The sequence below is a fragment of the Aeromonas sp. 600948 genome, from assembly GCF_049174875.1.
In the GTDB taxonomy this organism is placed as follows: Bacteria; Pseudomonadota; Gammaproteobacteria; order Enterobacterales; family Aeromonadaceae; genus Aeromonas; species Aeromonas veronii_A.
In genome coordinates this window covers 115,344-173,014 of sequence record NZ_JAAKTY010000002.1, presented here as the reverse complement: position 1 = coordinate 173,014, position 57,671 = coordinate 115,344, and the positions used below count along the sequence as shown (strand labels likewise).

General features: G+C 60.0%; 50 protein-coding genes (1 of these 50 only partly in view). 29 read left to right on the top strand and 21 right to left on the bottom strand.

The genetic code is table 11. From position 1 onward, the window contains the following. From G5182_RS02500 to cyoA, 6 genes are all read right to left on the bottom strand, one after another. A protein-coding gene (locus G5182_RS02500) for an MFS transporter (protein ID WP_227342357.1) crosses the window boundary here: on the bottom strand, positions 1-1,190 show its 5' portion. 181 nt of this gene lie to the left of the window's left edge; only the first 1,190 of its 1,371 coding nucleotides appear in the window; the start codon lies at positions 1,188-1,190; its stop codon lies beyond the left edge, outside the window. Positions 1,191-1,350: 160 nt separating this feature from the next. Beyond that, positions 1,351-2,247 (bottom strand): heme o synthase, encoded by an 897-nt coding sequence (gene cyoE, locus G5182_RS02495; RefSeq protein ID WP_216953248.1) that lies wholly within the window; start codon positions 2,245-2,247, stop codon positions 1,351-1,353. Between the two features lie 11 nt (positions 2,248-2,258). After that, the gene (locus G5182_RS02490) at positions 2,259-2,588 is read right to left on the bottom strand and encodes a cytochrome o ubiquinol oxidase subunit IV (protein ID WP_216953247.1); all 330 of its coding nucleotides are present in this window, start codon (positions 2,586-2,588) and stop codon (positions 2,259-2,261) included. Then, entirely contained in the window at positions 2,589-3,203 is a 615-nt protein-coding gene (locus G5182_RS02485) for a cytochrome o ubiquinol oxidase subunit III (protein ID WP_266135112.1), read from the bottom strand. It abuts the gene before it with no gap. A 107-nt stretch (positions 3,204-3,310) separates the two neighbouring features. After that, positions 3,311-5,287, bottom strand: coding sequence for a cytochrome o ubiquinol oxidase subunit I (gene cyoB, locus G5182_RS02480; protein WP_421208693.1), 1,977 nt, complete (start codon positions 5,285-5,287; stop codon positions 3,311-3,313). 3 nt (positions 5,288-5,290) lie between these two features. Then, complete coding sequence (cyoA, locus tag G5182_RS02475) at positions 5,291-6,334, bottom strand: cytochrome o ubiquinol oxidase subunit II (RefSeq protein WP_227342352.1); 1,044 nt, start codon at positions 6,332-6,334, stop codon at positions 5,291-5,293. Positions 6,335-6,912: 578 nt separating this feature from the next. Between cyoA and G5182_RS02470 the strand changes: the two genes are divergently transcribed. Both G5182_RS02470 and G5182_RS02465 read left to right on the top strand, forming a co-directional pair. After that, positions 6,913-8,838, top strand: a complete 1,926-nt coding sequence (locus tag G5182_RS02470; protein ID WP_201945940.1) for an NAD(P)-binding protein — start codon at positions 6,913-6,915, stop codon at positions 8,836-8,838. After that, positions 8,835-10,040 (top strand): c-type cytochrome, encoded by a 1,206-nt coding sequence (locus G5182_RS02465; RefSeq protein WP_421254156.1) that lies wholly within the window; start codon positions 8,835-8,837, stop codon positions 10,038-10,040. The genes G5182_RS02470 and G5182_RS02465 overlap by 4 nt, the downstream gene beginning before the upstream one ends. A gap of 87 nt (positions 10,041-10,127) precedes the next feature. Here G5182_RS02465 and G5182_RS02460 read toward each other — a convergent pair whose 3' ends face one another. The 3 genes from G5182_RS02460 to G5182_RS02450 form a co-directional block, all read right to left on the bottom strand. After that, entirely contained in the window at positions 10,128-10,463 is a 336-nt protein-coding gene (locus tag G5182_RS02460) for a DUF3634 family protein (protein WP_005353195.1), read from the bottom strand. A 106-nt stretch (positions 10,464-10,569) separates the two neighbouring features. Then, on the bottom strand, positions 10,570-11,538 hold the full coding sequence (locus G5182_RS02455) for a nucleoside hydrolase (protein WP_005337734.1): 969 nt from the start codon (positions 11,536-11,538) through the stop codon (positions 10,570-10,572). Between the two features lie 219 nt (positions 11,539-11,757). Beyond that, positions 11,758-12,051 (bottom strand): hypothetical protein, encoded by a 294-nt coding sequence (locus tag G5182_RS02450; protein ID WP_005353197.1) that lies wholly within the window; start codon positions 12,049-12,051, stop codon positions 11,758-11,760. 212 nt (positions 12,052-12,263) lie between these two features. Here G5182_RS02450 and G5182_RS02445 point away from each other — a divergent pair, with 212 nt between their 5' ends. The 14 genes from G5182_RS02445 to G5182_RS02380 all read left to right on the top strand — a co-directional run bounded on the left by G5182_RS02445 (position 12,264) and on the right by G5182_RS02380 (position 26,495). Next, complete coding sequence (locus tag G5182_RS02445) at positions 12,264-13,709, top strand: coniferyl aldehyde dehydrogenase (RefSeq protein ID WP_021230685.1); 1,446 nt, start codon at positions 12,264-12,266, stop codon at positions 13,707-13,709. Between the two features lie 11 nt (positions 13,710-13,720). Further along, a complete protein-coding gene (locus G5182_RS02440; RefSeq protein ID WP_227342349.1) occupies positions 13,721-14,341 on the top strand; it encodes a TetR/AcrR family transcriptional regulator in 621 nt (206 codons plus the stop codon). Next, positions 14,322-14,840, top strand: coding sequence for a hypothetical protein (locus G5182_RS02435; RefSeq protein WP_227342347.1), 519 nt, complete (start codon positions 14,322-14,324; stop codon positions 14,838-14,840). Before G5182_RS02440 ends, G5182_RS02435 begins: the two co-directional genes overlap by 20 nt. A gap of 18 nt (positions 14,841-14,858) precedes the next feature. Next, on the top strand, positions 14,859-16,043 hold the full coding sequence (locus tag G5182_RS02430) for an iron-containing alcohol dehydrogenase (RefSeq protein ID WP_227342346.1): 1,185 nt from the start codon (positions 14,859-14,861) through the stop codon (positions 16,041-16,043). Positions 16,044-16,247: 204 nt separating this feature from the next. Next, positions 16,248-16,508 (top strand): GNAT family N-acetyltransferase, encoded by a 261-nt coding sequence (locus G5182_RS02425; protein ID WP_005337747.1) that lies wholly within the window; start codon positions 16,248-16,250, stop codon positions 16,506-16,508. Next, positions 16,495-17,085, top strand: a complete 591-nt coding sequence (locus tag G5182_RS02420; RefSeq protein WP_421254155.1) for a nucleotidyltransferase family protein — start codon at positions 16,495-16,497, stop codon at positions 17,083-17,085. Before G5182_RS02425 ends, G5182_RS02420 begins: the two co-directional genes overlap by 14 nt. Positions 17,086-17,156: 71 nt before the next feature. Further along, on the top strand, positions 17,157-18,980 hold the full coding sequence (locus G5182_RS02415; RefSeq protein WP_101529743.1) for a SulP family inorganic anion transporter: 1,824 nt from the start codon (positions 17,157-17,159) through the stop codon (positions 18,978-18,980). 121 nt (positions 18,981-19,101) lie between these two features. Beyond that, on the top strand, positions 19,102-20,448 hold the full coding sequence (locus G5182_RS02410) for an MATE family efflux transporter (RefSeq protein ID WP_421254154.1): 1,347 nt from the start codon (positions 19,102-19,104) through the stop codon (positions 20,446-20,448). 11 nt (positions 20,449-20,459) lie between these two features. Next, positions 20,460-21,071 carry a hypothetical protein gene (locus G5182_RS02405; protein WP_259583667.1) on the top strand — a complete coding sequence of 204 codons (612 nt, stop codon included), beginning with the start codon at positions 20,460-20,462 and terminating at the stop codon, positions 21,069-21,071. Between the two features lie 276 nt (positions 21,072-21,347). Further along, positions 21,348-21,563 (top strand): YdcH family protein, encoded by a 216-nt coding sequence (locus tag G5182_RS02400; RefSeq protein ID WP_005337763.1) that lies wholly within the window; start codon positions 21,348-21,350, stop codon positions 21,561-21,563. Between the two features lie 162 nt (positions 21,564-21,725). After that, positions 21,726-22,919, top strand: coding sequence for a sugar ABC transporter substrate-binding protein (locus G5182_RS02395; protein ID WP_421254153.1), 1,194 nt, complete (start codon positions 21,726-21,728; stop codon positions 22,917-22,919). Beyond that, positions 22,916-25,054: a sensor domain-containing diguanylate cyclase gene (locus G5182_RS02390; RefSeq protein ID WP_216953235.1), complete on the top strand. Its 2,139-nt coding sequence runs from the start codon at positions 22,916-22,918 to the stop codon at positions 25,052-25,054. The genes G5182_RS02395 and G5182_RS02390 overlap by 4 nt, the downstream gene beginning before the upstream one ends. 139 nt (positions 25,055-25,193) lie before the next feature. Continuing rightward, positions 25,194-25,853 carry a YceH family protein gene (locus G5182_RS02385; RefSeq protein WP_227342339.1) on the top strand — a complete coding sequence of 220 codons (660 nt, stop codon included), beginning with the start codon at positions 25,194-25,196 and terminating at the stop codon, positions 25,851-25,853. Positions 25,854-25,937: 84 nt separating this feature from the next. Continuing rightward, positions 25,938-26,495: a HutD family protein gene (locus tag G5182_RS02380; protein WP_421254152.1), complete on the top strand. Its 558-nt coding sequence runs from the start codon at positions 25,938-25,940 to the stop codon at positions 26,493-26,495. A gap of 114 nt (positions 26,496-26,609) precedes the next feature. On the opposite strand, the gene azu is transcribed toward G5182_RS02380, so the two are convergent. Then, positions 26,610-27,050 carry an azurin gene (azu, locus tag G5182_RS02375; protein ID WP_227343020.1) on the bottom strand — a complete coding sequence of 147 codons (441 nt, stop codon included), beginning with the start codon at positions 27,048-27,050 and terminating at the stop codon, positions 26,610-26,612. Between the two features lie 335 nt (positions 27,051-27,385). Here azu and G5182_RS02370 point away from each other — a divergent pair, with 335 nt between their 5' ends. Next, positions 27,386-28,441: an FAD:protein FMN transferase gene (locus tag G5182_RS02370; RefSeq protein ID WP_227342336.1), complete on the top strand. Its 1,056-nt coding sequence runs from the start codon at positions 27,386-27,388 to the stop codon at positions 28,439-28,441. A 61-nt stretch (positions 28,442-28,502) separates the two neighbouring features. Here G5182_RS02370 and G5182_RS02365 read toward each other — a convergent pair whose 3' ends face one another. Further along, the gene (locus G5182_RS02365; RefSeq protein WP_103250619.1) at positions 28,503-28,928 is read right to left on the bottom strand and encodes an Hsp20/alpha crystallin family protein; all 426 of its coding nucleotides are present in this window, start codon (positions 28,926-28,928) and stop codon (positions 28,503-28,505) included. A 295-nt stretch (positions 28,929-29,223) separates the two neighbouring features. Between G5182_RS02365 and G5182_RS02360 the strand changes: the two genes are divergently transcribed. The 10 genes from G5182_RS02360 (at position 29,224) to G5182_RS02315 (ending at position 44,294) form a co-directional block, all read left to right on the top strand. Continuing rightward, positions 29,224-30,870 (top strand): tetratricopeptide repeat protein, encoded by a 1,647-nt coding sequence (locus G5182_RS02360; RefSeq protein ID WP_421254151.1) that lies wholly within the window; start codon positions 29,224-29,226, stop codon positions 30,868-30,870. Between the two features lie 66 nt (positions 30,871-30,936). Beyond that, positions 30,937-31,899, top strand: a complete 963-nt coding sequence (locus G5182_RS02355; protein ID WP_005353221.1) for an ion channel — start codon at positions 30,937-30,939, stop codon at positions 31,897-31,899. A 115-nt stretch (positions 31,900-32,014) separates the two neighbouring features. After that, the gene (xthA, locus tag G5182_RS02350; RefSeq protein ID WP_100653387.1) at positions 32,015-32,821 is read left to right on the top strand and encodes an exodeoxyribonuclease III; all 807 of its coding nucleotides are present in this window, start codon (positions 32,015-32,017) and stop codon (positions 32,819-32,821) included. Between the two features lie 373 nt (positions 32,822-33,194). Then, positions 33,195-34,352, top strand: a complete 1,158-nt coding sequence (locus G5182_RS02345; protein WP_408082994.1) for an efflux RND transporter periplasmic adaptor subunit — start codon at positions 33,195-33,197, stop codon at positions 34,350-34,352. 9 nt (positions 34,353-34,361) lie between these two features. Beyond that, on the top strand, positions 34,362-37,472 hold the full coding sequence (locus G5182_RS02340; protein WP_100645526.1) for an efflux RND transporter permease subunit: 3,111 nt from the start codon (positions 34,362-34,364) through the stop codon (positions 37,470-37,472). Between the two features lie 115 nt (positions 37,473-37,587). Continuing rightward, on the top strand, positions 37,588-38,340 hold the full coding sequence (locus G5182_RS02335) for a substrate-binding periplasmic protein (RefSeq protein WP_216978400.1): 753 nt from the start codon (positions 37,588-37,590) through the stop codon (positions 38,338-38,340). A 57-nt stretch (positions 38,341-38,397) separates the two neighbouring features. Continuing rightward, positions 38,398-38,898 (top strand): hypothetical protein, encoded by a 501-nt coding sequence (locus G5182_RS02330; RefSeq protein ID WP_227342331.1) that lies wholly within the window; start codon positions 38,398-38,400, stop codon positions 38,896-38,898. 272 nt (positions 38,899-39,170) lie between these two features. Continuing rightward, on the top strand, positions 39,171-40,694 hold the full coding sequence (locus G5182_RS02325; protein ID WP_216978399.1) for an efflux RND transporter periplasmic adaptor subunit: 1,524 nt from the start codon (positions 39,171-39,173) through the stop codon (positions 40,692-40,694). Positions 40,695-40,767: 73 nt separating this feature from the next. Next, positions 40,768-43,896, top strand: coding sequence for an efflux RND transporter permease subunit (locus G5182_RS02320; RefSeq protein ID WP_227342329.1), 3,129 nt, complete (start codon positions 40,768-40,770; stop codon positions 43,894-43,896). A gap of 44 nt (positions 43,897-43,940) precedes the next feature. After that, a complete protein-coding gene (locus G5182_RS02315; RefSeq protein WP_227342327.1) occupies positions 43,941-44,294 on the top strand; it encodes a copper-binding protein in 354 nt (117 codons plus the stop codon). A 75-nt stretch (positions 44,295-44,369) separates the two neighbouring features. Here the strand turns inward: G5182_RS02315 and G5182_RS02310 are convergent, their stop codons facing one another. The 7 genes from G5182_RS02310 to G5182_RS02280 form a co-directional block, all read right to left on the bottom strand. Then, positions 44,370-45,158, bottom strand: coding sequence for a hypothetical protein (locus tag G5182_RS02310; protein ID WP_227342325.1), 789 nt, complete (start codon positions 45,156-45,158; stop codon positions 44,370-44,372). Positions 45,159-45,442: 284 nt separating this feature from the next. Then, on the bottom strand, positions 45,443-46,360 hold the full coding sequence (locus G5182_RS02305; protein WP_100645523.1) for an ABC transporter substrate-binding protein: 918 nt from the start codon (positions 46,358-46,360) through the stop codon (positions 45,443-45,445). Between the two features lie 83 nt (positions 46,361-46,443). Further along, positions 46,444-47,247 (bottom strand): ABC transporter ATP-binding protein, encoded by an 804-nt coding sequence (locus G5182_RS02300; protein WP_227342324.1) that lies wholly within the window; start codon positions 47,245-47,247, stop codon positions 46,444-46,446. After that, positions 47,247-48,284 carry a FecCD family ABC transporter permease gene (locus G5182_RS02295; RefSeq protein ID WP_227342322.1) on the bottom strand — a complete coding sequence of 346 codons (1,038 nt, stop codon included), beginning with the start codon at positions 48,282-48,284 and terminating at the stop codon, positions 47,247-47,249. Before G5182_RS02295 ends, G5182_RS02300 begins: the two co-directional genes overlap by 1 nt. A 7-nt stretch (positions 48,285-48,291) precedes the next feature. Next, entirely contained in the window at positions 48,292-49,308 is a 1,017-nt protein-coding gene (locus G5182_RS02290; protein WP_019446608.1) for a FecCD family ABC transporter permease, read from the bottom strand. Between the two features lie 125 nt (positions 49,309-49,433). Then, entirely contained in the window at positions 49,434-51,401 is a 1,968-nt protein-coding gene (locus tag G5182_RS02285; RefSeq protein WP_227343018.1) for a TonB-dependent receptor domain-containing protein, read from the bottom strand. 278 nt (positions 51,402-51,679) lie between these two features. After that, positions 51,680-52,483, bottom strand: a complete 804-nt coding sequence (locus G5182_RS02280; RefSeq protein ID WP_069526731.1) for a siderophore-interacting protein — start codon at positions 52,481-52,483, stop codon at positions 51,680-51,682. Between the two features lie 312 nt (positions 52,484-52,795). Here G5182_RS02280 and G5182_RS02275 point away from each other — a divergent pair, with 312 nt between their 5' ends. Further along, positions 52,796-54,313 (top strand): HD domain-containing phosphohydrolase, encoded by a 1,518-nt coding sequence (locus G5182_RS02275; protein ID WP_216954328.1) that lies wholly within the window; start codon positions 52,796-52,798, stop codon positions 54,311-54,313. Positions 54,314-54,413: 100 nt separating this feature from the next. Here G5182_RS02275 and G5182_RS02270 read toward each other — a convergent pair whose 3' ends face one another. Continuing rightward, positions 54,414-55,676 carry a TIGR03503 family protein gene (locus tag G5182_RS02270; protein ID WP_227342321.1) on the bottom strand — a complete coding sequence of 421 codons (1,263 nt, stop codon included), beginning with the start codon at positions 55,674-55,676 and terminating at the stop codon, positions 54,414-54,416. Continuing rightward, on the bottom strand, positions 55,673-56,407 hold the full coding sequence (dnaQ, locus tag G5182_RS02265; protein ID WP_047439188.1) for a DNA polymerase III subunit epsilon: 735 nt from the start codon (positions 56,405-56,407) through the stop codon (positions 55,673-55,675). The genes G5182_RS02270 and dnaQ overlap by 4 nt, the downstream gene beginning before the upstream one ends. Before the next feature lie 79 nt (positions 56,408-56,486). Here dnaQ and rnhA point away from each other — a divergent pair, with 79 nt between their 5' ends. Continuing rightward, on the top strand, positions 56,487-56,951 hold the full coding sequence (rnhA, locus tag G5182_RS02260) for a ribonuclease HI (RefSeq protein WP_227342319.1): 465 nt from the start codon (positions 56,487-56,489) through the stop codon (positions 56,949-56,951). Here rnhA and G5182_RS02255 read toward each other — a convergent pair. Next, positions 56,939-57,661, bottom strand: a complete 723-nt coding sequence (locus G5182_RS02255) for a methyltransferase domain-containing protein (RefSeq protein ID WP_227342318.1) — start codon at positions 57,659-57,661, stop codon at positions 56,939-56,941. The genes rnhA and G5182_RS02255 overlap by 13 nt on opposite strands. Positions 57,662-57,671 lie beyond the last annotated feature (10 nt).

Here is a 57,671-nt window from a genome sequence, read left to right as displayed (position 1 = left end):
AGACTGCTCACATAGGGGGGCTCCTGCATGGTAAGGCTGACCCCGAGCCAGACAAGGGCCAGCGCAGAGCAGCCGCCAAACACCAGGGCGCCACCACCCAGACTGTAGAGCAGGCCCCCCAGGCTGCCACCGATAGCCACTCCGATAAACTGGCTGGTGGAGTAGATCCCCATGGCCGTACCCTTGTAACCCGGTGGCGACTCCTTGCTGATCAGGGATGGCAGCAACGCCTCCATCACGTTGAAGCCGATGAAGAAGAGCTGCAGGCCGGCGAGCAGGCCCCACAGCTGCAGGCCAGCCTGCCACAGCACCACTTCGGCGCTGAGCATCACCAGCACGCAGATCTGGAACACCAACTTCATCTTTCTGCGCGTCTCGGCATAGATGATGAAGGGTACAACGCTGACGAAGGCAATCAGCATGGTGACCAGATAAGCCTGCCACTGGCTGTCCCGAGGCAGACCCGCTTGCTCCAGCAGCGGCGGCAACGCCACGAAGCTCGACATCAACAGGGTATGCACGCACAAAATGCCGAGATTGAGTTTGAGCAGGCGCGGATTGGTCAGCACAGTGCGCATCCCGCCCCTGACCATGCCGGACTCGCGATTGAGCAGATGAGTTGTCGGTGTCGGCACCAGCCAGAGGGTGACGGCAATGCCCCCCAGCGCCAGCAGGGCGATGAGCCAGAACAGGCCGGAGAGTCCCAGCGCATGAGTGATGAGGGGGCCGGTCACCATGGCGATGGCGAAGGTGATGCCAAAGCTCACCCCGATGAAGGCCATCGCCTTGGTGCGGTTCTGCTCGCGGGTGAGATCCGACAAGAGCGCCATCACGGCGGCCGAGATGGCGCCGCTGCCCTGCAGGGCGCGGCCGAGGATCACCCCCCAGATGGAGTGGGTCAGCGCCGCGATCACGCTGCCGAGGGCAAACATCAGCAGGCCGCCGACGATGAGGGGCTTGCGGCCCACCTTGTCGGAGAGCAGACCGAACGGGATCTGGAACAGCGCCTGGGTCATGCCGTAGATGCCGATGGCCAGGCCGATGAGCGCCTCGGAGGCCCCCGCCAGCGACATGCCGTAGGTGGTCAGCACCGGCAGCACCATAAACATGCCGAGCATGCGCAACGAGAAGACGGAGCCGAGCGCCCAGGTGGCACGGCGCTCGCCCCTCGTCATGGTGAAATCATTCATGATGGCCTCGATAGGTCAGGGAAAAGGAAGACTCAAGGGGTGGCCGACACGCGCCATGCCACACCCGACAGAGGGGAAAAGTACCCGATGGGCGGCCCCATAATAACAGAGCCGGGGAGGTTCCCGGCTCTGGATCTCATGCAATCGGAAGCAACGCACACTATCGGAGCAACATGCTCACCAGCGCCACAGGCTCGGCCTCTGGCTGGAAGTCTACCGACATCATGACACTCAGACAGGTAATGGTGACGATGGAAAACATAAACAGCTTGCGCGCCCAGAGAGCATCATCAACCAGCTGTTTGTAACCCGACAGCGCCATCCCCAGCCACCAGACACTCACCGCAGTGGCCACCACCAGATACTTGTAGCCGGCGTAACCGCCGAGGAACAGCATCAGGGTCGGCACCATAAAGGCCAGGATGTAGAGGGTAATGTGGTGCTTGGCCACCGAAATTCCCTTCACCACCGGCAACACCGGAATGTTGGCCGCCTGATAATCCTTGAAGCGGAAAATGGCGATCGCATAGGAGTGCGGCATCTGCCACAGGCTGAAGATCGCCAGCAGGATCAAGGCCCCCGAGTCGAACTGGCCGCTCACCGCACAGTAGCCGATGACCGGCGGCGCGGCGCCGGAGAGGCTGCCCACCAGGGTGCCGTAGACCGAGTGACGCTTCATGTAGAGGCTGTAGACCCCCACATAGACAATGAAGCCCAGCACCGCCAGCAGAGCAGCCAACGGATTGGCCGCCCAATAGAGCAGTGCAATGCCCGCCATGCCAAGCGCGGTGGCGTACCAGAGCGATACGCCGGGGGCGATCAGCCCCTTCACCAGAGCACGGTTCTTAGTGCGCTCCATGATGCAGTCGATATCCCGGTCGATGTAGTTGTTGAACACGCAACCGGAGGCCACCACCAGCGAAACACCCACCATGGTCAGCATGAACAGGGGCAGGTCCAGGCTTCCTTTTGAAGCCAGCAGAAATCCCCCGATCACCGAGATGAGGTTGCCGAAGATGATGCCCGGCTTGGTCACTTGCAGGTATTGCTTCATCATTGCCAGCCTGCTCAGTGGACCATCATGTTGATGTTGAGGTTGTACATGATCCACAGGGAACCCACGACCACGATGGCAATGATGAGCACGGTAAAGACCAGTGCCACCAGGTTCCAGCGCTCCTCGGACGAGGTGTTCATGTGCAGGAAGTAGACCAGATGGACAAAGATCTGCACCACCGCCATGCCAACCACGGTGGCCAGCACGGTGGTGTGGGAGGCGGAGCCGTCTATCACCATCCAGAACGGTACGGCAGTCAGGATCAGTGACAGCACGAAGCCGATCAGGTAGCTCTTGGCGCTGCCGTGGCTGGCGCCGTGATTATCAACGGAATGACTCATTTACATTGCCCCCATCAGATAGACCACGGTAAAGACGCAGATCCACACCACGTCGAGGAAGTGCCAGAACAGGCTCAGGCACATCAGGCGGGAGCGGTTGCGATCGGTCAGCCCCTTCTTGGCCACCAGCACCATCATCACGATGATCCAGATAAGGCCGCTGGTGACGTGGATACCGTGGGTACCGACCAGGGTGAAGAAGGCGGAGAGGAAGGCGCTGCGATCCGGGCCGTAACCTTCTGCGATCAGGTGATGGAACTCGTAGATCTCCATCGCGATAAAACCGGCACCCAGCACAAAGGTCACCAGCAACCAGCCATTGACGGTAGACACCCGGTTCTTGTTCATCGCCAACATGGCAAAACCGAAGGTGATGGAGCTCAACAGCAGCAGCATGGTTTCGGCAAATACGAACGGCAGTTCGAAGATATCCTTGCCGCTCGGACCGCCGGCAGTGCCGTTGACCAGGACCGCATAGGTTGCAAACAGACATGCAAACAGGATGCAGTCACTCATCAGGTAGATCCAGAAACCAAACACCTTGTTGGCACCGGCATCATGGTGCCCATGATCATGGGCACTCTCGTGAGTGTGATGTAGAACGTCGGTCGCCATAGCGTCACGCCCCCTTGTTAATGTTGGCAAAATGCTGACCTTCGGGTGCCCATACCCTCCGGGCACCGTAAACGTGGATGTGATATGAAACGCCAGTGGTCATAGCACTAAGCCCCCTTGTTGATGTTGGCAAAATGCTGATCTTCGATGCGCGTGATCTCGTCAACCTGGACGTAGTAGTCCACGTCATCGTTGAAGCTGTGGATGATCCAACTGCCAATCATGGCGGCAAAGGCAAGGATGGCCATCCACCAGATATGCCAGATCATGGCAAAGCCAAAGATGGCGCTGAAGCCCGCGATGATCACCCCTGCCCCGGTGTTCTTGGGCATGTGGATCGGCGCATACTGCTTGGGCTGCTGATAGGCTGAACCGTTTTGCTTGGCATCCCAGAAGGCATCCAGACCGGTGATCTTCGGCTCGATGGCGAAGTTGTAGAAGGGCGGCGGTGAAGAAGTCGCCCACTCCAGCGTCCGGCCACCCCAGGGGTCACCACTCACATCACGGTTCTGCTCGCGGTCACGGATGCTGACCACCAGCTGGATCACCTGGCACAAGACACCAAGGGCAATCAGGCCGGCACCACATGCTGCTACCACCAGCCAGGGGTGGAAGGCCGGATCCAGCTGTTGGCTGATGCGGCGGGTCATCCCCATGAAGCCCAGTACGTAAAGCGGCATGAAGGCAACAAAGAAGCCGATAATCCAGCACCAGAAAGCACGCTTGCCCCAGGTTTCGTTCAGGGTGAAGCCGAACGCCTTGGGGAACCAGTAGGTGATACCGGCAAAGCAGCCAAATACCACGGCACCAATGATGACGTTATGGAAGTGAGCGATGAGGAACAGGCTGTTGTGCAACACGAAGTTGGCCGCCGGCACCGAGAGCAGTACCCCTGTCATGCCACCTATGGTGAAGGTGATGATGAAACCGACAGTCCACAGCATGGGTGAGGTGAACTCGATGCGACCACGGTACATGGTGAACAACCAGTTGAAGATCTTCACCCCGGTCGGGATGGAGATGATCATGGTGGTGATGCCGAAGAAGGCATTCACGTTTGCGCCCGAGCCCATGGTGAAGAAGTGGTGCAACCAGACAATGAAGGAGAGCACGGTAATGGCAATGGTCGCCCATACCAGCGAGGTGTAGCCGAACAACCGCTTCTTGCTGAAGGTGGCCACTACTTCGGAGAAGATCCCGAATACCGGCAACACCAGGATATAAACCTCGGGGTGGCCCCAGGCCCAGATCAGGTTGATGTACATCATCATGTTGCCACCCATGTCATTGGTAAAGAAATGGGTACCCAGATAGCGGTCTGCGGTGAGTAGGGCGATGGTAACGGTCAGGATCGGGAAGGAGGCGATGATCAGCACGTTGGAGCACAAAGCCGTCCAGGTGAACACCGGCAGACGCATCATGGTCATGCCAGGAGCGCGCATCTTGATGATGGTGGCGAAGAAGTTGACGCCGGTCAGCAAAGTGCCCAACCCCGAGATCTGCAGACTCCAGATCCAGTAGTCGACCCCGACCCCCGGGCTGTACTCCAGCCCCGACAGCGGCGGATAGGCCAGCCAGCCGGTCTGGGCGAATTCACCGACCCCGAGGGAGATGTTGATCAACACCACGGCAGCGGCGGTGAACCAGAAGCTGATGTTGTTGAGGAAGGGAAAAGCCACATCACGGGCACCGATCTGCAGCGGCACGACGATATTCATCAGACCGATCACCAGTGGCATCGCCACGAAGAAGATCATGATGACCCCGTGGGCGGTGAAGATCTGGTCGTAGTGATGCGGCGGTAAAATGCCGTCACCACCAGCCGAAGCCATCACCTGCTGGGTACGCATCATCACAGCGTCGGCGAAGCCGCGCAGCATCATGACCATACCCAGGATCAGATACATGACCCCAAGACGCTTGTGGTCGACCGAGGTAAGCCACTCTTTCCACAGATATTGCCACTTGCCGAAATAGGTGATCAGGCCGGCAACGGCCAGCCCCCCCAAAATGATACCGGCTACCGTCACCATGATGATGGGTTCATGGAACGGAATGGCATCGAGTGTTAATTTTCCAAACATCGGTTATTCCTCGGATCCTGCTTGCACAGCCTTGTTATCCAACGGCGCGTTCATATGTCCGGCATGCTCCTTCTGCCCGTCATGCGCCATAGCGGCATGGTCCATCTGCATATGTGCCATGTCATCGTGATTCATGGCGGCGCCATGCTCTGAGGGGGCTTTATGGGTCATCCCCTTGTGCTCGCCATGCCCCATGTCACCCATAAACTTGTTGATCAGCTTGACGAAAAGGGCCGGATCGGCACTTGAGAAATACTCTACCGGGTGGTTTTCGCTCTTCTTGGCCAGCGCATTGAACTCATCCATGGTGATCAGCATCTTGGGAGAGGCCTTGACTTTGGCAACCCAGGCATCAAAACCGGCCTGATCCTGCGTAGCAATCGCCTTGAACTTCATGCCCGAGAAACCGGCTCCGCTATAACTGCTGGAGATACCGTCATACGCGCCTGCTTCATTGGCAATGAGATGCAACTTGGTCTGCATACCGGCCATGGCATAAATTTGCCCGCCCAGCTTGGGAATGAAGAAGGAGTTCATGACAGTGTCTGAAGTCACCCGGAAATTGACGGGGGTATTGACCGGGAATGCTAATTCATTGACCGAGGCAATCCCTAATTCTGGGTAGACAAACAGCCATTTCCAGTCGAGGGAAATAACATCAATCTGGATCGGCTTCACCGTGGACTCCAGCGGCTTGTAGGGATCCAGTTCGTGGGAAGTTTTCCAGGTAATGGTTGCCAGAATGACGATGATAATAACTGGTACGGTCCAGACAACCGCCTCAATTTTATTGGAGTGAGACCAATCCGGAGTATATTTGGCATTGGTATTTGATGCCCGGTATTTACGAGCAAAGACCACCGCCATAATAATCACAGGGATCACCACAATTAACATCAGCCCCAAGGCGGTTAATATCAGTGATTTCTGTTCCAGACCAATCTGCCCTTTGGGATTCATCAAGGCCATGTCGCAGCCGGTCAGCAAGCTGGCCGATGCGATCAACAGCAAAGCACCCAAGCCCCTCTTTAATTCAAAAGGTCTCATGCAGTGTCCTTATGGTCGCAAGGCTAAAGTTGTAAAAACGGGCAACATTGTGATCAGAACCGGAACATGTAAACAACATGGAAAATTAATCTTAAGATTGTGCCAAACTTGGCCTCAGCATGTGAAAAATGTTAATTTTGCATCCGTATCACTATTAATGGCGCCTTTTCCCATAATTAATCAATGACACTCTCTTCTCAATTTATAATTGGACAGGGAGCATTATCTCGCCAACTAACCTTACATAGCATATGGGTATATATGACGAAAAATTAATCCTCCAGCATGAATAATAAACACCTGTCGACTTTGATGATCTGCGACAATTTGAACTCATCATCATTTACGTAATTAAACGCGACGAACAGAACACAGCACGATATTTTTTAGCTGGATTGTTTTTTAACAATTCGAACCCAAACAGATATGTCACTCCATACTCGTTTGATCAATCTGTTTAATAAGTTATTATCAACCCATATAGACGCCATAAAAATATGGCGGTAGGTTGCGTCCTCTTGCTGCTGGCCAGCTACCCCACTCTGTACTTTTCCATTTTTCATACAGCAGGTATTGCCATGAGTATTACACGCAGAGATTTTCTCAACGGCGTTGCCATCACCATTGCGGCAGGCGTCGCCCCCATCAATCTGCTCAAGGCTGCCGAAGGCGGCAGCACGCTGGCGGATAAAACCCTGGCCTACCCGCCCGCCCTCACCGGCCTGCGCGGCAACCACCCGGGCTCTTTCGAACCGGCCCACAGCATCGCCCGTGACGGCAAGCAATATGATTTTGCCAATATTCCCCTTGAGGGGGAGTACGATCTGGTGATCGTCGGCGCCGGGATCAGCGGTCTGGCCGCCGCCTGCTTCTATCAGCAACTGCTCGGCGCGGATAAGAAGATCCTGCTACTCGACAACCACGATGACTTCGGCGGCCACGCCAAGCGCAACGAGTTCACCACCCCCGATGGCCTGCGTCTGGGTTACGGCGGCAGTGAATCCCTGCAATCACCGCGTTCGGTCTACAGCCCGGTAGCACTCGGGCTGCTCAAGGCGCTGGAGGTCAACATCGACGAGCTGGCCGCCGGTTTCCAGCAGACCTTCTATCCGGATCTGGGGCTGAGCCGCGGCGTTTATTTCGACGAGAAGCACTTTGGCGTCAACAAGATAGTGAACGGGGATCCGGGCCACAACGTAGCGGATGACATCCCCCGCGATCGCCTGAACGGCCGGCCACTGGCAGAGTTTATCGGTGACTTCCCCCTCGATGATGCCGACAAGGCCGCCCTGTTGGCCCTGCACGAATCGAAGATCGACTACCTGAGCGGCATGACCCGCGAGCAGCAGGACGAGTGGGTGACCCGCAACAGCTACACCACCTTCCTGCGCGATAAAGTGGGCCTCAGCGAGCGGGCGATCACTTACTTCCAGCAGCGCACCAACGATTTCCAGGCGGTCGGCATCGACGCCACCGCCTGCGCCGATGCGCGCCTCTGCGCCTTGCCGGGGTTCGACGGCCTCAATCTGACGCCGCTGGATGCCGAGGAGCAGGCAGAGCTGGACGATCCCTACATCTTCCACTTCCCCGATGGCAACGCTGGTCTCACCCGCCTGATGGTGCGCAAGCTCATTCCGCAGGTGGCGCCGGGTCACACCATGCAGGATGTGGTGCTGGCCAAGTTTGACTATGGCAAGCTCGACCTGCCGGAGCACAAGGTGCAACTGCGCCTTGGCAGCACGGCGTTGCAGGCCAAAAACGTGCGCCTCGCCGACGGCAAGCTGGTGGTGGATGTCACCTACATCAAGGAGGGGAAACTGCACCGGGTGCGGGCCAAGCAGTCGATCATGGCTGGCTACAACATGATGATCCCCTACATGGTGCCCGAGATGCCGGAGCCCCAGAAGGAGGCGCTGCGCCAAAACGTCAAAGCGCCGCTGGTCTACACCAAAGTGGTGATCAAAAACTGGCAAGCCTTCGTCAAGCTCGGGGTGCACGAGGTCTACTCCCCGGCAGCCCCTTACAGCCGGGTCAAGCTCGACTATCCGGTCAGCATGGGTGGCTATGAGCATCCCAAGAGCCCGGATCAGCCGATGTGCCTGCACATGGTCTATGTACCAACCCTGCCGGGCAGCGGCCTGTCGGCCCGCGAACAGTCCCGCAAGGGGCGCGCTATGATCCTCGGCATGCCGTTCGAGCAGCATGAACAGATGATCCGCGAACAGTTGCAGGGGATGCTCGGCAGCGCCGGTTTCAACCATGAGCAGGATATCCTTGCCATCACGGTCAACCGCTGGTCCCACGGCTACTCCTATGTCACCAACACCCTGTTTGATGACGAAGCGCAGTGCGAAAAATGGATTGAACTGGGTCGCCAGCCGATCGGCAACATCACCATCGCCAACTCGGATGCAGGCTGGAGCCCCTACGCCCACGCCGCCATCGACGAAGCGTGGCGCGCCGTCAACGAGCTGGTTGCCATGAGCAAGGGAGGTGCCCAATGAGCCGCGCCCTGTCACTGACCGCCAGCGCCCTGCTGCTGGCTCTGCCCGCCCTTGCCGCCAACGCAGCCCCCGCCATGTCGGCGGGGGAATACGTGGCCAAGCTCGGCGATTGCGCCGCCTGCCACACCAGCGAAACCAGCAAGCCGCTGGCAGGCGGCAAAGGGTTCCCGACCCCCATCGGTACCGTATTTGCCACCAACATCACCCCCGACAAGGCACACGGTATCGGCAACTACAGCCTGCCGGAGTTCATCAAGGTGATGCGCGAAGGGGTAGCCCGCGATGGTCATCGCCTCTATCCGGCCATGCCCTACACCGCCTACGCCAAGATGAGCGATAAGGATCTCGAAGATCTCTATCACTACCTGATGAAGGAGGTGCAGCCGCTGGCCATCGCCAACAAGGAGAGCGACATCCCCTGGCCGCTCAACATGCGCTGGCCGCTGATGGGCTGGAACTGGGTCTATCACGATGACAGCCGCTTCACCCCGGTCGCAGGCAAGAGCGAAGAGTGGAACCGCGGCGCCTATCTGGTGCAGGGTGCCGGTCACTGCGGCAGCTGCCACACCCCACGCGGATTGGGGATGCAGGAGAAAGCGCTGACCGAGGCGGATCCCGTCTACCTGAGCGGGGCGGCGCTGGATGGCTGGTATGCCCCCGATATTCGCGGCAGCCGCTACGACAAGCAGGCGCTGATCGACCTGCTGAAAACTGGCCGCAGCCAGCATCAGGCGGTCGCAGGCCCGATGGCGGAAGTGATCACTCACAGCAGCCAGTATTTCAGCGACGCCGATCTGGCCAGCATCGCCACCTACCTCACCGACCTGAAAGCGGAGCCGGTGGTAGCGAAAGGTGCCCGCGCCTATGCCAGTGCCGGCGGCAAGGCGGACTACGCCATGTACTGTTCCACCTGCCACGGGGTCGATGGCAAGGGCAATGACCACGTCATCCCCTCGCTGGTAAACAACCGCACCGTGCTGGCGGACGATCCGTCGAGCCTGCTCAACGTGCTGCTGCACGGTGCCGAGACCCCGGTCACCCACGGCCATCTGGGTTACCACATGCCGGGCTATGGCTGGACCATGGATGATGAGCGGCTCGCCGAGCTGGTCAACACCCTGCGCGCCTCCTGGGGCAATGAAGGCACCGCCGTCAAGGCGGCGGCGGTCAAGGCCCAGCGCGAGCTGCACGGTAAAGAGTAAGGGCTGTCAGCTCTCTCTTGGCCAAGTGCCATAAAAACGGGCCTCCACTGGAGGCCCGTTTGCTATTGATGAACCAGGTTCCGGTGCTTATCCCTTGCGGGATTTTGGCCCCGGCAGCGGCGCCGTTGGCTGGCGGTAATCGCCATAGGGGAAGATATTGCGAAAACGCTGGGCCACCGGCTCGGGGATGGAGCGGGAGAAGATCAGCTTGACGCCATCGCCATCACGCTGCCCCACAATGCGACCGCGCACCGTGTCGTGGCGCAGGATCTGTTTAGCATGCTCAATAAAGGCGGGTGACACCTTGCCCTGCTTGACCACTACCTTGCCGGGTGCAAGACGGATCTCGAACAGGGCGCCACGTCCCAGCTTCATCAACCACCAGATCAGGGCTATCGCTACGATCAAGGAAATCCAGGCCATCTTCATCCCTCCCAAGCTCTTGATATAAGGCAGTATAAGCGGCCGAGCGTTCCGATTGTTTGGCGCCGATCACAGCCCCCGCCTCAACGTAATAGCGCCTCTTTGCTCAGCAATCCTTGCCCCAGCCCACCAGCGTCTCGCGATAGAGCGCCAGCAAGGCTTCATCGCGCACCGCCACCCCGACCTGCTGCGGACGATAGGCTGCCCAGTCATCGTGGGAGTGGCGTTTGCCATCGAACTTTTGCAGGGTGTGGCCGATGGCCGGGCCGCTGGTGATAACCCGCACCGGCCCTTCCCGCAGGGTAAAGAGGGTCGGATCAATCACATAGGCGATGGCGGACGGGTCGTGGACATGGCAACCGGAGAGCCCCAGCTTCTCGGAGTAGAAGCGCAGGTAGAAGCGGCTGACATCCCACAGGAAGCGGCCCGGCTCCCCCGCCTTGTCCCTGAGCTCATCCAGATAGGCGCTGCTGAAGAAGCTCTGCTGAGTCACATCCAGCCCGATGATCACTACCGGCCAATCGGCGGTAAAGACCCGGTCGGCGGCATCGGGATCGTCGTGGATATTGGCCTCGGCATAGGGGGTGACGTTGCCACGATGGCCGTTGACGCCAAAGGCGCCGCCCATCACTACTACCTGTTTCACCAGCGAGACAATCTCGGGGGCCTGTTGTAGCGCCAGCGCCAGATTGGTGAGCGGGCCGATAGTGACCAGGGTGATCTCCCCCGGCGCGGCTTTCACCGCCTCGACAATATATTGCCAAGCGGGGCGAGGATCCGGAGCGATAGTCACCTCCCCCGCCTCCATGTCGCCAAAGCCGCTCGGGCCGTGGACTATGGTGGTGGGGCCGACCGGCTCGCGCAGCAGCGGGGCAGCCGCGCCTTTGGCCACATCCGCCTTCATGCCGTACTTCTGCTTGAGCCAGAGGGCGTTGCGGGTGCCATTGTCGATGGTGGCGTTACCAAAAACTGTGGTGATGGCGAGCAGCTCGATGGCGGGGTGGGCCTCGGCAAACAGGATGGCCATGGCATCGTCGATACCCGGGTCGGTATCCAGAATGATTTTATGGGTCATGAGAAATTCCTACGATGACAAACCCTGCGGCAAAAGGGAGAGTCTACCCGGCTGACGCTCCCATATCCCGGCATGGGATCACAGAGCGGGCCTTTGCTCCCGGCAGCGGGGGCGCTGCTAGCGACAATTAGCATAAAAAACGCGGCCCTGTTGCCAGCGCCGCGCCCTTTATCGTTGTTCGTTATCTGCTATCTGGCAGTGATCTGCCTGACCGGATCCTCAGTGTTTGCGGTGCCAACGCGGTGAGGTCGCCTTCTCCCCCCAGGGGGTGACGCAGGGGAGCAGTGCCCCTTCAATCACCATCTCGCTGCCCGCCAGCGCCTCGGCGATCTTCTGGTGCAGCACCCGCAGTACCTTGCCCTCGTGCTCGGCCAGAGAGTGGCCCGCGGCAAAGAACTCCGGCTGATATTGCAATGCCAGCTTCTGGGCGAATTCGTAGGTGTTGAAGCAATCCGGCATCCGCTCAACCACATCTTCAAGCCGGGCCAACAAGCTGTTCAGTTCCCTGGTCATAGTGCTCTCTCCGTGTAGGTTAATAGCCAAAAACTACCCCTTATTAGATAAGCCACCAACGAGCAAACCACAAAAGTGTGGGGAGACACACAGTTCTCTCTTGCGTCCAGCTCGCGGTGAACGGCAGACAGCTTGCCAGCTTTACATTCCGGTAACAAACAGCTAGATTTAGACCGACTAATCAGTCGGTCATTTTTCATGCGGAGAACAACATGGGTGCGGCGCAGCTTCAACACACTCCTGAGGATATCCTCGCCATCAAATTGTCCCTGCCGGATCAGCTGGCGCGGCTCAAGCGGGCGAGTCTGGCTCACCCCATGCCAACCCTGGCCGAGCGCCGGGCGCAGCTGACCAAACTCAAGCAGGCGTTGCTCGCCCACAAGGGGCAGCTGTGCAAGGCGCTGGCGGCAGATTATGGCCAGCGCAGCCACTACGACAGCCTGATCGCCGATGTGCTGCCCTGCATCATGCAGATCAACTACACCCAGAAGCGGCTCAAGCGCTGGATGCAGCCCCACCGCCGTCACACCGGCCTGCTGCTGGCCCCCGCCAAAGTAGAGGTGCACTTCCAGCCGCTCGGGGTGGTCGGCATTATCGTGCCGTGGAACTTTCCGGTGATGCTGAGCCTTGGCCCCCTCATCACCGCCATCGCGGCGGGCAACCGGGCGATGCTGAAACTCTCCGAGTTCACCCCTCATACCAACGCCGTGCTGCGCACAATGCTCACCAGCGTATTTGACGAAAACGAGATCGCCATCATCGAGGGGGATGCCCAGATGGCGGCGGCATTCAGCTCGCTGCCGTTCGATCACCTGCTCTTTACCGGCTCCACCATGGTGGGCAAGCTGGTGATGGCTGCCGCCGCGCCCCAGCTCACCCCCCTCACCCTTGAGCTGGGCGGCAAGAGCCCCTGTCTTATCGCTCCCGACATGCCGGTCGCCACCGCGGTCGAGCGGATGATCTTCGGCAAGAGCCTCAACGCCGGGCAGATCTGCGTCGCCCCCGACTATGTGCTGCTGCCCCGCAGCGAGGTGGATAACTTTATCGCCGCCTATCGCCGCCACTTCAGCAAGCTCTACCCACAGGGGCTCAATAGTGCTGACTACGGCGCCATCATCAACGACCGCCAGTATCAACGTCTCGTCAGCTGGCTCGATGAAGCCGAGCAGGCGGGTGCCCAGCTCCACCCCTGTGGCAGCCCGGCCCGCGATGACCAGCGTCGCCTGCTGGTGCCCCACCTGCTGACCGGGGTGCCGGGTCAGTGTCAGGTGATGCAGCAGGAGATCTTCGGCCCGCTGCTGCCGCTCATTCCCTACGACACCCTGGAGGAGGCGCTCGCCTACGTGGCTGAGCGGCCCCGCCCGCTGGCCCTCTATCTGATGAGCTTCGATCCCGAGTTGCAGGCGCGAGTGACCCGGGAGACCCACTCCGGCGGCATGGCGATCAACGAGAGCCTGTTTCAGGTGGCGGCCGACGATGTGCCGTTTGGCGGCATCGGCGCCTCCGGCATGGGCCACTACCACGGCCACGAGGGGTTCCTCACCTTCTCCAAGGCAAAAACCGTGCTGACCCGCGGCAAGTTCACCACCGGCTCCCTGATCCATCCCCCCTACCACAGCTGGATCCAGAAGCTGATGATGGCCTTCTTCCTGCGCTGATGGAGATGACCATGAACCAGGCTATCCCGCAGCCACAAAACATGACCGACAAGCGCCGCCAGATCCTGGATGCCGCCCTCGCCCTCTGCGCCGAAGATGGCCTGCAGGGGGCCGCCACCGCCCGTATCGCCAAAGCAGCCGGGGTGGCCAACGGTACTCTGTTCCACCACTTTCCGAGCAAGGAGGCGCTGATCCTCGCCCTCTATCAGGATGTGAAAACCCGGATGGGGAGCGCCATCCATGAAGCGGATCCCGCCCTGCCGCTGTACGACCAGACCCGCCACTACTGGCAGCTGGCGATGGAGTGGATGCAGGCTAACCCCAATGAGCTCAAATTTGTGCTGGGCTTCTTTCACTCCCCGCTGCTGGCCAGACCGGCCCGCAGCCAGATCCTGAACGATGCTCTGCGCTTTCTGCCTGCCCTGCTGGCAAAGGGGCAGGCCAGCGGCGAGCTGATGCAGGCTCCCGCACCACTGTTGCTGGAGGTGTGTCAGGGCCAGTTCCTCGCCTGCGCATCACTGTTTGTCGATCAACCGGAGCTGGGACAGGACGACTACTGGCAAGCCAGTGCCTTTGCCCTCTTCTGGTCAGCCATCTCAGGAGCCAACCCCTATGACAACTCCGACCGTTGAATCTCTGGCCGCCCTTGGCCGCCGCCTCTGGATCACCACACTGCTCTGGGTGGTGGGTCGTACCCTCTGCCGCGCCGCCCGCACCGACGAGGCAGTACGCCGCGAATTGGCGCCGTTGCCGGACGGGCTGGCTATTCGCCTCGAAGTGGGCGGCATCGACTATGCCATGAACATGCACAAGCAGGGTGGCCGCTGGTATCCCGGCGCGCCTGTCGCCCCCCATGCCACCATCCATCCGCTGCGGGTACGCTTCAAGCATCCCAATATCGCCTTTCGCGCCCTGAGTTTTCGGCTCGGGGTCAATCAGGCATTTGGCGAAAACCGGCTGCTGGTGGAAGGAGATCTGACCGTCGCCATGCATCTGGTGCGGGGGCTTGAGCAGTTGCAGTCCCTGATCCTGCCCGCCTTTATCGCGCGGCCGCTGCTGCGCCACTATCCCGCCCCGACCAACAAGATCGGCCGGGCCTGTAACATCTATCTGGGTCTGGTGACCGGCTAACGCGCAAGGAGCCTTGAAATGAGCCGCTATTACGATTTCTTCTGCCCGGTCAAACTGCTGGCCGGTGAACAGGCGCTGGAGCAACTGGCCAGCGAGCTGGCCAGCCTCGGGGCCTGTCGCCCGCTGCTGCTGACCGACAAGGGGGTCAATGCCACCGGCCTTGCCACCCTGCTGGCCAATGTGCTGGCCGAAGGGGAGCTGCCGGTCGCCGCCATCTGGGACGAGATCCCGGCCGACTCTTCCACCGCCGTGGTGGAGCGGATCGCCAAACGCTATCGCGAGCTCGACTGCGACAGTCTGGTGGCGCTGGGGGGCGGCTCGGTCATCGACACCGCCAAGGCGGTCAACATTCTCACTTCCATGGGGGGGGATCATCTGCTCGACTACTCGGGCGCCGGTTGCCTGACCCGTCCCCTCAAGCCGCTGGCGGTGGTTCCCACCACGGCGGGCACAGGATCAGAGGTGACGCTGGTTGCGGTGATAAAGGATGAGGCGAGCGGGCGCAAGGTGCCCTTCACCTCCCCCTTCCTGCTGCCCCAGCTGGCGGTGCTCGACCCGCGCCTGACCCAGGGACTGCCCCTCAATATCACCGCCGCTACCGCCATGGACGCCATGACCCACGCCATCGAGGCCTTTATCGGCACAGCGAAAAACCCAGTGAGCGATGCGCTGGCCCTGATGGCGGTGGAGAAGATCGCCAGCGCCCTGCCGCAAATCATCCACGACCCGCAAAACAAACAGCTGCGGCTGCAACTGGCGGAAGGCTCCACGCTGGCTGGCATGGCTTTTTCCAACTCCATGGTGGGGCTGGTGCACGCCCTCGGCCACAGTCTGGGAGCCCGCTGCCATCTGCCCCACGGGCTGTGCATGAACCTCTTTTTGCCGACCGTGCTCGACTACAACCGCCCCGAGGTGGATAGCGAGCTGGCCCGGCTGCTGTTGCCGCTGGTGGGGGCAGAGCGCTTTGCTGCCACCCCGGCCCATCAGCGGGCGGAGGCGACCATCACAGCCATTCGCACCCTGCGCGACACCTTGTGGCAAGCGGTCAAGCTGCCGCGCACCATGAGCGAGGCAGGGGTAAGCGACCGCTCGCTACTGACCGAGATCCGCGATCTGGCGGTCAACGACGGTGCCCTGCTGTTCAATCGCAAGGATGCCGACCGTGAGCAGTTACTTACCCTGCTGGAGCGGGCCTGGACCTGATCCCGACCTCTTTGCCAACACTCTTATGCTGACACTAACGCGGTGCCCGACTCACCATCGGGCACCTTGATCTACATCGCGATATCGATGCGCCCTCTGTCAAAGGGGGATGATATTGACCACGGGCTCTCTTTATCTGTTCTATACCTTGGCTAACAGTTATGTTGTGCCGAGAGACCCAACTTTATGCCAGAGGTGCCCACCATGAGCGACATCATCCATCAGGCCAACCAGCAGCAGTTCATCTGTATGGTGGAGGGTAAAGAGTCGAGACTGCGCTACCGGCGGCTCGATGCCAAGACCATCGACGCCTACAGCACCTTCGTCCCCCCCGAGCTGCGGGTGCAGGGGATTGCCGATCAGCTGGCGCGTGCCTTCTTCAACTGGACTCAGGCGGAGGGGCTCACTATAGTGCCGAGCTGCCGCTACATTGATGTCTGGTTACGCCGCAATGCCAACAACTGAACCTCTGAACTCCGCCCTCGAACAGCAATTCCAAGCCAAAACAGAAGCCCTGCTGCGGGCCGATCCGCAGCGGATGGCCTGCCTGCAAGCCGCGGCCGAGCTCAATCTGCCCGACTGGGCGCTGGGAGCAGGCTTTATCCGCAACCTCATCTGGGATCACCTTCACCACAAGGCGGTGCCCACCCCGCTCAACGATATCGACCTTATCTATCTCGATAAAACCGATCCGCAAGGGCTGGCCGAGACGGCGCATGAAGCCAGGCTGGCAAAGCGGCTGCCGGATCAGCAGTGGGAAGTGCGCAATCAGGCTCGCATGCACACGCGACAGCTGGTGGTGCCGTTTGCCAGCAGCCTTGAGGCGCTGAGCCACTGGGTCGAAGTGCCCACCTGCATCGGCGTGCGCCTGAATCAGGATGGCGAGTTCGAGTGGCTTGCCCCCTACGGCTTTGCCATCAACTGGTCGCTGCAAGTGAGTGCCAACCCTAGATGTCGTCAGGACAAACAGATTTTTACCCAGCGCATCAAGGAGAAACGCTGGCAGGCTATCTGGCCTGACCTTCAGGTAAACTGGCCATAACCTGATTGCAATCTTTCGATAACCTTGGGCACACTAGGGGAAAAGCTGGTTGTAACTCAATGGGTTAAATAATGCGCGATTTCTTCTCTCTCGAACGCTGGCTACCGGGCCTCGCCGCCCTGCTGCATTACCAGCGCGCCTGGTTGATGCCAGATCTTCGCGCCGGACTCTCGGTGGCGGCAGTGGCGCTGCCCGTCGCCATCGCCTATGCCGAGCTTGCCGGGGTAGGTGCCATCGTCGGTCTCTACTCCTGCATCCTGCCCATGCTGGTCTACGCCCTGTTTGGCACCTCCCGCCAGCTGATTGTCGGCCCCGATGCCGCCACCTGTGCGGTCATCGCCGCCGTGGTGACGCCGCTAGCCGCAGGCGACCCCACCCGTCACTGGCAACTGGTGATGACCATGACCGCCATGACCGGCTTCTGGTGCCTGATTGCCAGCCGCTTCAAGCTGGGAGTACTGGCGGACTTTCTCTCCCGCCCGATCCTGATGGGGCTACTCAATGGTGTGGCCATCACCATCATGGTGGGCCAGCTCTCCAAGATCTTCGGCTTCACTTTCAGCGAACGTTACCTCATCGAGCGGATCGCCAGCGGGGCCACCTATATCACCCAGACCCATCTGCCGACCCTGGCCATGAGTCTGGTAGCCCTGCTCACCCTGCTGCTGGCCAAGCGCTACAAACCGGCATGGCCCTCCTCCATGGTGGCCATGGTGGTGACCGCTGCGCTGGTGTGGGGATTTAATCTCGGCCAGTTTGATATCGCCACCCTGGGGGCCGTGGGCTCCGGCCTGCCCGCGTTCCAGATGCCGGAATTTCCCCCCGGTCTGATGCGGGAGCTGGTGCTGCCTGCGCTTAACCTGGCCATGGTGAGCTTCGTCTCCATGATGCTGACCGCTCGCAGCTTTGCCGCCAAAAACGGTTACGAAATCGACGCAGACAAGGAGTTTCGGGCCCTCGGTATGGCCAACCTCGCCTCCGCTGTCTCTCAGGGTTTTGCCATCAGCGGGGCGGATTCACGCACCGCGGTCAACGATGCCAACGGCGGCAAGAGCCAGCTGGTCTCCATCATCGCTGCGGCGGTGATCGCCCTCATCACCTTCTATCTGACGGCGCCGCTCAAGTATATTCCCACCGCTGCCCTCGGGGTGGTACTGGTGATGGCCTCCCTGTCGCTCACTGATTTTCGTGGACTGTGGGCGCTGCGTAACTCCGATCGCTCCGCCTTCTGGCTGGCGCTGGTCACCTTTATCAGCGTGCTCACCATGGGGGTAATCCCTGGGATCACCCTCGCCGTGTTGCTGGGCTTGTTCCAGTTCCTGCGCAATGTGATGCGCCCCACCGACCAGCTGCTTGGCATGGATGACGAGGGGGTGGTGCGCACCCTGGGGGACAACGAACAGGCCAAGGCGATCCCGGGTATTCTGGTCTATCGCTTCAACTCGCCGCTCACCTACTTCAACGCTCCCTACTTCAAGCGCCGGGTGCTGGCCCTGCTGGTACAGGATCCCCGAGCCCCCAAGTGTCTGGTGATCGATGCGGTTGCCTGCTTCACCCATCAGGACATCAGCGTGATGAGCATGGTGGGGGAGCTGCACAAGGAGCTGAAACGGCGCGGCATCCATATGGTGATGGCGGGTCGCCACGGCCAGATGACCCACTGGCTAAAGCAGGCAGGCGTACGGGTGGGCGATGAGGGGATCATCCTCTGCCCCGACATGTATCAGGCGCTGCGCCTGACCCGCTGCTACCGCGAGCCGGTGTTCAAGGATGATGCGGTGGTGGAGAGCACCACAGATGCCATCCGCTCGAATTGGCCGCAGGATGATGCCCTGCCCGACTCGGCGCGCCTCACCCTGCCAAGCGAACAGGAGGCGGGCGCCACGCCTGCCTGATCCCTTGGCCTGACCCCCTGGCCGGTGCAATCCTGCACAAGGATTGCACCGGCCTTGGCCTTGGTGTTAAATGCGCCCCCAGAGGACACTCCCCCGTGCCCTCCCAGCTGTTGGACATGCCATGCAATCTCAATCCCACGCAGGCCCGGGCACGCTCTTTGCGCTGACCTGGCCGCTCTTTATCGATCTCGCCCTGCACTTTCTGACCGGTGCCCTCAACACCTTCATGGTGGGTCACGTCTCCTATCAGGGAGTGGCCGCGCTGGCGGTCGGCAATCAGGTGTTCGATCTCGCCATCACATTGTTCAGCTTCGTCAGTATCGGTACCAGCGTGGTGATCACCCAGTATCTGGGGGCGGGCGATCGGGAGAAGAGTCGGGTGGTGATCCACACCGCCATCGGCTTCAACCTGCTGATCGGTCTGGTGGCCGCCATTGGCGTGATGGCGGGGGCCAGCACCATGCTGGCGCTGATGAACCTGCCTGCCAACCTGATGAGCGACGGGACGCTTTACTTGCAGATCATCGGTCTCTGCCTGTTGCCGGAAGCGGCAGCCCTCTGTCTGGCAGCCACCCTGCGCGCTCACGGCCACACCCGTCAGGCGATGTATGTGACCCTGATCGTCAACCTCATCACCTTCGTCGGCAACCTGCTGCTGCTCTACGGCTGGTTCGGCCTGCCCCAGATGGGCGTGGCGGGGGTTGCCATCAGCACCGTGGCCGGGCGTCTGGTTGGCGTGGTGATGCTGGTCTGGCTGGTGGCCCGCAAAACCGGCATTCACCTCAAGATCCGCGACATCGTTCACCCCAGCCAGGAGATGCTGGGCAAGGTGCTCCATATCGGCCTGCCTGCCGCCGGCGAGAACCTCTCCTGGATGCTGCAGTTCATGGTAGTGACCGCTTTTGTCGGCCTGCTGGGGGACAAGGCGCTGGCAACCCAGTCCTACTTCTTCCAGATCTGCCTGTTCATCCTGCTGTTTGGCCTCTCCATCGGCCTTGGCAACGAGATCATCATCGGCCATCTGGCGGGCGCCAGACAGTTCGACCGTGCCTATCAACAGCTGCTCAAGAGCCTCAAGCTCGGGCTCGCGGTCACCTGCGTCATCGCCGTGGCGGCGGCGCTTAATGGCCGAACCATCATCAGCCTCTTTACCGATGACCCCGACATCATCACCCAGGTGGCACAGCTCTTTCTCATCAGCCTCATCCTCGAGCCAGGCCGCACCTTCAATCTGGTGGTGATCAACGCCCTGCGCGCGACGGGTGATGCCCGCTTCCCCCTCTACATGGCACTGCTCTCCATGTGGGGAATTGCCGTACCCCTTTCCTATTTCCTTGGTATCATGCAGGGCTATGGACTGGTAGGCATCTGGCTGGCGCTCGCCTGCGACGAGTGGGTTCGCGGTCTGGCCATGTTCTGGCGCTGGCGCAGTCGTCGCTGGCAAAACAAAATCCTAGTTGAAACATAAGCGGAATCAGAATGAAGAAAATCGGACTCTTGCTGACTGCCCTGCTGCTCAGCCCTCTGGCCATGGCGCAAACCGCGCCTGCAGCCCCCAAGACTCAAGCCACCATGACCTGGTATGTGGCCCCTATCGTTATCGATGAGAGCAGCGAGGCCCAGAAGGCGCTGACCAAGGATTTCATGGCCCAGATGATCAAGACCATCAAGATCAACGAGTACCAGACCGGCAAGGCGGTGGGCAACACCAAAAATCCCAAGTGGCTGATCCGCACCAAGCTGATCCCCGCCAGCAACGAGCCGCTGGTCGGCAAGAAGCACCCGCAGGGTCTCACCTACGGCAAGGGCAATCCGGCCCAGGAGATCGTCGGCGAGCTGTTGATGAACGGCACCCTGGTGGCCCACATCGGCCAGGGCTGGCGCGAGCCTATCGTCCCGGGCACGCCGGTGGCCGAAAAGCTCTCCATCGCCAACTATCGCTACGCCATCGGGGATCAGGCCAAGTCGGCGGATCTGGAGGAGCTGGCGGCCCAGATTGGCTTTGAGGCGGGCAAGGTGATCCACCGCGATGGCAAGCCGCGGCCCGAGAAGAAAAAGAAAAAAGAGCAGGCGGACGAAGATAAAGAGTAACGTTGCCTGCATCCATAAAAAGGGGCCACTCGGCCCCTTTTTTGATCCTGCACCCCCACGCCAACACTGCCCCTGTTGTGACTTGTCGCACAGTTTGGCTCACCATTCAGATTGATAAATCACTTATCTTGTTTTGATTCAACAAGTTATAAATATCCCGCCGAATACCCTAAATCATTGCCCCCAAATCCGATCAGGATCACATTTATCCCCGGCACTAAGGGGTAGCTTTGGTCTTACAGGCACAATCAAACGAAACCAAGGAGGCTCCATTACATGTTCCCAGAGTACAGAGAACTCATCTCGAAACTGAAGAGCAGTGATGTCCATTTCCAGAAGAAGTTTGACTTGCACAACGACCTGGATGCGGAGATTAGAAAGTTGGAAAAGCATCACGCCAGCGACTATAGCGCCGAGGTGAGAGATCTGAAAAAACAGAAACTCAAACTGAAAGAGGAGATATACGACATCCTCAAACAACATCCACAATAGATGCCTCGAAGAATATGCGGATAAGCAATTTATCCCCCAGCCCGGCCCACGCGCCGGGCTTTTTGTTTTTTCAGTCAATTAGTTGACACCCGAGCCTACCGATCTTGCCGGTAGTTTGTTACATTTTTTCCTTGGAATTCAGGGAATAACGGTGATGATAACATGAGCAGAAAACGATCTTTTTATCATCTCTTGCTGCTTTGCCTGTTCGCATTGAGCCACCCCCTGCAGGCTCAGGAGCCTGAACTGGAGCTGTGGCACTCCCAGCAGGCTGGTTACGTGATCGACGACGTGATCGCCCGCTTCAATCAGGAGGGGAACCACAGAGTACGGGTCACCCAGATTGAGCCGGGCAAGATCAAGGCGGATCTCCTGCTGGCAGCTCAGGCCAGGGGACTGCCCGATCTGATGCTGATCCCCTCCGATTTTATCGGCCTCTATCGCCAGATGACCCTCGCCCCCCTCCCGGCCGAGTGGTTTTCCCCCTCATTGATGGCCAGTGCCTTGCGTTATGTCACCCTGGATAGGCAACGCTGGGGCATGCCCATGATGCAGGGCAACCATCTGATGCTGTTTTACAACAAGGCGCTGGTCTCGACTCCGGTGACCCAATGGCAGCAACTGACAGCTATCACCCCGACCCTAAAGGCCAAGGGGGTCGACCCCGTCAGCTGGCCCTATCACGACATGTACTACTTCGCCGCCTTTTTACACACCTTTGGCGGCTCGCCGGTGACCGAAGGGCGCATCACCCTCGACAGCCCGGCCATGGTGCAGGCACTGGAGGCCTACCGCACCGTCGCCAGCGAACAGTGGGTCGATCCCGACTGCGACTATGATACCGCCCTGGCCCGTTTCAACGAGGGCAAGAGTGCCTATCTGGTCAATGGGGACTGGGCTTTCAATGACCTGGTGAAAAACATGGGTGAACGGCTTGGGGTGGCCCTGCTGCCTCACTGGGAAGAGCGCCCGATGCACTCCATGAGCGGAGCCTACGTTCTCAGTGTTTCTCGTTGGGCAATGGCAGATGAAGAGCGGCAGGCCGTCATCAAAGCCCTGATGGCCTTCATCCAGCGGGACGATAATCAGCAATTGATCTATCGGCAGGGAGCGCTGTTGCCAATCAATCAGCGGGCTTTTGCCGCCATCAACCAACACCCCGCCCCGCACGAAAAGGTGCTGCTGGAACAGTTTACCCTCAGTACTCCCATGCCTTCCGACAGTGCCATGTCCATTGCCTGGCAGGCGATGGACAAGGGGTTCGAGCGTTTCAAGGAGGGAAGCAGTGCTGCTGATGCGGCCCGTTACATGCAGCAACTGGCTGATCAGCAATACCGGCAGGTCAAGTCAAAATGAGCCACCGTACCTTTCGTCTCGGCCCCACGCTCATCGTCATCCTGTTCACCGTTGCCCTGCTGCCTGCGCTGCTGGTGAGCGGCATATTGCTGGCTCGTCAGCACCAGATCATTGCCCAGAGCGAACAATCCCAGCTGGAACGGGCCCTCACCAGCATGACCCGTGAGGCACGCTTTCGCAGCGAGCTGATCGGCACCCAACTTCAGCAACTCAGCAACGACCGGGTGCTCAATCAGGCACTCGAGAATTTTCTCTTCTCCAGTCATGCCCGGCTGGCGCTGGCTACCTTCATCAAGTCCAACAGTTTACTGACCTCGGCCTACCTGATCGATGATCAGGGTCGGGTAGTGGAGTACATCAACGGCCGGGCCTCCCACCTTGAATCGAGCAACCTGATGCCACAGCTGATGGCCTGGAGCAAGACGCGGGAAGCCAAACAGGGTAAACATCTGCTGATGCCTGTGGATGATCCCCTGCTGATCGGCGATATGGAGCAGGACCGCAGCGGCGGACTGGCGCTGGTGGCCCCCATCTATCGCAATCACCAGCGTGCTGGCGTGATGCAGACCCCTTCCGGCTTCGTGATGGCTATCCTCCCCTGGCGACAGATGGCCCAGCTGCTGGAACCCTATCTCAAGGGGAGCGAGTATCTGGTCATTTCACAAGGAGATACCCCTCTCTACGAGGGCTCACATGACAACACCAGAGACATGGATGACCGGGTCCCCAGCCAGATGGCGCAGCTCTTGACTATCGGCTGGCCACAACTTGCAGAGATGATTACCCCCACCATCACCCTCTACAGCTACAGCGATGACAGGGTTAGCGAGCTGAACAAATCCCAGCAGCTGCTCACCATCAGCATCGCCGTCATGTTGCTGCTGGTGGCCATCGGCTGTGTCTGGCTTACCCGCTGGCTCACCCGACCGCTGCGCTCGCTGGCCGCGCTGGTGCGCAGCTATGGCAAGGGCAACTACCAGCAACGGCAGGCACCGCTGCGCTTTGTGGAGTACGACGAGGTACGCCAACTGCTGCAGGAGATGGCCTACACCATCTCGGCCCAGGTGCGGGCACTCTATCAACAGAACGAACAACTGCAGCAGGCCAACAGCGAGAAAGAGGCCTTCAACCAGCGGCTGCTCGGCTTCAATGACGAGCTGGAGCAAGAGGTGGCATCCCAAACGACCGCCCTGCGTTCGGCCCTGAGCCGGGAGGAGCGCAGCCGCCATGTGCTGCAATCCTGGCTGCAGTTCGGTCTGCACCAGCAGCTGGATGTGGATATCGCCGAGCTGGCTAGCTCCGCCCTGTTGCAGCTCTCCCAGCTCTATCCCGGTCACCGCTGGGGGCTGGTGATCCGCCGCGATGGCCAGCCCCACTACTCCCTGACCCAGGGGGTCGATGCTCCCTTGCGGGATGCCCTGCAGGAGAAGCTGACCCAACTGATGGATGAGGAGGTCAAACACTCCGAATGCCAGTGGGATAACGCACTCTGGAAGATCATGACCCTGCCCGGCAGCCAGAGTGGCGTGCTGTTTGGCTATCTGATGGTGAGCGCCGAAGGGCTGGAGTCGGAGGACAGGGCTATCTTGCGGCTGTTTGCCAAGCAACTGGCAGTGGGCATCGAGGGGCGACTCTTTACCGATGAACTGGCACGGGTCGCCCGCACCGACAACCTCACCGGCCTGCCCAACCGCCAGGCGTTCGAAGAGATGTTCCATCACTATCAGGCTGTGCTGGCGCGCCATCCGGAGCGTCACCTCGCCCTCTTCATGCTCGACCTCAACGGCCTCAAGCGCACCAACGACCAGTATGGGCACGAGGCGGGCGACGCCCTGCTGATCCAGATGGCACGACTACTGCGCACGCTGTGCCGACAGAATGAGAGCATATTCAGAATGGGAGGAGACGAATTCGTGCTGCTGGCAGAGGCGGATCACCTCGCCTGCCAGCAGCTGGCAGGCAGGTTGGAAGCAAGCCAGCAGCACGCCATCGTGCAACATGGGGAGCATAGCTTCCCGCTGCGTTTTGCCATCGGCTGGAGCAGCAGCGACCAGACCCCGCTGGCGGAGCTGAGCCGGGTGGCGGATGACGCCATGTATGCCGACAAGGCGCGCTTCTATCAGGGGCAGCGCTAAAAACAGAGACCTCCGGCGTTGGCGAGCCTTTCGCCAACCCTCTGATTAGCTCGCAAAAATGGCGCGCAAAACTGGACGCGGTGCGGGGCATGACTAAGATAGGGGGCTCTTGATATCGCGATTTGCTAGGGAGTAGGAAATGGAGTTAGTACTTGGCCCACTGGAGGCCCGTGTCATCGGGTGTCTGATTGAAAAAGAGATCTGCACCCCGGATCAATATCCCCTCTCCCTCAATGCGCTGGTCAACGCCTGCAACCAGAAGAGCAACCGCGAGCCGGTACTGGAGCTCTCCGAGCTCGATATCCGCGCCGTGGTGGACGAGCTGATCCGCCGACGCCTGGTAGTCAACACTGCCGGTTTCAATGCCCGGGTCCCCCGCTACCAGCACAGATTCTGCAACACCGAGTTTGGTGAACTGAAATTCGATGCCCAGGAGCTCGGCATCATCTGCGAGCTGCTGCTGCGCGGCCCGCAAACACCGGGGGAGCTGCGCTCGCGCACCAACCGCCTCTGCAGTTTCGATGATGTCACCGAGGTGGATGCGGTGCTGACCCAACTCATCGAGCGTGGCCCCTACGTGGTCAAGCTGCCGCGCGAGCCGGGCAAGCGCGAATCCCGCTACGCCCACCTGTTCAGCGGTGAGGTGGATATTCAGGCGATGATGAATGCCGCTCCTGCGGCTGCCTATGCCTCCCCTACCGCCGACCGCCTGAGCGAGCTGGAGCAGGAGGTGAGCGAGCTCAAGAGTCGTCTCGCCGCCATGGAAGCGCGGCTGGCCGCACTGGATGGTCAGGGCTGATCGCCTTTACCATCGCCAATCTCTATCAGGGAGCCGGGGTTGATGTCCCCGGCTCCCTGTGTTTTTTATCGTGAGGAAGTGCCCGTGATCACCCTGATTAAAGAGTCTGACCACCAGAAGATGCCCTGGAAAAACCAGCAGGGCACAACCAGCCAGATCCTCATCTCCCCCAAGGGGAGCAGCCTTGCCAAACTCGACTTTGACTATCGACTGAGCTCGGCACCCATCAAGAGCGCGGGCCCCTTCTCCCCCTTTACCGGCTATCAGCGCATTTTGCTGCCGGTAAGCGGGGCTGGCTTTGTGCTCAACGGCCACCCCTACGCCACCTTCGAGGCGGCGCATTTTAGCGGCGACGAGGAGACCCACTGCGAGTTGCTGAAAAAAGAGGTGACCGATCTAGGGCTTATCTACCATCCGGCTCGCATCAGCGCCAACGTGCGGGTGCTGAACCTCCCCTTCCCGCTGACCCTGACCCTCGAGCCAGGGAAGACCTACCTCTGTCACCTGCTGAGCGGCCAGCTGACCGTGCAGGGCAAAGAGGTGGCCATCAACGAGACGCTGGTGGTGACCGGTGAAGAGAGCATTCACTTCGAATGCCAGAAGAAGACCACCATCGCCTTCTTTACCCTGCAGGCCAAATAACGCGAAAGTCGGCTGTGCGCAGTCATGCCACGCCACAACAAGCGACAGATATGAAAAAGCCGGGAAATCCCGGCTTTTTCTATTGAGGCAACCGGCTCGATGCCGCTCAGCACCTTAGTTGACCTTGAAGGAGCCCTTCATCATGGCGAAGTGGCCGGGGAAGGAGCAGAAGAAGGTGAGATCCTTGCCCGCCAGACCGTCGGTCTTGAAGGTGACGCTGCTGCTCTCGCCACCGCCGATCAGCTTGGTATGCGCCAGCACGCGGGGATCATCCTTGGGCAGATAGCCGTTCTCGGCCCCGGCGCTCATCCCCGCCGTCGCCACAGTCTGATAGTCTGCGGTGCTGGACAGCACCCAGTTATGGCCCATGGCGGTCACAGGCAGCTTGCCGGTATGGTTCAGAGTGACCGTCACCTCTTTGCAGGTGGCCGGAACGCTCATCTCTTTGAGGTTGTACTGCATGGCATCATTGCCTTCGATGACCAGTGCACACTCATCCGCCAGAACCGGGGCAGCCAGAGTACTCAGAAACAGCAGGGTAATCGCCTTTTTCATCATCTTCTCCTTTGATTGGCAATGGATGGCAACGACTTGGCGGATGCGGTGAACGCTTCGCAAAGATGCCGTCTAAATCGACCTTCATTTTACTCAATTGTTTTCAATCGGCGATGGGTTTTGGCCAAAGCTGCGGGCTAGGTCACCAGACGGTGCTCTACTCGCCACTATCTCCCTCACGGATGGACGATACGACCCGCTCCAGCCACAGGTTCAAAAATGTTTAATTTTTTCTGCCCTTTTCCCTCCGATTGCCCCCATCAGGGCTCGCCCGGCGGGCGCCCCTTGGCTAAGCTAGCGCCCCGATATGAACCTTCTCCAGATGAGAGCGCCGGATGATTGCGATAACCCCCGTGGCGGCCCTGCGCGGCCTGCTGCTGACCCTGCTGCTGGCGCTGGCCGGCTGCCAGCCCACCCCGCCTGCCCAGACCCGTATTCAGGGCAAGACCATGGGTACCTACTATGTGGTGACCCTGAGCGATAGCTACCCCGGTGGGGAGCCCGCCCTCAAAAGCGACGTAGAGAGCCTGCTGGCCCGGATGAACAAGGAGATCTCCACCTACGATCCGGGCTCGCTCATCTCCCGTTTCAATCAGGGGCCCGCCAATACCCCGTTTGCCATCCCGCCCGCCATGGCCATCATAGTCCAGCAGGGGATTGATGCCGGTAAGCTGACCAACGGCAAGCTGGATGTGACCGTGGGGCCTCTGGTCAATCTGTGGGGCTTTGGCCCGGACAAACGGCCGGTCAAGCGGCCCGATGAGGCGGCCATCGCCGCCGCCCGCCACAAGGTGGGCATCGACAAGCTGACCCTGACCCCGCAAGGGGATCACTTCCTGCTCGAAAAAACGATCCCGGATCTCTATCTCGACCTCTCCACTCTCGGCGAAGGGGCGGCATCGGATGAAATCGCCACCCTGCTCGAGGGCAAGGGGGTACACAACTACCTGATCGAAGTGGCCGGTGCGGTGCGCAGCAAGGGCAACAACAGCAAGGGCTCGCCATGGAAAGTGGCCATCGTCGAACCCTCCGATCAGCCGGGGGCGTTTTCCGATATCGTCATCCCCAACGGTATGGCGCTCAGCACCGCAGGCAGCTATCGCAACTACTACGAGCTGGATGGCCAGCGTTACTCCCATATCATCGATCCTGCCACCGGCCAGCCGGTCACCCACAAGCTGGTCTCCGCCAGCGTGATCACCCCGACCGCGCTTGAGGCTGACGCCCTCGATACCGCGCTGATGGTGATGGGGCCCGAAGCGGGTATGGCATTTGCCAAACAGCACAAGCTGGCGGTCTATCTCATCATCAAGACCGAACAGGGGTTCAAGGCCAAGTACACGCCCCAATTCGCCCACTATCTGGCGAAGCAACCGACAGAAAAGCACTGATAAACAGAAGGCCCCGATAACGGGGCCTTCTCATTACGGTTGATGATGAACTTGTCACGGGCTATTCGATGGTCACCCGGTGAGGGGCTGGCGTTTCCACCTGCTTGGGCAGTTGCAACGTGAGGATACCGTTCTCGAACCTGGCGCTGACCTTGTCCAGCGCCACCTCGACCGGCAACTCCAGAGTGCGTGAAACACTGCCAAAATAGCGTTCACTGCGCAGTGTTCGCTCATCCTTGTTCTGGCTGTCAAACTGGCGGATCTCCGCTTTCAGCGTCACCTGTTTACCATGGATATCCACATGGATGTCCTCTTTGGCAACCCCCGGCAACTCGGCTTGCAGCACATAGTTGCCATCACTCTCCTTCAAATCCAGCCTGATCTGGCTCGGCAAGGGGTCCCCGTGCAAGGGGCGAATATAGAAGCCGGACGCCATATCGCGAAACAGGTCATCGAACAGACTGGTACGGCTTGGTAGCAAACTCATCTCTGATCCCTCCGTGATTCATGGACTGACAGAGGCAGGCCCTGATACCTGCCTGATGGGGCCTATATGTGACCGGGGCTTGTCGTTGCCCCCTCTATCAGTCTAAAAAGTGTGCCGCGTGCTGCCACCCCATCTGAGCTTTATTTGATATGGATCAACCACATCGCCCTGGCCACCAGGCACAGAGCGTGACATGGAAACTGGAAGTTGCGTGACAAAAGCACATTGATTGCCACTTGACACGCTTTGGTGGCACACTTTCTCCCATCAACCCGTAGCGCCTCGACCCAGAACAATGCAGACACCGGAAAACGCGTCAGAAAAGAAGAGCCCTGCCAAGCCACAACGCATTCTGATGGTCAATGAGCAGCGCTCGTTTCAGGTGATGATGAAGGCGATGCTGATCAATCTGGGTATCAGCAACATCACCTACTCCAATACCGCCGAGGATGCACGGCGTCGCTGCCAGAAGGGCAGCTTCGACATCTATCTCATTGATTACGATCTGGGGGTCGGCGAAAATGGCCGCCAGTTGCTGGAGAGTCTGCGCGACCAGAGCCTGATCCCGCCCCAGAGCGTGGTGATCATGGTGAGCAGCGACAGCTCCCGCGCCATGGTACTGAGCGCACTGGAAGCCGAGCCCGACGAATACCTGATGAAGCCCTTCTCTCAGGAGCAGTTCTCGTTTCGCTTGAAGCGTGCCATCGCCCGGCGCAACGCCCTGGCCAGCGTCTTTACCGCGCTGGCTGATGACAATCTGGCAGCGCTCATTACCGCCTGTGCCGAGCGGGCCGATGCGGTGCCCCGTTTTGCCAACTACTGCCGCTGCCTGCAGGCCGATACCCACCTCAAACTGGGTCAGGCGCAAGAGGCACGCGCCCTGATGCGCCAGCTGCTGGCCGGGCAGGAGAACAGCTGGGCCCGCCTGACGCTGGGCAAGGCGTGCAACACCCTGGGGCTCCACGAAGAGGCGGTCAGCCATCTGCAGGCGACCCTCAAAAATACCCCGCTGATGGTGGAGGCTCACCTCTGGCTGGCAGAATCCCTGCTGGCCCTTGGCAATGACGAGCAGGCGCAGCAGGAGCTCAGACGGGCGGTGGATATTTCCCCCCAGTCGGTGCAACTCTCCCGTCGGCTGGCGGAGGTGTGCCTGCAGCGTCACGACTATGCCCAGGCCAAGGATGTGCTGATGTCGCTGATCGACCTGTCGCGCAACTCCATCCACCGCACGCCCCATTATCTGGGGGCCTATATCCAGACCCTGACCCTCTACGCCCTCAACAGCAACGACAGCTACCACATCGCCAACCTGCAAAAGCAGGTCAATTCTGCCCTGTCGCGCATCCGCGATTCGCTGATGATGTCGGAGTTCAACTACCCGGTGTTCGAGCAGATCTGTCAGGCCCGGGTGCAGATTGCGCTGGGGGAGCTGCTCAAGGGCAAGAAGATGCTCTATCGCGCCAATCAGAACTGGCTCGATGAACCGGCCACCATGCCCCCCGCCCTGCTTGGTGAGACCATCCTCGCCCTCTATCAGCTCGGCGAGTTCGAATATGCCGAAAGCCTGCAAGGGCTGCTGGCGGAGGACGAAGATCGGCTGCTCACCACCTGCATTCAGGCAACCCGGGATGACAAGACGGTGCTGGAGCGGCGTCAGCGCTACCAGCAGCTCAACGATCTGGGGATCAAGGCCTATCAGAGCGGCGAGCTGGAGCAGGCTCTCGGCCATTTTCGCGAGGCCCTGCGCCGCGCCCCCGCCAATACCGGTGCCGCTCTCAACAAGATCCAGGTGCTGCTGCAACTGATGCAGAAAAACCGCAAGAGCCCGGAGTTTGGTGCCGAGTGCAAAGACACCCTGGACGTGCTCGACGGCATCCCCCTCAACCCGGCCCAGCAGGAGCGTTTTCGCAAGCTGCGTCAGGAGTTCAACCAGTTCAGCTAAGACGCCGCCACGCCCCCTTTTCCCCGCCTATGCTGAAACCAGTTCGGCAATGCGAGGGAAACGAAGATGGCGATGTGTCGTTATCTGGTGGCCGATGGCCGCCACTGCAGTGAAGAGGCTGGCGAGCACGATCTCTGCCACTGGCATGATCCCCACCATACCCATCAGGAAGCCCACACCGCCGAGGCGCTTGAACAGTACGTTCGCGCAGGCGGACTCTGCCACGGCCTGCAGCTGTCACGGGCCAATCTGGCGGGCCTCAATCTGGTCAACAAGGAGTCCGATCAGGGATTTTTGCTGGAGCAGTGCAACCTCTATCGCGCCAACCTGCGCGGTGGTCACCTCTACGGCCTGCGCATGAAGGGCGGCAGCCTGATGAAAGCCGATCTCAGTGATGCCAACCTCCAGTGCGCCACCCTCGATGACGTCAACCTGCTCGGCATCCGCTGGCACAACACCCGGCTCGACAACATGCAGACCGGCAAACGGGTGATGCAGGATCGCAAGGGGCGCCGCGAACGGGATCCCAAACAGGCGCGCATCTGGTTCAAGGAGGCGGAAGAGACCTACCGGGATCTGCGCAAAGCCTCCGAGGCACAGGGGATCTTCACCATGTCCGGCAACTATATCCAGCAGGAGCTCACCATGCGCCGCCTGCAACTGCCGTTCTGGTCGACCCAGCGTTTTACCTCCTGGGTGGTCGATCTCTTCTGCGGCTATGGCGAGGCCCCGATGCGGGTGGTGCTCTTCTCGTTGCTACTCATCTTTATCTGCAGCATTTTTTACTTCTTCTGCGGACTGCATTTTCAGGGCGAGCACCTCATCTACCAACCCGGTGCCCCGCTCGAGCAAAATGCCATCTTCCTGCTCGAATGCCTCTACTACAGCGTGGTCACCTTCACCACGTTGGGGTACGGTGACTTCACTCCGGTCGGCCTCTCCAGGATCTTCGCCGCCTTTGAAGCCTTTACCGGCAGCTTTACGCTGGCGCTGTTTGTGGTGGTATTCGTCAAAAAGATGACCCGCTGACACCTCTGCCCACCCCGCGGTGCCTGCCACTGATGCAGGCCCGCGGCCAAACTTGCATCCACCGCCGATTCCTAGTCCAATAGCCACTTATAAAAATGACATGAGCATCCCGGACATGAAGATCATCTCTTTCAATATCAACGGCCTGCGCGCCCGTCTGCACCAGCTGCAAGCCATCATCGACAAGCACCAACCCGATGTGATCGGCCTGCAGGAGATCAAGGTACACGACGAGGCTTTCCCGCTGGCCGATGTGGAGGCCATGGGCTATCACGTGGAGTTTCACGGCCAGAAGGCCCACTATGGGGTCGCCATCATGAGCAAGCAGAAGCCGGTCAAGGTGGAGAAAGGCTTCCCCACCGATGACGAAGAGGCCCAGCGCCGGATGATCATGGCGACCTTCGAGCGCGAAGACGGCTCTCTCATCAAGGTGATGAACGGCTACTTCCCGCAGGGTGAAAGCCAGGATCACGAGACCAAGTTCCCGGCCAAGCAGAAGTTCTACGAGGATCTGCAGCACTATCTCGAAACTCATCACACGCCGGACGACCAGCTGGTGCTGATCGGGGATATGAATATCTCCCCCACCGATCTCGACATCGGTATCGGCGAAGCGAACCGCAAGCGCTGGCTGCGGGATGGCAAGTGCTCCTTCCTGCCCATCGAGCGCGAATGGATGGAGCGGCTGAAAGGGTTCGGTCTCACCGACACCTTCCGCGCCGCCAACCCTACCGAGTGCGAGCGTTTCTCCTGGTTTGACTACCGATCCAAGGGCTTTGACGAGAATCGCGGCCTGCGCATCGACCTCATCATGGCCTCCGACGCCCTCAAGGACAGCGTGACCGAGACAGGTATCGACTATGAACTGCGCGGCATCGAGAAACCCTCCGACCACGCTCCCATCTGGGCCTGCTTCGCCTGATTGATTGAGTGCGGGCGAGGGCTCCTCTCGCCCGCCACAATACTCCCCCCCCCCTTTTTTTCCTCCTGGCTATTGTCATCGTAAGCACTATCCTGTCGGCAATCTCGTTCTCATATGATACTCTTTACTCCATTTTTCAGCAGCAGAACGGCTTCTGTTGTGAAGAACAGAGAGAACTTTTTCGATCAAGCAGCTTGGGTTCAATGTTCATGCTCTATGATTGAAAAACTTCAATAATCCAATGAGTTAATTTGTAATCATGAAGTTAATCACGTCAGCCGAAAAAAAAGGTGTGCATGATGGCCGCAATCGGGCCAACTGGAGTGAAATGATGATGGAGCCAAACACCAGAGCAGGATTATTCAAACAGGGGATGCTCGCTCTGACGCTGGCCGGTGCACTGGCCGGCTGTGGCGGGGAAACAAACCAGACGGCGCAAACCATGCCGGCCGTGCCCGTGGTAGTCAACGAGGCGATCCTGACCGATGTGCCGCTCACCACCGAGATGGTTGGCGAAACTGCCGGCTTTCGCGAGATCGATGTGCGCTCCCGGGTCAGTGGCATCCTGCTCAAGCGCACTTATGTGGAAGGCCAACCGGTTACCGCCGGCCAGCAACTGTTCCTGATCGACCCCGAGCCCTACAAGGTGGCGCTGGAGCAGGCCAAAGGCACCCTGGCCCAGGAGCAGGCCAGACTCAACAAGGCACGCGCCGATCGGGATCGCATCATTCCCCTCTTCAAGCGCCAGGTGGTAAGCCGCAAGGACTATGACGACACCATCGCCAACTATGAAGCGGCCATCGCCAGCCATCAGGCCGCTCAGGCCAAGGTGAAGGAGGCCGAGCTCAACCTCAGCTATACCAAGGTCACTGCCCCCATCAACGGCATGGCGAGCAAGAGCTCCCAGTCCGAGGGGAGCCTTATCTCCACCAGTGGCGACAACGGCCTGCTCACTACCATCACCCAGTTTGATCCGCTCTACGTCAACTTCTCCTACTCGGAGCAGGATCGCCTCGATTTCGAGAACTCGGTCAAGAGAGGGACCATTGAAGCCAAGGACGCCACCAACTGGCGCACCCATATCCGCCTGGCCGATGGTTCTGTCTACCCACAAGCGGGCAAGCTCAACTTCTCCGACAACCGGGTCGATCCCCAGACCGGCACCATCCGTGCCCGCGCCATCTTCGATAACAAGGACGGCGTGCTGCTGCCCGGCCAGTTTGTCCGTATGACCATCGATCTGGGCACCCGCAAGAATGCCATCGTGGTGCCGCCCCGCGCTATCGTCCAGTCCCAGGCTGACCGCATGGTGATGGTGGTCGATGCCGAGAACAAGGTGATCCCCCGTCCGGTCAAACTGGGCCCGGTGGTCTCCGAGGGGGTGCTGATCGACAGCGGCCTCAATGCCGGTGACCGTTACATCGTCGAAGGCTTGATGAAGGCTCGCCCCGGCAGCGTGGTGAAACCTGTCTCTGCCGACGAGATGAAAGCCATCACCGCCAAGATGGTCAGCCACTCAGCGGCCAAGTAAGGAGCTCGTATGTTTTCTAGGTTTTTTATCGAGCGTCCCATCTTCGCCAGCGTGATTTCCATCATTATCGTGCTGGGCGGATTGGCGGCAATGCGCTCGCTTCCCATCGAGCAATATCCCCAGATCACCCCGCCGGTGGTCTCGGTGACCGCTTTCTATCCGGGGGCCACTCCGGAGGTGATCTCCCAGACTGTCGCCGCACCGCTGGAGCAGCAGATCAACGGCGTCGAGCGGATGATCTATATGCAATCGGGTTCGGCCTCCAACGGCCAGATGAACCTCAACGTCTACTTCGAGATCGGCACAGATCCGGATCAGGCCACCATCAACGTCAACAACCGGGTATCGGCCGCCATGGCCCAGCTGCCGGAAGAGGTGAAAAAGCAGGGGGTAACGGTCAAGAAGAAATCGACCTCCATCCTGCAGGTGGTCACCCTCCAGTCGCCGAACGGCTCGTTTGATACCACCTATCTGTCAAACTATGCCCTGCTCAACATCATCGACGAGCTCAAGCGGATTCCCGGCATCGGTGATACCACTCTGTTTGGCGGTACCGACTATGCGATGCGCATCTGGTTGCGGCCGGATCGACTGGCCCAGCTCGAACTCACCCCGAGTGATGTGATTAGCGCCATCCGCGAGCAGAACACCCAGTTTGCGGCAGGCAAGATCGGCGCTCAGCCCACCTCGACCCCCATCGACTTCACCTACACGGTGCAGACCAAGGGTCGCCTTGAAGATGTGAAAGAGTTCCAGAACATCATAGTTCGCTCCATGCCCGATGGCTCCAAGATCCGGGTCCGCGATGTCGCCCGGGTCGAGCTGGGGGGCAAGGATTATGATCTGGTGGCCCGCGCCAACGGCAAACCGGCCATCGGTATCGCTACCTATCTGCAGCCCGGTGCCAACGCCGTAGCAGTCGCCGATGCGGTGCACACCACCATGGAGCGGCTCAAGGAGCGCTTTCCGCAGGATATCGAGTACCAGATCCCCTACGACACCACAGAGTTTGTGAAGATCTCCATCGAAGAGGTGGTACACACCCTGTTCGAGGCGATCGTGCTGGTGTTCGTGGTAGTCTACCTGTTCCTGCAGAACTTCCGCGCCACCCTGATCCCCTGTATCGCAGTGCCAGTGTCGCTCATCGGGACCTTCGCCGGCATGCTGGTGCTCGGTTTCTCCATCAACCTGCTGACCCTGTTCGGCATGGTGCTCGCCATCGGTATCGTGGTGGATGACGCCATCGTGGTGCTCGAGAACGTCGAGCGGATCATGAGCGAGAAGAAATGTTCGCCCAAAGAGGCTGCCATCCTCGCCATGCAGGAGGTCTCAGGTCCGGTGGTCGCCATCGTGCTGGTGCTTTGCGCCGTGTTCCTGCCGGTCGCCTTTATGGGTGGCATGACAGGGGTGATGTACAAGCAGTTCGCCATCACGGTCGCGGTCTCGGTGGCCATCTCCGGTCTGGTGGCTCTGACTCTCTCTCCGGCCTTGTGCGCCGTGTTGCTGAAAGAGGGACATCACAAACCGGCCCGTTTCTTCGTCTGGTTCAACGATAAATTTGACCAGCTGACCCGCGGCTATGTACGGGGTGTGGCCTTCCTGAACCGTCGGGTGGGGGTCGCTTTTGCCATCATCGCCGTACTGTTGCTCTCCATCTACGGTCTCTTCCTGAAAGTGCCGGGCGAGCTGGTACCGAACGAAGATCAGGGCTACCTCATCTCCGCCGTCATGCTGCCGGATGCCGCCGCCATGAGCCGGACACAGGCAGTGGCGGATCAGTTCGACAAGCTCGCCATGGCCAATCCCAATGTGAAGGATGTGATCACCTTCTCGGGCTTCGACATCCTCTCCAACGCCATCATCAGCAACAGCGGTCTCACCTTCATTACCCTGAAGGACTGGAGCGAGCGCAAGGGGACAGGCCAGGACTCCTTCGATCTGGCCAAAACTCTGCAGGGGATGAGCCTGATGGGGCTGGCTGACGGCTTTGTTGCCTCCTTCAACCCGCCCCCCATCCAGGGGATGTCCACCACCGGCGGACTGGAAGGCTACCTGCAAAACCGGGGTTCCGGCAGTGCCCAGGAGTTTTCGGGCGAAGTACAGCGCTTCCTCGCCGCCGCCAAGGAGCGCCCCGAGTTTGCCAGTGTCACATCCACATTCCGTGCCAATGTGCCGCAGGTCTATCTCGACCTGGATCGCGAGAAAGCCAAGGCGCTGGGGCTGCCGATCAATGCGGTGTTCGACACCATGCAGGCCACCTTCGGTCAGGTCTATGTCAACGACTTCAACCAGTTTGGCCGAACCTACCGGGTACAGTTGCAGTCCGAAGCGGACTACCGCGCCAAGAAGAGCGATATCCGCAACGTCTACGTGCGCTCCAACACCGGCGAGATGATCCCGCTCAGCAGCCTAGTGACGGTCCGTGATGCCACTGGCCCCGAGCTGGTAGAGCGTTTCAACATCTTCCAGGCAGCCAAGATCATGGCACAGCCGGCACCCGGCTACAGTTCGGGTCAGGCGATCGCCGCACTGGAAGAGGTGGCCAACAGCACCCTTGGCAACGATGCCAAGCTGGAGTGGACCGGTTCCGCCTATCAGGAGAAGGCCTCTGCCGGTAGCGCAGGCATGGCGTTCGGCTTCGGTATTGTGATGATCTTCCTCATCCTGGCAGCCCAGTACGAACGCTGGAGCCTGCCGTTTGCGGTGATCACAGCCGTACCGTTCGCCCTGTTCGGCGCCCTGCTGGCCACCTGGCTGGTAGGACTCACCAACAACGTCTACTTCCAGATCGGGCTGGTGACCCTGGTGGGCCTTGCCGCCAAGAACGCCATACTGATTGTGGAATTCGCGGTGATGAAGCACGAGGAGGGGATGAGCCTCATCGAGTCGGCACTGGAGGCGGCGCGCCTGCGTTTTCGCCCCATCGTGATGACCTCGCTGGCCTTCATCCTCGGCTGTGTGCCGCTGGTCACCTCCAGCGGCGCCGGTGCCGCAAGCCGTCACGCTCTCGGCTGGCCGGTCATCGGCGGCATGCTGGCGGCCACCTTTATCGCCATCTTCTTTATCCCGCTCTTCTTCCGCCTCATCATGAAAGGGTCGGAAAAACGCGCCAAGCCGTAACGCTCTCCACGGGCGTGCCACCGATAACAAACTACCCCCGCCCGTGCGGGGGTATTTTTTTGTCTGCGGTGTGCTTCAATGACACACATCGAGACTTTTTGCACAGGATCCGGATATGCTGGCTCAGCTCTGGCTCGCGACGACCTTGACGACCACTACCCTCTCCGCCTGTGGTCATCACGATTATCCCCCCTGGAACTGGCTGAGCGATGGCAAGATCATCGGCGTTTGTGCCGAAGTAGTCAGTACCCTCTATCAACGGTTGGGTTTCAATGTGGATCTCTCCTATGTGGGCCCCTGGGCCCGCTGTCAGCAGAAAGTGGCGAAAGGAGAGGTCGACATCAATATCTGTGCGCTGCGCAACGAAGAGAGAGCACACTACTCCCGCTTTACCCGAACGCCCATGGCCATCAATGACATGGCGGTGTTCGTGCGCCAACCCGGCAGCCGCTTGCTGCAGCGACGGGAGGATCTGACCGGGCTGCGGGGAGCCATGATGATAGGCGTCAGCCTTGGCAGCGAAATGGATGATTTTTTGCAAGCAAATACCCGCATCTACAGGGTCAACTCCCTCAAGCAGGTATTTGGCCTGCTGGCCAGTGACCGGGTCGACTTCGTTCCCTATGGCCGCTCTTCCGGCCGCCTGTTTTTGAGCGAAAATTACCCGAGCAGCGGAATGACTGATCTGCAGTGGCCACTGCAGCGCGGTGAGCTCTATATTTCTGTTTCACTACAATCTCCCCATCTTGGCACCCTCGAACAGCTGGAACCCATGCTGCAAGCGCCGGGCATGAGGCAGTGGATAGATCAGCTGCTGGAGAAATACAGCGACATCTATCTGCAACAACAGCGCCAGCCCTCGCCTTGACCTTCTCCCAGAAGCAAGGTTTAGAGTCTGGATACCAGATCCTGAAGGATGACCGGATTGTCACTCACCCAGCTTGCGACAAGATTGCCCTCTGCCCTGCTAGCCCGGCTATTGCTGGCGCTGCTGCTCGTGTGCAATCTGACCCTCTGCATCAGCTGGCATGCTTCTCCCCTCTCCTCCGAGACGACCCAAAGCAGCCCCCTGCCAATGGTGATGTTGGATTCATCCATGGCGATGGCGGATGGCGAGAGCTCTCATGCGATGCCCGCAATGTCTCACCCGAGCGATACCATGGCCCTCTCCTGCCATCAGGGAGACGAGGGGTCGGCCATGGGCGATGAGTGCCAGATGCAGACCGGCGTCAATGCCCTCTCCTTCGGCGCGATAGCTCTGCTGGGTGTATTGGTCGCCCTGCTGATCTTCCCCCTGCTACTTGGCAGTAACTTCGCAACTGCACTGCTTGATAACTGGTTGCGGGATCCCTTCCTGCGATCACGCGGTACCCATCCCCCCTCCTGGCCGCGCCGACACCTGATGTTGTCGGTGCTGCGACACTAGAAAGATCTTCTCTTGCGGCAGCGGCAAGCCTCGGCTTGCCCGTCTCCTGCCGCCTTGCCTGACCCTGTGCCCCGGCCAAACCGGTCCGCTCACTGGGAGCCGTGCGCGCTGATACAGCTGCGCCCCGTTTGCCGCCAATCCCTTAGGTGATGCCTTGTCCATCTCCGATCCGGCGGCCTGCACAAGAGAAGAGATATGATGTCACTTGTCCCTGTTACCGGCCTTATCGCCGCCAAGAACTTTGCCACCCTGCCACTAAGTGGGGGTGTGCGATGAGCCAGAAACTGCTGGTATCAGCCCTGCTGCTGGCCCTCGGCGCCGGTGGCGGTTACTGGGCTGCCAAACAGACCACTGCTAGCACCGTGGCCAAGGAGAAGACGCCGCTCTACTGGGTCAACCCCATGGATCCGCGCGACAAGCGCAATGCCCCGGCCAAGGACAACATGGGGATGGACTTTATCCCCGTCTATGAGGAAAAACAGGGCGGCTCACCGGGCACTGTCACCATCAGCCCCGAGATCCAGCAGAACCTGGGGGTGCGGCTTGCCAAGGTGGAGAAGCTCCCTATCCACCAGCAGATCGAGACGGTGGGCTACGTCGGCTATGACGAGGACAAGCTGGAGGCGGTCAACGCCCGCATGGCGGGCTGGATCCGCACCCTCGCCATCAAGAGCGAAGGGCAGCAGGTGAGCAAGGGGAGCCTTATTTACGAGCTCTACGCCCCGGATCTGGTCAACGCCCAGCACGAATACCTGCTGGCCCTCAACACTGCCAACCCGCTGCTGCTGCGCGCCGCCGAAGGCAAGCTCAAGTCCCTGCAGGTACCGGCAGATCAGATAGCGGCCCTCAAGCGCACCCGTCAGGTGCAGGAGACGGTGCGTTTCTATGCCCCCAGCAGCGGTTATGTCTCCGAGCTGAAGGTGCGAGAAGGCCAGTATGTGGAGCCTGCCGCGGCGCTCTTTAACATCAGCACCCTCAAGCAGGTGTGGGTGAGTGCAGAGGTGTTCGAGCGCCAGGCCGCCCAGCTGAAGGTGGGGGATCCGGTCACCATGACCCTCGACTATGCCCCCGGCCGCAGTTGGCAAGGTAAGGTGGATTACCTCTACCCGACTCTGGATGCCACCACCCGTACCCTCAAGGTACGGCTGCGCTTCGCCAACCCGGACGAGTTTTTGAAACCCAATATGTTCGCCAAGGTGACCATTCAGGCGGGCAAGGGAGAGCCGCAATTGGTGGTGCCGAGCGAAGCGGTGATCCGCACCGGCAGTCAGGACCGGCTGGTGCTGGCGCTGGGGGATGGCAGCTTCAAGTCGGTGGCCGTCACTCTGGGCCCCCAGTTTGGCGACAAGGTGGCCATCAAGGCTGGGGTAGAGGCGGGGGATAACATCGTCAGCTCTGCCCAGTTCCTGCTCGACTCCGAGTCGGCCATCGATTCGGACTTCCAGCGCATGACGGCGGTGCGCCCTGCCCAGGTGTGGACTCAGGGCGAGGTTGAAAGCATCGATCTGGCCAAACGTACCCTGATGGTCTCCCACCAGCCCATCCCCGAGTGGCAGTGGCCCGCCATGGAGATGGAGTTCACCGTCGCCGACGGGGTCGATATCAGCAAGCTGGTCGAGGGGCAGACCCTGCACCTGCAGGTAATGCAGGAGGGGGATGAGTACCGCATCACCAACATCCATCAGGAGAAGGCCCCGGCCAGCGGCCACGCTCCGGAGCAGGCAAAAGATGAGATGGAAGGGATGGACCATAGCCAACATCAGATGGCGATGCCCGAGGTGGAGAAGAAATCATGATCCCTGCCATCATTCGCTGCCTAGCAGGCAACCGCTCTCCGCTCTCTGTACTTGGTGAGAAAGGAGTTCAATCATGATCCCGTCGATTATTCGCTGGTCCATCGGCAACCGCTTTCTGGTGCTGCTATTGACCCTCATGCTCACCGCCTGGGGGCTCTGGTCGGTCAAACAGACCCCGGTGGACGCCCTGCCGGATCTCTCCGACGTGCAGGTGATCATCAAGACCTCCTATCCGGGCCAGGCGCCTCAAGTGGTGGAGGATCAGGTGACCTACCCGCTCACCACCGCCATGCTGGCGGTGCCGGGGGCCACCACGGTGCGCGGCTACTCCTTCTTCGGCGACTCCTTCGTCTATGTGCTGTTTGACGACAACACCGACCTCTACTGGGCCCGTGCCCGGGTGCTGGAGTATTTGAGTCAGGTCGCCCCCAACCTGCCCGCCTCCGCTCGACCCCAGCTCGGCCCAGATGCCACCGGGGTGGGCTGGGTCTATCAGTACGCACTGGTGGACAGAACCGGCAAGCATGACCTCAGCCAGCTCACCTCGCTGCAGAACTGGTTCCTCAAGTACGAGTTGCAGACGGTGGACGGGGTCTCCGAGGTCGCCACCGTCGGCGGCATGGTGCGCCAGTATCAGGTGCGGGTCGATCCGGACAAGCTGCGCGCCTACGGCATCCCGCTCTCCCTTATCGAGACAGCCATCAAGCAGGGCAATCAGGAGACCGGCGCCTCCGTCATCGAGATGGCAGAAGCGGAGTACATGGTGCGATCCAACGGCTATCTGAAAAGCGTGGAGGATCTGAAGCAGATCCCGCTCGGTACCAATGTGCGCGGCGCCCCGCTGCTGCTGGGCGATGTGGCTGATGTGGTCACCGGGCCCCAGAGCCGGCGCGGCCTGGCCGAGCTCAATGGCGAAGGGGAAGTGGTGGGCGGCATTATCGTCATGCGCTATGGCGAGAATGCCCAGCACACCATCGACGGGGTCAAGGCGCGGCTCGCCCAGCTCAAAAGCAGCCTGCCGGAAGGAGTAGAGATCGTCACCGTCTACGATCGCTCCGACCTTATCCAGCGCGCCATCGACAACCTCTCCGGCAAGCTGGTAGAGGAGTTCGCGGTGGTGGTGCTGGTCTGCCTCGCCTTCCTGTTCCACCTGCGCTCGTCGCTGGTGGTGGTCATCTCCTTGCCCATCGCCATCCTGACCGCCTTTATCGTGATGCACCTGCAGGGGATCAACGCCAACATCATGTCGTTGGGGGGCATCGCCATCGCCATCGGCGCCATGGTGGATGGCGCCATCGTGATGATCGAGAACGTCCACAAACACATGGAGCGGGAGGCGCTCACCGATAAGAACCGCTGGCGCATCATCACCGAGGCAAGCATAGAGGTGGGGCCCGCCATCTTCTTCTCCCTGCTCATCATCACCATCAGCTTCCTGCCGGTGTTCGCGCTGGAGGCGCAGGAGGGGCGGATGTTCCACCCGCTCGCCTACACCAAGACCTATGCCATGGCGGCGGCGGCCGGGCTCGCCATCACGCTCGTGCCGGTGATCATGGGCTACTTTATCCGTGGCAAGGTGCTGGCGGAGCAGGCCAACCCGCTCAACCGCTGGCTGAGCCTGGGCTATGTGCCACTGCTCAAAGCCGTCTTGGCTCGTCCGAAAACCACCCTGGCCATCGCCGCCGTGGTGACGGTGGCGGGCTTCTGGCCGCTCAAGTACCTGGGCTCCGAGTTCATTCCGCCGCTGGACGAGGGGGACATCATGTATATGCCCACCACCGCAGCCAATATCTCGGTGGGCAAGGCGCGGGAGATTTTGCAGCAGACCGACAAGCTCATTCGTACCGTGCCCGAGGTGCAGAACGTGTTCGGCAAGGCGGGCCGCGCCGAATCAGCCACCGACCCTGCGGATCTGGTGATGATGGAGACCAGCATCCAGCTCAAACCCCGCGATCAGTGGCGCCCCGGCATGACCCCGGAGAAGCTCAAAGAAGAGCTCGACTCCCTCATCCGCTTCCCCGGCCTCACCAACGCCTGGGTGCCCCCCATCAAGACCCGCATCGACATGCTGGCCACCGGCATCAAGACCCCGGTCGGCATCAAGATTGCGGGGCCCGATCTCAAGGTGATCCAGCAGCTCGGCCAGCAGCTGGAACAGATCGTCGGCAAGGTGGAGGGCGCCTCATCGGTCTACGCCGAGCGGGTCGCCGGTGGCCGCTACGTCAAGGTGGACATCGACCGGCTGAAAGCGGCCCGCTACGGCCTCAACATCGCCGACGTGCAGGCGGTGCTCGCCACCGCGGTGGGCGGCATGGAGGTGGGCCAGACCATCGAGGGACGTGAACGCTACCCTATCAACCTGCGCTACCCCCAGAGCTATCGCGATTCAGTGGCCAGCCTCGAGCTGCTGCCGGTGGTGACTCCGAGCGGTGCGCGTATCGCGCTGGCGGATGTGGCCCGGGTCTATATCAGCGACGAGGCCCCGATGCTGCGCAGTGAAAATGCGCGCCTCAACGGCTGGGTCTACGTCGATATTCGCAGCCGCGATATCGGCTCTTTTGTAGCTGAGGCCAAGGCAAAGGTGGGCAAGCAGCTGGTGCTGCCGGCGGGCTACGCCCTCACCTGGTCTGGCCAATACGAGTACATGGAGCGGGCCAAGGCGCGCCTCGCCTACGTGGTGCCGCTCACGGTAGCCATTATCGTGCTGCTGCTCTATCTGGCGTTTCGCCGCGTTCAGGAGGTACTGCTCATTCTCACCACCTTGCCGCTGGCGGTGGTGGGCGGGATCTGGACCCTCTGGCTGCTCGATTTCAACCTCTCGGTGGCGGTCGGGGTGGGCTTTATCGCTCTGGCGGGGGTGGCGGTAGAGACCGGCGTCTTGATGCTGGTCTACCTCAACCATGCCTGGGATGACCTGGTGGCCAGTGGCAAGCCGGACAAGGCGGGTCTGCACCGGGCGGTGATCCACGGCGCCGCCCTGCGCCTGCGCCCCAAGATGATGACGGTGGTCACCATCATCGCTGGCCTCTTGCCCATCATGTGGAGCCACGGCACCGGATCCGAGGTGATGCAGCGCATCGCCGCCCCCATGATCGGCGGCATGGTGAGCGCGCTGGTGCTGACCCTCTTGGTGCTGCCCGCCGCCTACTACCTGTGGCGCAGTCTCAGCCTTGGCAAGAGCGCGTACCCGCAATCCGAGTAACCCGATTTCACGATCCATATTGACTGAACGATAAGGAAACCATCATGAACTACAAAACGCTGACCCTGACCCTGCTGCTTGGCCTTGCCACCCAGACCAACCTGCAAGCCGAAGAGATGATGCACCATGAAGGGCACGATATGAGTCAGACGGGTGAGATGAGCGAACAGGCCGCAATGGTGATGACCAAGGGGGTCATTACCCGCCTCGATGAGGGGCGCGGCAAAGTCGGCATCAAGCACGAGGCGATCGAGAACCTCAAGATGCCCCCCATGACCATGGTCTTTCGAGTAGCTAACCCGGCCCAGCTCCAGGATCTGAAGGTGGGGGATGCGGTGCGTTTTCACGCCGAGAACCCGGACGGCAAGCTAACCGTAACCACTATCCAGAAACAGTAATCAGAGTCATTTCAAAAAAAACGGCGGGATCATCCCGCCGTTTTCTGTTATTGCACCATCCGCCGAGCGGTCTCCTCAGCCGTTCGGATAGGCTTGGGCTATGTTGGCCTGCGCCACCCCCATCAACTGAACCGAGATATCCTGCAGCACATAGAGGTCGCGGCGACGGGTCCAGGGTTGATCGGATTGCTCGTCGTACCAGACGGGCAGTTCGATCCCCTCCGGGGCATGGCTCGCCACCTTGCGGGCACGGCAGGTGATGATGCAGCGCTTGACGTGGTCGCGGTGACCGATAACGGCCGCCGTGCCAAGGGCGGCGGCATCTCCGCCGGCATAATCCCTGACAATGGCCTCCACCACGCCGTCCGTGCTGAGGTAGACCAGCTTGCCTTCATTATCCCAGTAAGGCTCGATGGAGATGACATCCCGGGCTGGAATGTCCGGATAGCGGGCCGAGTCGAGGAAGCGGGCAATCTCCCATTGCACGTACATGGGCACCGGCTTTTGCCGATAGAGGGCCGCACAGCAGGCAGCCAGAGCCTCGTTCATGGGGCCGGGCTCGGCCAGTTCATCCGGGTTGCCCGAGGCGTTGGGGCGGTTGCCGAAGGCAAAGGCGATGACGCAGTGGGCCTGGTCGATGGCGACCCGGGACGGGGTCATGTTGAAGCAGGCCTCCTCGATGAAGGGGGCCAGCTGGCGGGCCGTCTGCTCGTCGTGCAGCTCGGCGCTCAGCCGGTCGGTCAGGGTGGTGCGAAAATCCGCCGCACTCCCCTGGCTGTCATTGCTGCTGTTGCAGCCGGTGAGGGTGGCGACCAGGGGGGTACTCAACAGCCCCAGGGTGACTCTACGTCGACTCTCGTTCATTTAGATTCCTCTTTGGTAGCAAGCACTTAACGGGAACAAGCAGCAATTAACCCTTGACCCAATAAACGCTCATACCATACGGAAAAACGGGGGCGACAAAAGCCATACCGCGAGGCTCGTACCCAGAACGTGCAGCAATTCACACATTAATCAATAAACGAAAGCACTCTTTTGCGAATGAGCCAATAAAAGAAATTAACATCCACATTAATGAACCACTGATAGATAGATACTCTATCTGTGGTTCATTCGCACAGATTTCATCCCTCAGATAACGCGCTCGTTCAGCTGCGGGTTGCCAGCAACTGCTCCACATCCTCGATCACCTTGAGAGCCGCCTGCGGGCCGCCGCTGGAGGTCCAGAGCGACCCGTCAACGGCGCCAAAGCGCTTGGCCTTGATCACCGGCAGTTGCTGGAACGCCGGGGTCTGCTCCGCCTGACGCATGGCATCCACCGCATCACCGCTGGCGCTCAGAGTGCCGACCACCAGCCAGTCAGCATCCAGCAGGTTGAGGGACTCCAGACTCAGCGCCGGTGAGTGGGGTGCGCCAGTCCCCTGCTGCTTGCTTGGGCGTACCAGCCCCATCGACTCCACTACGCTGCTGGCAAAGGTGCCCTGATACATAAAGCTCGGCCCCTTGGGGTTCCAGCGCACTATGCTGATGCTCTCCCCCTGATGCTTGGCCAGCTTGCTGCGGGCCTGAGTCAACCGCTCGGCATACTGCAGCAAGAAAGTATCCCCTTGCTGGTCGCGGTTGAGGGTGTGAGCGGTGCGGCGGAAGCTATCCTGCCAAGGCTCACCCCACTTGCTGGTCACCACGGTCGGCGCGATCTCCCCCAGCAAGGTCAGCAGCTCGGGACGGGTCTGGCCGGTCAGGATAAGGTCGGGCTCCAGCGCAATCAGCGACTCCAGATTGGGGCTGTCGAGATCGCCGATCACCTGGATACCCATGCCCGCCTTGTTCAGCAAATAGCGGGGCAAGGTGGGTTGACCACGGCCATTGACGGCGCCGATGGGGGTCAGCCCCAGGGTCAGGGTGCTGTCGAGTTCGAGCTCGCTCAGCACCACCACCCGCATTGGCTGGGCTGGCACCTGCACCTTCTGGCCAAACGCATCGGTCACTTCACGCATCTCCTGCGCCTGAACCTGCGGCGCGGCCAGCATCAGGATGGCTGCTGCCAGGGCGGCAAAACGCTTCATCATTTCACTCCTTCTCGTTGCACGGCCCGGATAATCGGCCGCGTGAATACACTCGGTGGGCCCACAGAGCAGGCCCATATGACTCAACTCGCCGAACGCAGGGCACGGCCATGTTCGTGGCGACGGGGCACGATAATGGGCGCCCCGTCGCCGGGGGCATGCAGAATGTCGACACTGGTCTGGTAGAGCCGGTCGATCAAGGACTTGGTCACCACCTCCCGGGCCGGGCCCATGGCGGCAACGGTCCCCTCGCCGATGGCGATCAGCTCGTCACAGTAGCGGGCCGCCATCGCCAGATCGTGGATCACCAGCAGCACGGTTTTGCCCTCGGCGGTGATGCGATGGATCGCCTCCATCACCTCGGTCTGGTGACCGATATCGAGGGCGCTGGTGGGCTCGTCGAGCAGCACCATGTCGCTGTCCTGCGCCAGGATCATCGCCAGCCACGCCCGCTGTGCCTGCCCGCCGGAGAGGGACGCAGCGCTCTGCTGCCAGATCCCCTCAAGCTGCATTCGCTCGCAGGCAATACGCACCATGCGGGCATCCTCCTCACCCCACTGATTGAACCAGCCCTGATGAGGGTGACGGCCATACTGCACCAGCTGCTCCACCAGAATGCCGGCAGGCAGGGTGGGCCGCTGGGGCAGATAGGCGAGCTCCCGCGCCAGCCCCTTCATGGGGTAGCTGGCAAGCGGCTTGCCTTTGAGCAGGATCTCGCCGCGTTGGGCTTTCATCTGGCCGGATAACAGCTTGAGCAGGGTCGATTTGCCGCAACCGTTGGGGCCGACGATCCCTACCAGCTTGCCCCTCGGCACGCTGAAAGAGATGTCCCGCAAAATGGGGGTCTGCTGATAGGCGAAATGGAGGCGATTTACGGTGAGCGTCATCAGTCAGCCCTCTGGCGATCGTTAACAAGAAGAAACAGCAGCAACAGGCCGCCGAGAATACGGGTCATGATGCCGGTCGCCACCTCGTGGGGGCTGGCCAGCACCCGGACCAGGGTATCGCTGGCAAGCAGCAGCAGGGCGCCGCTAAGCGCCGCCAGCCAGAGCGGCACCACCCGGTCTTTCACCAGCCAAGAGGCAAGAATGGGGGCAGCCATGGCGATAAAGACCACGGGGCCGCCGATGGCGGTGCCGAGCGCCGCCACCAGAATGGCCTGCGCCAGAATGCCCAGTTGCACCCGATCGCCGTTGACGCCAAGCCCTCTGGCCATCTCGGGGCCAAAGCGTAGCACCGCCAGCGAGCGGGAGAGATAGACGATCCACGGGCAGAGCAGCAGCAACAGGATGGCGATGGGGGTGATGGTGCTGTAACCCACGGCGATAAAGCTGCCCATGTTCCACAGATAGAGGGAGCTCAAGTGCAGCAGGGCCTGGGTGGACATCACAAACTGGCCGAGCGCCTCGAACAGCTCGGAGAGGCCGATACCTATCACCACGAACAGATAGCCCTGCTCACCCGGTTTGCGGCATAGGGCATAAAGCACCAGCGCCGCGAAGATGGCGCCGATAGGGGCCGCCCACCAGGGCCAGCTGCCTATCGTCAGGTAGAGGGAGAAGACGATGATGGCCAGAGAGGCCCCGTTGTTGACCCCCACCATGTCGGGTGTGGCCAGCCGATTGCGCACCAGCGTCTGCACCAGACAGCCGGAGAGCCCCATGGCCGCGCCCGCCACCACCACCCCAAGGATGCGCGGCAGCCGGATCTTGAACAGGGTGAGCTGCTCAAGCCGCGTCCCCTCCCCCATCAGGGTGTTGACCACCCCGGCAAAACCGAGCTTGCCGCCGCCAACGCTCAGGGCCAGCAGAGCCAACGCCAGCAGCGCCATGGCCAGCAGCGCCAGCCAGCGCCAGCTCGGCAGATGGATCAGCAAAGAGCGGTTACCGGCCCGCAGGCAGAGCATATCGGTAGGTGTGCGCATCAGCCCCTCACTTGACGGTCAGCAGGGTACGAAAGCCCCCGCGATGGACGATGGCGATCAGCACTGGTGCGCCGATCAGGGCCAGAATGACGCCGTTGGGCAACTCGAACGGCTGGATCAGCCAGCGCGCCAGAATGTCGGCCAACAGCAGAAACAGCATGCCGAACAGGGCGGAGAAACAGACCTGCACCGACAGCTTCACCGGCTCCACCAGTCGGCCACAGTAGGCGGCCAGAAAGCCGACAAAGCCGATGGGACCGGCAATGGCGATGGCACTGGCGGTAAACAGGGTGGCGGCCAGCAGTACGCCAATTCGCACCCGGTTGGGGCGGATCCCCAGCGCCTGGGCCTGACTGTCCCCCATCTGCATCAGGGTCAGCTGGCGACAGAGCAGCAGGGTGATGACAAACGCCGCCAGCACGAAGGGCAGCACGGCGATGATGGCATCGAGATTGGCCGCCGACAGGGAGCCGAGGTTCCAGAAGCGGTACTGCTCCAGCACCATCTTGTTGGAGAGCAGCAGAAAGCTGGAGAGACCGCCGAAGGTGGCGGAGAGCGCCACCCCGACCAGAATGAGCTTGAGGGGGTTGGAGCGGCCAATCATCATGCCGAGCCCCAACACAATCACGTTGCCGAGCAGTGCGCCGAGTCCGGCCCAGAGCAAATAGCCATAGGCAGACTCCACACCAAACCAGGTGAGCCCCACCACCAGCGCAAAGACGGCCCCGGCGTTGACTCCCAGCAGACCTGGCTCTGCCAGCGGGTTGCGGGTCGCACTCTGCAACAAGGAGGCAGCCAGAGATAAAGAGGCGCCGACCACCATGGCACAGAGGGTGCGCGGCAGTCGCAAGGTATTGAGCACCATGGCGAGCTTCTCGTCGCCAGCCCAGCGGGCATCCCCCATCAGGTAGCCGAGCACCTCGCGAGCACCATAGACACCCGCACCGGTGGCGAGCGAAAGAGAAAGCAGTACAAACAGGAGGAACAATCCCAGCCAGAACAGCGAGGTCTGGTCTCTAAACACCCTTTAACTCCTTATGGTGGCAATGCGCATGTTGTTGAAATACATGTGGTTGAAATAAAAGCCGTCACCCGAGGTGATCCCCTGACAACAGCGGAAGCCCGCCAATGCGGGCTCCCGTTCAGCCATTACAGCTTGTAGGCCACACCGGCATAGACAGTGCGCCCGTCGAGGATCTGATCGGCCTCGGTGGCAACCCAGTCACGCTTGGTATTGGTCAGGTTGTTGAGTCCGAACTTCAGATCCAGTGCCCGGGTGGCGTTCCAGACTGCCCCGACATCCAGGGTGTGGAATCCTGCAGTCGTCTCATAGGTGGTGCCGCTCATGCGCGGAACCGGGAGGATCTGGCTGCCAGTGTAGTTCCAGCCCAGCTGGGTACTCAGGCTCTCGATGACCTGCCACTCCAGCTTGGCGTTGGCGGTATGCTCCGGCGTCCGATAGAGATCCTTGCCGCTGGTCTTGTCTTCCCCGTCGATCAGGGTGACGTTGCTGGAAAGGGTCAGGGTATCGGTGATATCAAACCAGCCGCTCAGCTCCACCCCCTTGATGCGGGCCTTGCTGACGTTCTGATAGGTCATCACCGCCGGACGCCAGGTGGAGGTCCATGCCTCGCTCTGGATCTTGTCCTTGATATCGTTGTGGAAGGCGGTAACCCCGGCGCCCCAGAACGAACCATCGTAGGCGGTGCCCAGCTCGTAGCTGACGGCGGTTTCCGGCTTCAGATCCGGGTTGCCCACCACGGCGCAGCGACCGCGACAGGCAGCTACGGCATAATCCGGGTTGGACTGGGCAATGGTCGGCGCCTTGAACGCCTTGCCAATGCCGCCCTTGACCACCCAGTTGTCCGTCAGGCTGTAGAGGGCGTAACCGCGGGGGCTGAACTCGGTGCCATAGGTCTCGTGGTGATCTACCCGGCCACTCAGGGTCAACGCCAGATCGCCAAAGCCAAACTCATCCTGCAGATAGAGCGCGCTCTGGTTGACGCTGACATCGCCCCCCTTGAGGTTGACGTTGTGCTTGAGTTCGGTGATGCGGTACTCGGCACCACTGGTCAGCAGGTGGCTGCCCAGATTACCGCTCAGCTGGCCATCGAAGGTGTGGTTGGTCTGGCTCACATCGCCGCTGGTCTTGCTCAGCGCCGTCATCAGTTCGGAGTCATCAAAGAGATCCACCTGCTCGAAGGCATAGCCGACCCGGCTGTCGAACTGATCCCAACGGCCGACGTGGGTGGCATTGAGCCCCAGTCGCTCCATCTGCTGGATATTGCGCGGCGTCTGGCCGTAGTTGTTCCAGTGGGCCTCCCGATCGTCTTTGGCGTAGTTCATCCCTACATCCAGATCCTGACGATCATCGATCAACCATTTGACGTTGGAGAGGATCCCCAGCTTTTCACGCTGCTCGATGGCATCGGCCTTGGGGTTGATGCTCTGCTCGCTCTGCCAGGCATCCCTGTGGTTCCCTTCCACCACCAGGTTGGCCAGCAGCTTGTTGTCGATCAGCGCCCCGCCCACATAGGCACTCGCCTTGTTGATATCCCCTCCGTGACCGTCGGTGGGGTCACTGAAGGTATAGGTGGCCGCCGCTTCGGTCTTCTCCCCGGGTTGGCGCAAGATGACGTTGACCACCCCACCCAGCGCATCTGCGCCGTAGAGGGAGGAGATGGGGCCACGGATCACTTCGATACGCTCAATGGCCGCCATCGGGATGGCGGAGAGATCGAAATCATTGCCATAACCGGAGGTAAGAGCATCGCGGGAGCTGATACGCCGGCCATTGACCAGCAACAGGGTGTAATCCCCCTCCAGCCCGCGCAACTTGATCTCGCTGCGGCCGTAGCTGGTCGCAGGGCTGATATTGACCCCCGGCAACTGTTTCAGAGCGCCGGTCAGATCATTGACATTGAGCTTGTCGAGCTCGACCCGAGTCACCACAGAGACGCTGGCCGGGGCGGTCAGCTCGCTGTGCCGGGTTTTACTCGCCGTCACCACCATAGTTTCATGAGCGGCGACAGGCGCAGTCCCTTGGGCCAGAACTGGCAGGGCAAAAAGGGACAACACCAGTGGATGCACTGCAAATCGTCGGGATGATGTACGCATCATCAACACTCCACATAAAACAACCAAGGCCAACACCACCGACATCCCTGTCTGACCTCGCCAGACCCGGTGCAAAGTGATGGAGTTCATTGGCATGAACAGTCGTCCATGCCCCATCACCCCGAACATCAGTGCATTACGGCAGGCCCTGCGTTGTGCTATGCCACTCGCAGCCATCAATAACAAAAGCGCCGTACCGACTGACATCGGGACGGCGCAATACTAAATGCAAATCATTTTTATTTGCAAGAGTGAATCAGGTATTCTTTCGCATCCGCTTAATTATCCATCACATCGTGGCGAGTCTGGTGATAGGCCTCTTCACTCTTGCCCCGGCGCCAGTACGGCACGGCGTAGAGCGACTGGCGATCCACCTCGAGCACAGACCGAAAATGGCGGCGCAGCGGCAGCACCAGCGCCTCTTCCCCACCCAGCCAGAAGAAGCCACCATCGCGCACCAGCGGCAGAGCAATCACATGCTCCAGCAGGCCGCTGGACTCGGGCTCGCCGACAAACCAGTGACAGCGCACCCCGACCGGCAGCGTCAACGGCTGAGCATCGGCCTGATCCGGCACCAGAATCGCAATTTCCCCTCTGGCATCGGCAGGCATCACCTCGCACATCGCCATGATGGCGGGCAAGGCGGTGAGATCCCCTACCAGACAGTAGTGATCGGCCGGTTGCAGCATAGGGTTGGGACCACCCGGCCCGGAGAGGATTACCTTCTCTCCCGGCTTGGCATGGGTAGCAAAGGCGCTGGCGGGCCCGCCGTCACCGTGCAGCACGAAGTCGATATCAATTTCCTGCTCATCACGGCGAAACGCGCGGATGGTGTAGGTGCGGATCACCGGCTTGTCAGCCGGGTCACTCCAGCGCGGGCCGCTCGGGGTCATGGCAGGCAGCACCGGCTCTACCTGATGGGGCTGGGCCAGCATCACCTTGATATGGGCCCCACCGCAGGTGAAGGGATAGTCAGCCAGTTCGCTGCCACCAAAGGTGATACGACGCAAATGGGGGGTGATCTGGGTAATGGCTTTGACAGTCAGCAGACGGGGACGATTGGGAGGCAGAGATGGGGACACAATGAGGCTCCTCGTTGAGTGTGTTGCCTATGCTACACACAAATGGGAATCACTATCAAATGCGATTATTTCTCGTCTATCCGGCTCAAACATCACTAATCACTACCATCAGCCCCCGAACAGAGAAACGGGCTTATGCACGCTAGTCCCATGATTGGACGAAGAAAGCAGCCGGACAACAACACTGTCACGCAGGGTTCCATTTGCCTATTTCGACCATAGTTTTTCGAGATCAAATTTTATTTCTCAATAAGTTTCCTATCCTTAGTGAAGCAGTTAATGTAAGCACAGGATGCCAAACAGGATTGTATGATGGATGACCAGATCCTGATTATTGATGATGACGAGCTCTCCCTCCCCGACGCGCAGCAAGCAGGCTGGAGGGTGATGATTGTTGACGATGAACCGGAAGTGCATCGCATCACCAAGATCACTTTAAACAAATTCGAGTTTGACAATCGTCCCATCGAGTTTCTGCATGCCTATTCGGCAGCAGAGGCAAAAAAATTGCTGGCCACCACCCCGGATGTTGCACTGCTGCTGCTGGACGTGGTGATGGAGGTCGATCACGCCGGTCTTGATGTCGTCAAATATGTCCGTGAAGAGCTGCAAAACAAGATGGTACGAATCGTGCTGCGTACCGGCCAACCCGGCCAAGCGCCGGAAGATGACGTGGTGACCAACTACGACATCAACGACTACAAGGATAAAACCGAGCTCACCTCCCAGAAGCTGCGCACCCTGCTGCGTGCCAGCCTGCGCTCCTATCGGGATATCCGCACCCTGGAAAGCAATCGGCAAGGGCTGGAAAAAGTCATCGAAGCCTCCAAGGGGATCTTTGAGAAACGGGCGCTGCGTCAGTTTGTCGAAGGCGCCCAAGAGCAGCTGAGCGCCCTGCTCCATCTGGGAGAGACCCAGATTTACGATGTAAAACAATATGCCTACGAAGTGAAGGATCAACTGCTGGAGCCCCTGCTGCCAGGTCATCCCCCGGTGCGGTTGACAGAGGCACCCGAGATACTGCGTCAGGCCATGACCCGGGGCTGCAATATCTACAACACCAACCAGATGGTGCTCTACTGCCAAAACCCGCGCCACCACCTGTTGTTTCATATCGAGACCACTCGCCAGCTCAGTCAGATCGATACCAGCCTGCTGACCCTGTTTACCGAAAACATCATAGTGGCACTTGAAAATATCCGGCTCAACGAGGTGATCGCCGACAACCAGCGGGAGATCATCTATCGCATCGGCGAACTGGTCGAAACCCGCTCCAAGGAGTCAGGGTTACACGTCAAACGGGTCGCGCTCTACACCGAGCTTTTCTGCCATCTGCTGGGGATGAGCGAAGAGCAGAGCGAGCTGGTTAAACGGGCCTCACCACTGCACGACATTGGCAAGGTGGGTATTCCCGATGCCATTTTGCACAAACCTGGCAAGCTGACCCCGGAAGAGTGGGAGATCATGAAAACTCATGCCCAACTCGGTCAGGATATGCTCTCCGGCAGCGATCTGGCGTTGTTCCAGATTGGCGCCACCATAGCAGGCAATCACCATGAGAAGTGGAATGGCAGCGGTTATCCCCGCGGTTTGAAGGGGGCCGATATCCCACTGGAAGGACGGATCGTGGCACTGGCCGATGTGTTCGATGCCTTGGGTTCGGATCGCTGCTACAAGAAAGCGTGGCCGCTGGACAAGGTGCTGGCCCTGATTGAAGAGGAGAAGGGGCAGCATTTCGACCCCCAGCTGGTCGAGCTGATGATGGCCAATCTGGACAAGTTCCTCGAAATCCGCGAGCAGAACAAGGATGTCTATATTGGCGATCACTGATTGCTGCCAATCCCTTATCCTAAGGGTTCGAGCTAAAAAACCGCCCTGCTTATCGAGGGCGGTTTCTTCTCTCTGGTGTATCGTTTTTCCCGAGTCTGGGCTACTGCTCTGGCAAATTGAGATCCAGCTTGGCTGCCGGTTGGCCGTTTTGTTGATTTTCAGCCTGAGCTGCTGCTAGCGCACGTTTAAAAGCACGCCGTTTTTGCATCACCACAAAACCTGCGCCTCCCAGCAACACCAGTAGTACCCCACCCCCAACCAGAACCCAAAGTAGCCACCCCATTCCCTCTTCAGGCTGCTCTTCGGTAGACTCGGCGCTGGAGGCCTGAGCGGCTGCTGATGCCACCTCTGCGGGAGGCGGAGGGGGCGGAAAGATATTGAAGGTTTTCACTGGCAACTCGATCTTCAGCTCGCGCCCCAGACGAGTGGTGCCATAAAGGGTCGCTTTCACCTCATGCTGACCGACCTCCTTGATGGCAGAGAGATCGATATCAAGCTTGGGCTCACTGGCCGTCTCGCTAAACTCGTAGAGGCCACCCACATTGCTGGTGACACTCCCCTTGATCGCGACAGAGGCCGGATCCAGTTCATCACGATCGATCAGCAGCGACAATTTGGCGCCCAGCTCTTCCGAAGGGGGTGTCAGGTTATAGCTGAACGGATAAGGATAGAGCAGCACATCCTGATAGCGGGCTCGGACAAACACCTGATTACCTGTGCTGAACATGGCGCGGTATTTGCCGGCGGGAATATCCTGTAGTGTCACTTCCGCCGTCATGATGCCGTCACCCGGCACTTCGTCCAGCCCCTTGCCATCATCGCGATAGTGGCCAAGTACTTGATCCAGCACGACCTCTTTCTTATCGGCATCGCTGAACGATTGCAGCTTGACGGTCATGCCAAGATCAGAGAGATAGTATTTATCTTTCGGCGGCTGACCATTGATCAGCAACCACGCCTTGAGCTTGACCACCTCCCCCTGATAGAGCTGCATCGGCAAGGCGGCAATATCAAGCCGGATATCGGAGAGGATACGAACCCGATTGTCGGGATCCACCTCGCCGATCGCCTGCCAGGGGCCCGGCATCGGATTGCGCAGAGTAATGAGATCATGCTCCGGCAATGCCAGCCAACCCACATCGGCAGGTTTGACCTTGCCCACGTAAAGCTTGCTGCCATCGGGGCGAACCAGGATCACGGACGGAGTGCCCGGCTTGCGCTTGATAATGAAGGTGATCTCCTTCACCCCGTAATCGATGCGAAAGCGGTTATCAAGCAGCGGAATATCGGAAGGGGCAAATACCTCGGTCGCCGTCGCCCCCAACGAGAGCAACAACAGCAGACCTGCACACCACTTGCTCATTGCCGCCACAAACAACTTCCTCCCTTCTTCTGTACCAGATCCAGTCTCGCTTCGTGCAGGGCCTGAACCTCGGCACTGGCACGCACCACCTTGAGGGCGGGTCGGTTGCTCTCCAACCGGCGAATGCTGGTGTCCTGATTGCTCTCGTTTTCGTTGCTCTCGGTAGCCAGATTGAGTTTGGTCTGGCCGCCGGTCATCAGCAGGTAGACGTCCGCCAGGATCTCCGCATCGAGCAAAGCCCCGTGCAGGGTACGGTGGGAGTTGTCGATACCGTAACGATCGCACAGCACATCCAGGTTGTTGCGCTTGCCGGGGAAGAGATCCCGCGCCATCGCCAGGGTATCTGTGATGGTGCAGATATCCGCCGTCTTGAAGTTGAGTCCGAGCTTGCTGAACTCATAGTCCATGAAGCTCACGTCAAACGGCGCGTTGTGGGCGATCAGTTCGGCGCCGCGGATGAACTCGAGGAATTCGTCGGCAATCTGGCTGAACGACGGTTTGTCACGCAGAAACTCGTCGGTGATACCGTGCACCTGGATCGCTTCCGGGTCGACCAGACGATCAGGCTTGATATAGACGTGATAGTGGTTACCGGTCAGCTTGCGGTTGATCACCTCCACACAGCCGATTTCGATAATGCGGTGCCCCAGATAGACAGGGCCGCCCGCCGTATTCATACCTGTGGTTTCGGTATCCAGAATGATCTGGCGATTCAGTTGGGGTGTGTTCATGATCCAATCTATGTCAAACTTCGGCTTTACTTACTCGCTAGTTTACCCCAAGCCTCATGTTAAAACAGATTGATTGCTCATGTTAAAACAGATTGATTTATTCACAGATGGCTCCTGCCTAGGCAACCCGGGCCCGGGTGGCTATGGCGCAGTCATGGTTTATGGCAAACACCGCAAGGAAATTTCAGCCGGCTTCAAGCTGACCACCAATAACAGGATGGAGCTGATGGCAGCCATCATGGGGCTTCGAACCCTCAACGAGCCCTGCAAGGTGCGCCTCACCACCGATAGCCAATATGTGCGCCAGGGGATCACCCAGTGGATCATCGGCTGGAAAAAGAAGGGGTGGATGACCGCCAATCGTCAACCGGTCAAGAACGTCGATCTCTGGAAGGAGTTGGATGCAGAAGTGGGTCGCCACCAGATTGAGTGGCTCTGGGTAAAGGGCCACTCCGGCCATCCGGAGAACGAACGGTGCGACGAGTTGGCCAGAGATGCCGCCTGCGGCAAGGATCTGGCCGAGGATACCGGTTACCAGCCCTGACGGGCCATGCCCGGTGTAGCGAGGGACTTTGGCAGTTGCCAGCGCCGCCGCACCGGGATCAGTGGAAAACGCCGTTTACGGGCAGCAATCACGTATACCGACGCAAACGCCTTGCAATAATCCCGCCCGATACTCTCCCGCCACCAGCTGTGCCAGCTCTGTTTACCCATAAACGAGTAACCGAAACGCTCGTCAAACATCACTTCACACCCCAATAGATGCAGCCAGTCCGTCACCCGCCCAGGGGTAAACATCCGAGCAGACCAGGGCAGCTTGCGCCGTAAAAAAGGGATACAGTGGCCAACCCCCACCAGACTCACCGGATTGTAACCACTGATGATCAGCCAGCCATCATCGGTCAGCACCCTTTCGGCTTCACGCAATACCTGATGGGGATCGGCGGAGAAATCGAGGCAGTGAGCCAGCAGACAGGCATCGACGCTGCCGGTTCGCACCGGCAGCTCGAGGGGATCGCCATACATGTCGAGCAGCCGCCCGCCGGGGGCGACCCCGATCTGGTGACGAATGGAGGAGCGTTTACAGGAGAGTTCAGCGCTCAGGGCTCCTACCTTGAGCAAGTGATATCCGAACAAGTTGGGGCACCAGCTGTCGAGCCGCTCCTGAATTTCGGCCGCCACCCAGTCACCCATAGGCAGCGCTGACCAACTGGTCGGGATCTCGATTTGTTGTTCGGTACGTGCCACCTGCATAATAGGGTTC

What these genes read in the sequence shown, in the direction of transcription:
- cyoE (WP_216953248.1), bottom strand. Translation starts at nt 2,247, where the DNA reads ATGATGAAGCAATACCTGCAAGTGACCAAGCCGGGCATCATCTTCGGC.
- G5182_RS02490 (WP_216953247.1), bottom strand. Translation starts at nt 2,588, where the DNA reads ATGAGTCATTCCGTTGATAATCACGGCGCCAGCCACGGCAGCGCCAAG.
- G5182_RS02485 (WP_266135112.1), bottom strand. Translation starts at nt 3,203, where the DNA reads ATGGCGACCGACGTTCTACATCACACTCACGAGAGTGCCCATGATCAT.
- cyoB (WP_421208693.1), bottom strand. Translation starts at nt 5,287, where the DNA reads ATGTTTGGAAAATTAACACTCGATGCCATTCCGTTCCATGAACCCATC.
- cyoA (WP_227342352.1), bottom strand. Translation starts at nt 6,334, where the DNA reads ATGAGACCTTTTGAATTAAAGAGGGGCTTGGGTGCTTTGCTGTTGATC.
- G5182_RS02470 (WP_201945940.1), top strand. Translation starts at nt 6,913, where the DNA reads ATGAGTATTACACGCAGAGATTTTCTCAACGGCGTTGCCATCACCATT.
- G5182_RS02465 (WP_421254156.1), top strand. Translation starts at nt 8,835, where the DNA reads ATGAGCCGCGCCCTGTCACTGACCGCCAGCGCCCTGCTGCTGGCTCTG.
- G5182_RS02460 (WP_005353195.1), bottom strand. Translation starts at nt 10,463, where the DNA reads ATGGCCTGGATTTCCTTGATCGTAGCGATAGCCCTGATCTGGTGGTTG.
- G5182_RS02455 (WP_005337734.1), bottom strand. Translation starts at nt 11,538, where the DNA reads ATGACCCATAAAATCATTCTGGATACCGACCCGGGTATCGACGATGCC.
- G5182_RS02450 (WP_005353197.1), bottom strand. Translation starts at nt 12,051, where the DNA reads ATGACCAGGGAACTGAACAGCTTGTTGGCCCGGCTTGAAGATGTGGTT.
- G5182_RS02445 (WP_021230685.1), top strand. Translation starts at nt 12,264, where the DNA reads ATGGGTGCGGCGCAGCTTCAACACACTCCTGAGGATATCCTCGCCATC.
- G5182_RS02440 (WP_227342349.1), top strand. Translation starts at nt 13,721, where the DNA reads ATGAACCAGGCTATCCCGCAGCCACAAAACATGACCGACAAGCGCCGC.
- G5182_RS02435 (WP_227342347.1), top strand. Translation starts at nt 14,322, where the DNA reads ATGACAACTCCGACCGTTGAATCTCTGGCCGCCCTTGGCCGCCGCCTC.
- G5182_RS02430 (WP_227342346.1), top strand. Translation starts at nt 14,859, where the DNA reads ATGAGCCGCTATTACGATTTCTTCTGCCCGGTCAAACTGCTGGCCGGT.
- G5182_RS02425 (WP_005337747.1), top strand. Translation starts at nt 16,248, where the DNA reads ATGAGCGACATCATCCATCAGGCCAACCAGCAGCAGTTCATCTGTATG.
- G5182_RS02420 (WP_421254155.1), top strand. Translation starts at nt 16,495, where the DNA reads ATGCCAACAACTGAACCTCTGAACTCCGCCCTCGAACAGCAATTCCAA.
- G5182_RS02415 (WP_101529743.1), top strand. Translation starts at nt 17,157, where the DNA reads ATGCGCGATTTCTTCTCTCTCGAACGCTGGCTACCGGGCCTCGCCGCC.
- G5182_RS02410 (WP_421254154.1), top strand. Translation starts at nt 19,102, where the DNA reads ATGCAATCTCAATCCCACGCAGGCCCGGGCACGCTCTTTGCGCTGACC.
- G5182_RS02405 (WP_259583667.1), top strand. Translation starts at nt 20,460, where the DNA reads ATGAAGAAAATCGGACTCTTGCTGACTGCCCTGCTGCTCAGCCCTCTG.
- G5182_RS02400 (WP_005337763.1), top strand. Translation starts at nt 21,348, where the DNA reads ATGTTCCCAGAGTACAGAGAACTCATCTCGAAACTGAAGAGCAGTGAT.
- G5182_RS02395 (WP_421254153.1), top strand. Translation starts at nt 21,726, where the DNA reads ATGAGCAGAAAACGATCTTTTTATCATCTCTTGCTGCTTTGCCTGTTC.
- G5182_RS02390 (WP_216953235.1), top strand. Translation starts at nt 22,916, where the DNA reads ATGAGCCACCGTACCTTTCGTCTCGGCCCCACGCTCATCGTCATCCTG.
- G5182_RS02385 (WP_227342339.1), top strand. Translation starts at nt 25,194, where the DNA reads ATGGAGTTAGTACTTGGCCCACTGGAGGCCCGTGTCATCGGGTGTCTG.
- azu (WP_227343020.1), bottom strand. Translation starts at nt 27,050, where the DNA reads ATGAAAAAGGCGATTACCCTGCTGTTTCTGAGTACTCTGGCTGCCCCG.
- G5182_RS02370 (WP_227342336.1), top strand. Translation starts at nt 27,386, where the DNA reads ATGATTGCGATAACCCCCGTGGCGGCCCTGCGCGGCCTGCTGCTGACC.
- G5182_RS02365 (WP_103250619.1), bottom strand. Translation starts at nt 28,928, where the DNA reads ATGAGTTTGCTACCAAGCCGTACCAGTCTGTTCGATGACCTGTTTCGC.
- G5182_RS02360 (WP_421254151.1), top strand. Translation starts at nt 29,224, where the DNA reads ATGCAGACACCGGAAAACGCGTCAGAAAAGAAGAGCCCTGCCAAGCCA.
- G5182_RS02355 (WP_005353221.1), top strand. Translation starts at nt 30,937, where the DNA reads ATGGCGATGTGTCGTTATCTGGTGGCCGATGGCCGCCACTGCAGTGAA.
- xthA (WP_100653387.1), top strand. Translation starts at nt 32,015, where the DNA reads ATGAAGATCATCTCTTTCAATATCAACGGCCTGCGCGCCCGTCTGCAC.
- G5182_RS02345 (WP_408082994.1), top strand. Translation starts at nt 33,195, where the DNA reads ATGCTCGCTCTGACGCTGGCCGGTGCACTGGCCGGCTGTGGCGGGGAA.
- G5182_RS02340 (WP_100645526.1), top strand. Translation starts at nt 34,362, where the DNA reads ATGTTTTCTAGGTTTTTTATCGAGCGTCCCATCTTCGCCAGCGTGATT.
- G5182_RS02335 (WP_216978400.1), top strand. Translation starts at nt 37,588, where the DNA reads ATGCTGGCTCAGCTCTGGCTCGCGACGACCTTGACGACCACTACCCTC.
- G5182_RS02325 (WP_216978399.1), top strand. Translation starts at nt 39,171, where the DNA reads ATGAGCCAGAAACTGCTGGTATCAGCCCTGCTGCTGGCCCTCGGCGCC.
- G5182_RS02320 (WP_227342329.1), top strand. Translation starts at nt 40,768, where the DNA reads ATGATCCCGTCGATTATTCGCTGGTCCATCGGCAACCGCTTTCTGGTG.
- G5182_RS02315 (WP_227342327.1), top strand. Translation starts at nt 43,941, where the DNA reads ATGAACTACAAAACGCTGACCCTGACCCTGCTGCTTGGCCTTGCCACC.
- G5182_RS02310 (WP_227342325.1), bottom strand. Translation starts at nt 45,158, where the DNA reads ATGAACGAGAGTCGACGTAGAGTCACCCTGGGGCTGTTGAGTACCCCC.
- G5182_RS02305 (WP_100645523.1), bottom strand. Translation starts at nt 46,360, where the DNA reads ATGAAGCGTTTTGCCGCCCTGGCAGCAGCCATCCTGATGCTGGCCGCG.
- G5182_RS02300 (WP_227342324.1), bottom strand. Translation starts at nt 47,247, where the DNA reads ATGACGCTCACCGTAAATCGCCTCCATTTCGCCTATCAGCAGACCCCC.
- G5182_RS02295 (WP_227342322.1), bottom strand. Translation starts at nt 48,284, where the DNA reads ATGCGCACACCTACCGATATGCTCTGCCTGCGGGCCGGTAACCGCTCT.
- G5182_RS02285 (WP_227343018.1), bottom strand. Translation starts at nt 51,401, where the DNA reads ATGCGTACATCATCCCGACGATTTGCAGTGCATCCACTGGTGTTGTCC.
- G5182_RS02275 (WP_216954328.1), top strand. Translation starts at nt 52,796, where the DNA reads ATGGATGACCAGATCCTGATTATTGATGATGACGAGCTCTCCCTCCCC.
- G5182_RS02270 (WP_227342321.1), bottom strand. Translation starts at nt 55,676, where the DNA reads ATGAGCAAGTGGTGTGCAGGTCTGCTGTTGTTGCTCTCGTTGGGGGCG.
- dnaQ (WP_047439188.1), bottom strand. Translation starts at nt 56,407, where the DNA reads ATGAACACACCCCAACTGAATCGCCAGATCATTCTGGATACCGAAACC.
- rnhA (WP_227342319.1), top strand. Translation starts at nt 56,487, where the DNA reads ATGTTAAAACAGATTGATTTATTCACAGATGGCTCCTGCCTAGGCAAC.
- G5182_RS02255 (WP_227342318.1), bottom strand. Translation starts at nt 57,661, where the DNA reads ATGCAGGTGGCACGTACCGAACAACAAATCGAGATCCCGACCAGTTGG.